Genomic DNA, 57,671 nt, shown 5'->3' with positions numbered 1-57,671 from the left:
GGATGCGGCGGCTCAGCAGGTAGGTGAAGGGGATGGCGGCTGCCGCGGCGGCCAGCGGGGCGATCTTGTCGTTCATGCCCGCCCACTCCACGAGGGCGTAGACGCCGACGCTCGTGACCACGTAATTGGTCAGGTTGGTCAGCGGGAAGAGCAGGAACTTCCGCCAGGTGGGCCGCGTCCGGTACGTGAAGTACGTGTTCAGGAAGAACGACCCGATCATGCTGAGCACGAACGCCAGGGTGTACGCGGCGAAGTACGGCATCCACGGGTGCAGGGCCAGGTAGAAGCCGTAGAAGGTGGCGGTGTTGACCCCGCCCACGAGGGCGAACCGCACGATCTGGAGCAGTTGCGGTGAGCGGGTGCCGGCCAGGCTCAACGGATCTCCATCCGGGGCAGCGACGCGCTCGTCGGTGCGGCGCCGGCCTGCCGTGCCACCCCGAAGGCCCGCGGCGCGTTCGTCTCCTTGACCAGGAAGTGCGGCCGTCGCTTGGTCTCGTAGTAGATGCGCCCAATGTACTCGCCTATCAACCCCAGCATCAGCATCTGGAGCCCGCCCAGACCGACGACGGCGACGAGCAGCGTCACATAACCGGGCGCGTCGGGCCCCTTGATCATCGCCATGACGGTGACGACCACGGCATACGCCGCCGCGACGGCACTGAGCGCCATTCCCAGATAGATGGCCAGCCGCAGCGGCCGGTTGTTGAACGAGATCAGCCCGTCCATGCCGTAATTGATGAGCGCGCCGAAGTGCCACTTCGTCTCGCCCGCCTCCCGCGCGGCATTGCGGTAGTCGAAGGTGACGGTGTCGAAGCCGATCCAGGAGAAAAGGCCCTTGGAGAAGCGGTTGTACTCCGGCATCGCGAGCAGCGCGTCGACCGCGCGCCGCGACAGCAGCCGGAAGTCCCCGACGCCGTCGGTCAGTTCGACGTCCACCCACTTGTTGATCATCCGGTAGTAGAGCCGACTGGCGGCCGTGCGCAGCTTCTTGTCGCCCTCGCGGGTGCGCCGCGCGATCACCTGGTCGTGCCCGGCGCGGTGCAGCTCCAGCATGCGCGCGATCAGCTCCGGCGGGTGCTGGAGGTCGGCGTCCATCACAACCACCGCGTCCCCGGTCGTCTCCTTGAGCCCGGCCAGGATGCCCGCCTCCTTGCCGAAGTTCCGGCTGAAGGACACGTATCGCGTGCTCGCCTCGCGGTTCTCGGCCAGGGCCCGCAGCCGCTCCAGCGTGCGGTCGGAGCTGCCGTCGTCGACGTAGCACAGCTCGTAATCGACGGAGAGCGCCGTGAGGGTCTCCCGGATGCGTACGTCGAAGAGCTCGATCACGGCTTCTTCGTTGTAGCAGGGAACTACGATCGACAGTCGCATGAGATCACTTTCGGCGCCGTACGCGGATGCAGGGCGGATGCGGTGCGGATTCAGGGCGAGCGCTGGGTAAGTGCTGAGTGAGTGCTGAGTGAGTGCTGGGCGAGTGCGGTCCCGGCGGACGGATCCGCACGTGATCCCGCACGCTCTGCGTCAGCGTAGGACGGCCCGTGGCCCTGCTTTGGGCGCCGAACAAGGCGTCGGGGAAAGTTACGCGAAGCGCCCTTGCGGCTCAATGAAGAATTCACCCAACGATGGGCAACCGAATTCCTGATTCCGCATTACGTGTAACGTCGCGCGCGGCCGGAGTTCCGGACAGGTATACCGCACGCGGCCCCTTGGAGAACGCAAGGCATACTTGAGGTATCGGCCCGGACCACCGTACGGGCCGTCGTCGTACGTCAACGGCCCGCGTCGCGGCGGGCCCCGCAATCGATGAGGAGCCGCCCGCCGTGCGTAATCCCGAGGCACCCCGACTGCTGGGGGTCTACCGACGAGCAGTACCGGAGAGCGCCCGACGGAAGATCGCCTCCCGCGTCGACTCGGACTTGCGCAAGCAGGTGAAGCTGCGCATCGCGGGCGCGACCGCTGCCGCCGAGCGGGCCAGGGCGGCCAGGGTCGGCAAGCGCCACCAGGCGCTGGTGGACCGTCCGGACCGCACGGTGATCACGGTCAACCGCGAGGCGAAGGTCGCGCTGATCGTCCCCGGCGTGACCCCGCTGGCGGCCCGCAGGGCCAACCTCGACGCGGTCCTCGGCTGCCTGTCCGCCGCCGGTCTCGACCACTTCTGCGTACGGGGCCGCTCGCACACCGCCTCGGCCGTGGCCGTCCACGAGAGCGACCGGGAGGCGGTGCTCGCCGCGCTGACCGCGCTGTGCGCCGAGGAGCCCGGCTACGTGACCGCGGTCAAGGGGAACTCCCCGGTGCCCGAGGAGTCGCTGCCGGGCTACGAGCAGCCGTCCTGGCGCCGTCTGGCGGGCGCCGGGGTCTTCCGCCTCACCTGGTACCGCACCGACGAGAGCAAGGGCCTGGCGCTCGGCACCCGCTACGGCTGCGACATCGAGTTCTGGCGCGAGGAGGACGGCGCGCTCGTGGCGCCGCGCCCCGGCAAATTCGCCGAGGCCGTCCCCGCCGACGCCAAGACCGTGCAGGCGCCCGAGGCGTTCTTCACCGACCTCGCGCCGCGCGACACCGGCGCGGGCCCGCGCTTCGAGGTCCGTACCCGCGAGCACTTCGCGATCCACACCACCGACGAGATCCGCTTCCCGGTCGACGTCGTCTACACCTGGGTGGACGGCGCGGACCCGGCGTGGCTGCGCCGCCGCGCGGACTTCACCGGCGCGGCGTACCACGACGAGGCGGCCAACGCGGCGCGCTACCTCAGCCGTGACGAACTGCGGTACTCACTGCGCTCGTTGCACATGTACGCGCCGTGGGTCCGGAAGATCTTCCTGGTCACCGACGACCAGACGCCGTCCTGGCTGAAGACCGAGCACCCCGGCATCGAGGTGGTCAGCCACCGGCAGATCTTCCGCTCGCCCGGCTCGCTGCCGACCTTCAACTCGCACGCCATCGAGAGCCAACTGCACCACATCGAGGGCCTGTCGGAGCACTTCCTGTACTTCAACGACGACGTGCTGCTCGGCAACGAGGTGACGCCGCAGGACTTCTTCCTCGCCAACGGCCTGACGAAGTTCTTCCCCTCACCCGCGCTGGTGCCGCTGGGCGAGAAGACGGAGGCCGACCCGCCGGTCGCGGCGGCCGGGAAGAACAACCGGCGGCTGATCGAGGAGCGCTACGGCGCCGTCCTCGTGCAGAAGATGAAGCACATGCCGCACGCCCTGCGGCGCAGCGTCCTGGACGAGATCGAGGACGAGTTCGCCGCCGAGTACCGGCACACCGAGTCCAGCCACTTCCGCAGCATGGACGACATCTCCGTCGCCTCGTCGCTGCACCACTACTACGCCTTCCACACCAGGCGCGCGATCCCGTCCAACGACCTGCCGTACACCTACCTGGACCTGACCCACCCCTGGACCGAGACGCGGCTCGGCCGGTTGCTCGCCAACCGCGACAAGACCGTCTTCTGCATCAATGACACGGTCTCCACGGAGAACGACGCGACCGGCCAGAAGGACCTGATCACCCCGTTCCTCGACGCGTACTTCCCGGTGCCGAGCCCCTTCGAGAAGGAGTAGCCCGGCACCGGGCGGGCTGTCGCCGGCGCCTGCCCCGTTCAGTCCCGCTCGAAGCGGGACTTCACGGGGTAGTAGGCGTTGAGGAAGGCGTACATCACGCGCGCCTGCTCCTCGGCGGGCACCTCGGCGTCGGGCGACTCGCCGATGCAGAAGACATCGTAGTTGCGGGACGCGAGCAGTCGGCCGAGCACCGAGTGGTGGTCGTAGTTGCCGACGTTGACGTAGCTGCACGAGATCCTGCCGGGCGCGCAGCGGCCGGTCAGGTAGCCGTAGTGGTGGTGCAGCGACGACGTGATCGACAGGTCGCTGTTGCCGCGGAAGGGGTTGGCCGCGGTCCTGGCCACCTCCTCCGGGAACCTCTCGCCGATCTCCGCGAGCACGCTGCGGCGCAGCGCGTGCGGCGTGTGCAGGAAGCTCTGCGTGGCGGTCCGTCCGAAGGCGTCCTCCAGCAGCTTGCGGTTGTTCTTGGCCGCTGCGAAGTAGCCCTCGTCCTCGTCCGACGGCTCGGTCGGCGGTACGGCGGTCGGCGACCGGAAGAAATTCGCCATGCCGTTGCTGAGGAAGAACAGTTCGGGTGTGACCGGGCGGCCCATGAAGACGTCGTCGTTCAGATAAAGGAAGTGCTCGGACAGGCCCTCGATCCGGTGGATCTGGCTCTCGATGGCGTGCGAGTTGAAGGTGGGCAGGCAACTCGGGTCGGCGAAGATGTCCCGGTGGCTCACCACCTTCACATCGGGGCACGACGTGTCGAGCCAGGGCGGCACCTGGTCGTCGGTCACCAGATAGATGTTGCGCACCCAGGGCGCGTACATCTCCAGCGACCGCAGTGAGTAGCGCAGTTCGTCACGGTTGCGGAACCTCACGTCGCCGTTGTCGACGTCCGTGTTCTCCGAGACCGGCAGTCCGCGTCGGCGGCGCGCCTCGTTGCGGCGGTCCTGCCATGCGGTGTCGTCGCCGTCCACCCAGGTGTAGACGACGTCGATGGGCTGGTCGACATCCCACATCAACTGCTTGGTGAACTGCGAGAGCGTCGGGTAGTCCCGCTCGCCCACCCGCAGCTTCGCGGTGGGTTCGAGGGACGGCAACCGGCGCCCAAGGAGCGTCGTCGCCCGTGGGGTGGAACGCCAGCCGTCTTCCTCGTCGACGGACCAGAACTCCACGCTGCAGCCGTACGCGGGCCCGTAGCGCAGGGTACGGCTGCCGGTGACCACCGGCTTGAAGATCCGCAGCCCGGCCACCTCGCCGACGTCCCGCAGCCGTTCCGCCAGCACCGCTCCGGGCGCGGCGCCACGCGGGGAGATCAGCTCGGCGTAGACCGCCTTGCCGTGCAGGGCGGTGGCCAGCGCCTCAAGCACCCGGGGCCGTTCCTCGACCGGTACCGCGAGCCGGTGCTGGACGCCGTCGGCCCGCAGCAGGACGTACGGAATGCCGACGTCCTCAAGGACGGTGGCGCTGATCTCCAGGTTGGTCGCGAGCATTTGGGGCCCGTTGACGTCGTCGCGGACCTCGGCGAGCCGCCCCGCGGAGCGCACCAGCTTGCGGTCCTGCGCCTGGATCATCACCTCCCGGGCCTTCTGCTCGTCGGTGGAATTCGCCAGCGGCGAGACGGGCGCGGCCACGGTGAAGTTGCGCGTGCCGCCCGCCACCACCCGCAGCGCCGCCCGGTCGGCACGTCGTCCCAGGCGCTGCGGGTTGTCGCGCTCGGCCACCAGCCGGGTGAACAACTCCTCCCAGCGGGCGGTGATGTCCTCACCGCTGAAGCGCTCGTAGACGCCCTCGCGCGCCGCCTTGCCGAAGGCGTGCCGAGTCTGCTCGTCACCGATCAGCCGGGCCATCGCCTCGGCCAGCAGGTCGATCTCACCGGGCGGCACCAGCAGCCCGTCCACGTCGTGCCTGATGATCTCGGCCGGGCCGGTGACGATGTCGTAGGCCACTACCGGCACACCGGCGGCGAACATCTCCAGGAGCACCAGCGGGAAGGCTTCGTTGCGCGAGGGCAGGACACAGAGCCCGGCCTTGGCCCACTCCTCGTCCATCTGCTGCGAGCGGCCCACCAGTTCGACCCGCAGTTGCAGGCCGAATCCCTCTACGAGCTGGCGCAGCCGCACTTCCTGTGGGCCGTCGCCGAATATCCGGAGCTTCCAGTCGGGGAAGTCGCCGGAGATCTGGTGGAACGCCTGGATGGCGTGGTTGAGCTGTTTCTCCGGGGTCATGCGGGCGGCCAGCACGATGACCTTGTTCTGGAGGTCGGAGCGCGGGCGGTAGCCGTCGGACACCGCGTTGGGAATGGTGACGAGCTCGGGCGCCGCGTCGCCGAGCGAGTCGGCGAACCAGTCGTTCGTGCGCTCGGTCAGCGACACCAGGGCGTCGATCCGCGGGCCGTACACCAGCAGCGGTTCACCGCCTACGCCGCGCAGTTGGGAAGCGCGGTGCTCTTCGTGCACGGTCACCACACGGGCCGGAGCCAGTTCCGCGGCGGCGGCCATCAGGGCCGGGGAGGTGGTGATCAGCACATCGCAGTCGAGCGCGGGCAGCGCGGCGGTCATCTCGATGTCGGAGAGCTGGTCGAAGGTGTTCTCCCAGACCGGCTTGATCAGTTCGCTGGGCAGCGACTGCAGCGTCCTGCACGCTTCCTCGTCCAGCGTGCTGCGGCGTACCGGACGCCCGTAGGCGCCGGTCCTGTCCACCAGGTAGCGCCGCTTGATCTGCTTCGCCTCCGCGAAGAACGGCTCCAGGCGGGTCTTGAAGACGCTCAGCACTTCGACTTCGTGCCGGGCGGAGAGATGGATCGCCTGGGTGTAGGCGGCCATTTCCGTGCCGCCCATCTCGTCGCCCCAGGTGAGCAGAAATGTGATCTTCATGCGTCCTCGTTGGTTCCGATGGCCGCGCAGGCCACCGCAAGGGCACCGGCAGGCGTGAGATAGACGTGCGCACGGGTCAAGGAACCGTCGTCCAGGGCGATGATGCGAAAGGGAGTCCGGAAGACCTGCTTGGGATGACGCACCTGGGTGAGCCGCTTGGCGACCTTCAGCTTGGCGCGCCCCCCGCGCAGTTGGACGTCCCAGGTGCGCTGGACGCCCGGACCGTCGGTCATGGCTCGCAACGGCAGGTCGAAGGTGAAGTTGTCGCCGTCCCAATCGAGCGCCGCCGAGACGGATTTGTTGGCTCCCCGGCGTACGACCTCGGCGGTGTACTCGGTCACCGGGTGCCGTGCGGCCAGCAGCCGGCCGTGCACGGTCACCCGGTCCCAGAGCAGGTCGAATCTGACGAGTTCGGCCTGGTGGGCGGGGGCTGTGACCTTGAGCATGGCGCGGCCGTCCACCGAGCGCACCGGCCGGAAGACCGCGCCGCTGGACTCGGACGGCGAGGTCGGGAGCATCGGGCCGTGCACCGCGGCGAACGCCAGGGCGGCCAGGTCGGATCTGGTCTCACGACCGCCCTCGTCCGTGACGACGACACAGAACCGCCAGAGCCCCGCACTGAGCAGCAGCCCGCGCCCCGTGTCGTTCTCACCTTCGGTGTACCGCAGCGGTACCGTCGCGGTGAGCAGCAGGGACGTGTCGGACTCCGGCTCCAGGGCGAGGTCGACACTGACCCGATGGTTGCCGTGGATCAGTTCGAGGCGGGCCGCGGAGGGGTCGGCGGTGTGCCGGGAGACGGGCACCGCGAGGTTCAGCGTGCGGCCGCCGAGCACTGAGAGGTGGACCGGGGTGATCATCGGTCGCGGTCTGATGCCTGTACCGAGTGCGGGCACAGTGTTCATCCGCTCGACCTTGCGGCGGGCTCGTACCGCCAGGGTGCGGGCGCGCTTTACCGCGCCCACCGCGTAGGGCAGGAGCGAATCACTCACGGCGCACGTGTCTCCCATTCTCATTGGTCAGCCAACGCATCCTGTCAAGGATGCCAAACATCAGCAAGTTGGCCGAATGTTGCAATTCCTGACCATGGCTGTTCACCTGCGGGCCAATCGAATGTGTGAAGTGGATCACTGGTTCCGCCGGAGCCGTGTCACTGCCACCCGCTGTGAGTCGAGGCGGTGGAAATGATCGCACAGCGGGTGAACGCGGCGGGAACGCCGAGTCGATTCCCGGAGTCGTCCGTGCGGTCCCGCTTGCCGTGCGCGCCCTGGGCGGCGGCTCGGTCCGGCAGGTCTTCCCCGTGGCCGCCGTTGGTAGGGTTCGGCCATGACCTGGATGATTACCGGCGGCGCTGGTTATATCGGTTCGCACGTTGTCAGGGCGCTCGTTGCCGATGGACAGCAGGTGGTCGTCGTCGACGATCTGAGCACCGGAGATCCCGAACGCCTGCCGGCCGGTGTGCCGTTGGTGCGCGGCACCGTCCTGGACCGGGCGCTGCTCGACCGGACGCTGGGCGAACACGACGTCCGGGGCATCGTGCACATCGCGGCGAAGAAGCAGGTCGGAGAGTCCGTCGAGCGCCCGCTGTGGTACTACCGGGAGAACGTCGAGGGTCTGCGGACCGTACTCGAGGCCGCCGTCGAGGCGCGGGTGCAGCGCTTCGTCCTGTCGTCTTCCGCGGCCGTATACGGAATGCCCGACGTGGACCTGGTCACCGAGCAGACCCCGTGCGAGCCGATGAGCCCGTACGGCGAGACCAAGTTGGCCGGCGAGTGGCTGGTCACCGCGGTCGGGCGGGCGCACGGGGTGGCCACCGCGTCGTTGCGCTACTTCAACGTCGCGGGCGCGGCCGCCCCTGAGCTGGGCGACCCGGGGATCTTCAACCTGGTGCCGATGGTCTTCGACCGGCTCTCCCGCGGCCGGACTCCGCTGATCTTCGGCGACGACTACCCGACGCCGGACGGCACCTGCATCCGCGACTACATCCACGTCGAGGACATCGCGTCCGCGCACGTCGCCGCCGCCCGCCGGCTCACCGAGGACTCGAAGGCGGCCCTGGTGCTGAACATCGGCCGGGGCGAGGGCGTCTCCGTGGCAGAGATGGTCGGCATCATCCAGGAGATCTCGGGTCACACCGGGATCGCCCCGGAGGTCACCGCGCGTCGGCCCGGCGACCCGGCCAGGGTCGTGGCGTCCGCCGACGCGATCGGCAGGGAACTGGGCTGGAAGGCCGTCTACGACGTGCGCGAGATGGTGGCCTCGGCCTGGGCGGGCTGGCAGTTGCGACACCCGGAGTAACCGGGGCGCGCCATTCCGATTCGGGGAGTCGGACTCACTCACGGTGAGTCCGGCTCCCCTTTTTCATGCGGCTGACCAGCCGGTTCCGCAGGTCAATGCATTCCGGCCTTTTCGGCTTTTGCTTCCGGTACTTGCCTGACCCGGACATGTGATGACGGTCACATCAAAGCGAAGAAACCCCGGCTCGAAATTGTCCCTCTTGTGCAGCGGGTGGTCGAAATGATCACACGAGAGGTGAACGGAGCCGGAACGTTGGACCGAATGCTGGAACAAGCAAGCAGGGGTCCCGGACGCCGGGTCGTGGTGGGTTCGATGGCGGGCGCACTCGCGGCGGCCACGGTCGCGGGTTGTACGGGTCGGAGCACCGCGGCCAAGCCGAGGATGACGGGAGCGCCGGTCGTCTTCGGGCCGCCCCCGACCGGCGGTGTACTGCCCGCCTCCGCGCGGGTCACCTTCGGCGCCCCCGCCGCACCGCTCGTGATGCAAGTGGTCGCGCACCCCGACGACGACCTGTACTTCATGAATCCGGACACCGCCGCCACCCTCGACCGTCATGTGCCGGTCGTCACGGTCTACGTGACCAGCGGCGACTCCTTCGGCGTGAACCGCGCCCCCGGCCACCCGCGCCCGCTGCCGAACGTACCCGCGTACGTCTCCGCGCGGCAGCAGGGGCTGCGGCAGGCGTACGCGCGGATGCTCGGCGCGGAGATCTTCACACCGTGGACGCGTACCGCGCTCGCCCTGCCTCACGGCGGCGCCGCCGAGGTCAACACCCTCGAACACGACGGCAGGCGGGCCGAGTTGGTCTTCCTGCGGATCGACATGCACACTCCGGTGCGCGGCGGCGGCACCTTCGGCATCGACAAGCTCTGGGCCGTGGACGGGACGGTACGGACCGTACCGCTGCCCGACGGCCCGGTACGCGCCGCCCACACCTTCGACCGGCAGACGCTGATCGACGCGCTCGCCTTCCTGTTCACCACCTTCCGGCCGACGCTGATCCGCACCATGGACCCCGACCCGGACATCCAGGTCCACAACGCGCGGTACCCGCGCGACAGCGACCAGGTCGGCTACTCCGACCACCGTGACCACACCGCCACCGCGCTGTTCACCTGGCGGGCCATGGCGCAGTGGACCGAGAAGGCCGCGGCGAGCGGCGGCCCGGTCCCGACCTTCCTCACCGAGGCCTACCGCGGCTACTACAACCAGCGCTGGCCGCACAATCTCCCGCAGGCCACCGTCCGCTTCAAGGCGGACGTGCTCGATGTGTACGGCGGCGCTCCGGGCTGGAAGTGCGGCGACACCGGCGGCTGCGGTGACTACAGCGTCGGCCAGGGCGACGCGCTGAAGTCCCCGCGCGGCTGGGTCCGCAGCACCCACTACCGCTACCCGACCTCTGGTCCGCAGGCGGTGGCCGCCAAGGACGGCAGGCTCACCGTGTACGGCGTGCTCGGCACCCGGGCCGCCCGCTGGACCGAGACCGCGCCGGCAAGCGGACACTGGAATGCGCCTGAGGACCTCGGCGGGGGCCCGCTGACCCCCGCGCTCAGCGTCGTCACCGACAAGCACGGCCACCATCTGCTGTTCGGCCTGCGCTTCTCCGGTCTGTCGGCCGCGCCGGGCGACAACACCCGGGAAGTCGTGGTGCTCGACCAGCAGGTGGGTGCCTCGGGCAAGTCCGCCGGCGAAGACGGCGACCGGGCGATCCGGGGCTGGCGCAGCCTCGGCAGCCCCGAGGCGAATCCGGTCCGCGGCCGCAGGGTCGGGCCGCCGACCGCTGTGATCGGCAAGGACGGCCGGATCCACGTCTTCGTCCGCAACGCCTCCAAGGGTCTGAGCACGCGGGTCCGCGACGCCTCCGGTCAGTGGTCGCCGTGGCAGCAACTCGCCGGCGGCCAGGTCCAGGAGGGACTGACCGCGACCGTCGACCACGACGGCCGGATCCACGTCTTCGCCGCGGGCCACCAAGGGGTCCACCAGTGGACTCAGTCCACCCCGAGCGCCGAACTGGTCGGCCGTCCCCTGCGGCACACCGGCGTGCCCGGCGAGGTGCCCGAAGCGGTGACCGCGGCGGACGGTTCGCTGCTGCTGGCCTTCCGCAGGCCGGAGACCGCCGAGATCGCGGTCGAACGCCTCACCGCGGGACGGCATGGTCGCTGGATTCCGGCCTCCGCCGTGCGCGACGCGGGCTTCGGCCCGGTCGCCCTGCTCAGCGGTCGGGGCGCGGAGACCAACCCGCTGCTGGCCGTACGCGCCGACTTCGGCAACGCGCTGCTGGTGCACGGTGAATACGGCAAGGGACCGGCCGCCGCCACAGCCAGTACCCCGACGGAGCCCTTCGCGGTCGGCCGCCCCGACGTGCTCGTCGCGGGCACCGACCGTACGGCCCTGGTCTCCTTCACCGTGAACGCCACCCCGGGCGTCACCCGCGTCCACGGCACCGGCACGTTCACCCAACTGGCCACGAGATAGCACGGGTTGTCGGCCGTGACGCGCGAGGGCGCCCGCACCGGATAGGTGCGGGCGCCCTCGTCCGTCCACTCAACAGGCGGCGGACACCACAGGACGTCTCAGAACAGGCGGCTGTAGCCGTTCCAGCCGCCGCCCTGCTTCACCGGAGCCTTGAACTGGCCCGTGCCGGTGGAGCTGTAGCTGAACAGATTGCCGCTGGCGTCCACACCGAGCAGGTCGGCGCGGCCGTCACCGTCCATGTCGCCCGGCGACGCCAGCTTGTTGTAGCGGTTCCAGCCCGTGCCGATCTTCACGCGGGTCTCGAACGGGCGGGAGCTGACGCCCGTCCCCTTGTACAGGTAGAGCGTGCCGTCGCTGGTGCGCGCGACGATGTCCGCCAGGCCGTCACCGGTGAAGTCACCGGCGCCCACGATGGCGTTGTACGCACCCCAGCCGGGACCGACCAGCAGGCGGCCGGTCAGCGCCGCGCCGTTGCCCTGGCCCCGGTAGAGGTACAGGTTGCCCGAGGTGTCACGGGCCAGCAGGTCGCCCTTGCCGTCACCGCTGAGGTCACCGGGGCCGACGAAGAGGTTGTAGCCGCCCCAGCCGGTGGCCAGCGGGCTGCTCACGTCGGAATCCAGGTTCCATAGGTTGGTGCCGTCCCGGAACAGCAGGTCGGCGTACCCGTAGTCGCCCAGCGACGAGGCCAGTGCGAAGGTGCTGTACCCCCCCGAGCCGCCCGACACCTGCTGGCGCGCGGCGAGCGTCCCGTTGTTGTTGGTGTAGTACCAGTAGAAGGTGCCGCCGGTCGACAGGCCGTAGAGCTCCTTCTTGCCGTAGGCCGGGTTGGAACCCGCGCCCGCGAACAGCTCCACGTTCCAGTCTTTGTAGCCGCCCTGCTTGGGCGCGAAACCGCCCGCGCCGTTCTGCCGGTAGATGTAGAGAGTGCCATTCGTGGCCCTCGCCAGGACCGAGCCGTCACCGGTGCCGACGAGCTGGTTGTACGCGTTCCAGCCCGTGCCGATGGCGACGCGGGCCGCGTACGGACCGGCGGCGTTGCCCGTACCGGCGTAGAAGTACAGCGTGCCGTCCGTCTTACGGGCGATCAGGTCGCTGATGCCGTCGCCGTTCATGTCACCGGGGCTGGTGAGCTGGTCGTACTGGTTCCAGCCGGAACCGACGAGCACCTTGCCCTTGAACGGAGCGGAAGCGTTGCCGGTGCCCTCGTACAGATAGAGCTGACCGGCCGGCGTGCGCGCGACGATGTCGGGCTTGCCGTCCCCCGTGATGTCGTCGGTCGCGACCAGCTTGTTGTAGACGTACCAGCCGGTGCCGGTCCACCGCGCGGCGCCGTTGGGGAAGCTCCCCGCCCCGAAGTACGACAGGCGGCCCGAGTTGGTCAGCGCGAGGATGCCGGTGCCCTGCCCGTCCAGGCTGCCCGGGGTGAGGACGTCCTTGTACAGGGTGCCGTCGCTGCTGGCGCCGAGGTCGCCGTCGTCGTCGTTGTCCTTGGTGAGCAAGTTGTAGTAGTGCCGGTTGTTGCCCCGGTAGAGCTGGTCGGCGTAGCCGTCCCCGTCCGGGTCGTACCGCAGCGGCCCCGCCGCCGCCTTCGTGGAGTACTGCTTGGCCTGCTTGGGCAGCGTGAGCGTCGGCGCGGGCCCGCTGGGCGCCGTCGGCCGGGTGATCCTGTGCTGCGGGCCGCTGTCGGCCTGCGCGTTCGTGCTCAGCGCCAGAGCGCCGAGAGCGAGGACGCCGGTGGTGCACACCGCGACGAGGCGGCGGCGCTTGGAAAAGCGCACCGGCTGTGCTTCGGACACAATCCCCCCTGGGATGTGAGTGTGATGAATGCCGAACCCGATGCGAAGACCCGTCCGGTTCGGACGCGGCGAGTCTAGGTGAGGGGTCCGACAGACCTTAGACCGCGTGCCGATCAAGCGCCCCTGAATTCACCGCGGCAACGCCGACTAGACTGGGGCGATGACCTGGCTGATCACCGGCGGAGCCGGATACATCGGATCGCATGTCGTCAAATCGATGGTGGACGGCGGAGAAAAGGTGGTCGTCCTCGACGACCTCACCGCCGGTGACACCGAACGGCTGCCGTCCGGAGTTCCGGTGGAGCGCGCCAGCGTCCTGGACCGGGCCGCGCTCGACCGGGTGCTGGCCGCGCACGCGGTCGAGGGCATCGTGCACATCGCCGCCCGCAAGCAGGTCGCCGAGTCCGTCGAGCGACCGCTCTTCTACTACCGGGAGAATCTGACCGGCCTTCAGACCCTGCTGGAGGCGGCGGTCGACGCGCGCGTGCGGCGCTTCGTCTTCTCCTCCTCCGCCGCGGTGTACGGCATGCCGGACGTCGAACTGGTCACCGAGGACACGCCCTGCGCGCCGATGAGCCCGTACGGCGAGAGCAAGCTCGCGGGGGAGTGGCTGATCGCCGCGGCCGGCCGGGCGCACGGCATGGCCACCGCGTCGCTGCGCTACTTCAACGTGGCGGGCACCGCCGCGCCCGAGCTGGGCGACCGCGGCGCCGCCAACATCGTCCCGCTGGTCTTCCAGCGGATCTCGCAGGGCCGCCGCCCGCTGATCTTCGGCACCGACTACCCGACGCCCGACGGCACCTGCGTGCGCGACTACGTCCACGTCCAGGACGTGGCCGGCGCGCACCTGGCCGCCGCCCGCCGCCTGACCCGCGACCCCGAGGCGTCGCTGGTGCTGAACATCGGCAGCGGCCAGGGCGTCTCGGTGGCCGAGATGGTCGACCTGATCCGCGAGGTCTCCGGTCACACTGAGCTGGAACCCGAACTGGCCCCGCGCCGCGCGGGCGACCCGGCCCGTGTCGTGGCCTCCGCCGAGGCGATCGGCAGGGAGCTGGGCTGGACCGCCCAGTACGACGTGCGCGCGATGGTCACCTCGGCCTGGGCGGCCTGGCAGCTCCAGCACCCGCCGCGGTAGCCGGTCCTCCGGACGCGATCCGGAAACGGGCCGGAGACGGGCCGGAGAGGGACCGGAGACGGCCGGGTGCCGGGGCGCGCGACGGCACCGGCCGGAGCGCCGGTTCGGGACAGGCGTGACAGCGGCGATACGAGGGACGTACGTGACAACGGCACGGCAGGACGTGGTGGAGGCCCGCAGGGTCGTGGTCAAGGTCGGCTCGTCGTCGCTGACCACGGCCGCCGGGGGACTGGACGCCGACCGGGTGGACGCGCTCGTCGACGTCCTGGCCTCGGTCCGCGGCTCGGGCACCGGCGCGAGCGCGGGACCGGGCGGCCGACCGGACAAGGAGATCGTCCTGGTCTCCTCCGGCGCCATCGCCGCGGGACTCGCACCGCTCGGCCTGGCCAGCCGGCCCCGTGACCTGGCCAGGCAGCAGGCCGCCGCCAGCGTCGGCCAGGGCCTGCTCGTCGCCCGCTACACCGCCTCCTTCGCCCGGTACGGCGTCCGCGTCGGCCAGGTGCTCCTCACCTCGGACGACGTCAGCCGCCGCGCCCACTACCGCAACGCCTACCGCACCCTCGACCAGCTGCTGGCCATGGGCGCCCTCCCGGTGGTCAACGAGAACGACACCGTCGCCACCGACGAGATCCGCTTCGGCGACAACGACCGGCTCGCCGCCCTCGTCGCCCACCTCGTCCGCGCCGACCTGCTGGTCCTGCTCTCCGACGTCGACGGGCTCTACGACGGCGACCCGCGTACGCCGGGCGCGACCCTGCTCACCGAGGTCGCCGGACCCGAGGACCTGGCGGGCGTCACCATCGGCAGCGCGGGCAAGGCCGGGGTCGGCACCGGCGGCATGGTCACCAAGGTCGAGGCCGCCAGGATCGCCGCCGAGGCGGGCATCCCCGTCGTCCTCACCTCCGCCGTGCACGCCGCAGACGCGCTGGCCGGGCGCCCCACCGGCACCCACTTCCACCGCACCGGCAAACGCTCCGCCGACCGGCTGCTGTGGCTCGCGCACGCCTCCACCCCGCGCGGCGCGCTGCGGCTGGACGCCGGGGCGGTCCGCGCGGTCACCGAGCGGCACAGCTCGCTGCTGCCCGCCGGGGTCACCGCCGTGGACGGCGACTTCGTCGCGGGCGACCCCGTCGACCTGCTCGACGAGGCCGGGCACGCGGTCGCCCGCGGACTGGTCAACTTCGACGCCCGCGAACTGCCCCGGCTGCTCGGCCGCTCCACCCGCGACCTCGCCGTCGAACTCGGCCCCGCCTACGAACGCGAGGTCGTCCACCGTGACGACCTGGTACTTCTGCGCCCCTGAGCCCCCGGAACCCTCGACTCCCCGGTCAATGTCCGGGGATCTCCTCAGGACCTTGGTTCGGGCCTTCTTGCCGAAAACGCCCCCGCGGCCCGCCGGAGCCTGGTCAACTTTGATGCGGAGGAGTCGTCAGCGCCTACCGGTGCGGACGGCGCTCGCGGAACGCAACCCACAGGGAGGCCGCCGGTGAGACGAGGGCGCCCAGGGCCATTGACCAGGGGTACGGGGGAACGCACGCTGGTCAGCGTCGGCAACGACATCAGTGACGACATCGACGGGGACCCCGAGCGGGAAGCGCTTCCCGCCGAACGAGCGATATCCCGGCTGTGGCACGTCACGCTCAGCGTCTCGGGCCCCGAGACCCCGCTGACCGAGGTCAGACGCGGTCTGGAGCAGCTCGCCCACGACCACCCCTTCCTGCTCACCAGCCGGTACGCCACCGACCACGCGGAGATCCGCTACTGGGAGGAGGCCCGCGACCTGCACGACGCCGCCGCCATCGCGCTGCGGCTGTGGGGCGAGCACCGCTCGACGGCGGGCCTGCCGCCCTGGGAGACCGTCGGCCTGGAAGTCATCGACCGCGCGACCTACCACCAGCGCGTCGCGGAGGGCTACGGACCGCCGCCGGCCGTCCCGGTGGGCGTACACCCGTTCTAGGGCCCGTCCCCGCGGAGCACTGTCGCGGGACCTGCCAACCGGCCGGTGGCGGGCCGGTACCCTGCTTCCATGACCCACCCGCCGCTGCCCTCGCCGCTGCCCAAGTCCCCCGTGCTGCTCGCCGCGTACCGCGCGCGGGCCGCCGCCGCGGACCTGGCCCCGCTGCCGCGGTCCGTCAAGGACGACGCCCTGCTGGCCATCGCGGACGCGCTGATCGTCCGCACCCAGGAGATCGTCGCGGCCAACGCCGAGGACGTGGCGCGGGCCCGCGCCGCCGGGACCGGCGACACCGTCGTGGACCGGCTCACCCTCACCCGTGAGCGGGTCGCGGCCATCGCCGCCGACGTCCGGCACGTGGCGGGGCTGCCCGACCCGGTCGGCGAGGTGCTGCGCGGCTCCACCCTGCCCAACGGCCTGGAGCTGCGGCAGGTCCGCGTCCCGCTCGGCGTCGTCGGCATCATCTACGAGGCCAGGCCCAACGTGACGGTCGACGCCGCCGCGCTCTGCCTGAAGTCGGGGAACGCGGTGCTGCTGCGCGGCTCCTCCTCCGCGTACGCCTCCAACACCGCTCTCATCACCGTGCTGCGCGACGCGGTCGGCGGCGCGGGACTGCCCGCCGACGCCGTCCAGCTCGTGCCCGGCGAGAGCCGCGATTCCGTCACCGAGCTGATGCGCGCCCGCGGCATGGTCGACGTGCTGATCCCGCGCGGCGGCGCCGCCCTGATCCGTACCGTCGTCGAGGGTTCGACCGTTCCGGTGATCGAGACCGGCACCGGCAACTGCCATGTGTACGTGGACGCCGAGGCGGACATCGACATGGCCGTGGAGGTGCTGATCAACTCCAAGGCACAGCGCCCCAGCGTCTGCAACTCGGCGGAGACCCTGCTGGTGCACCGCGACATCGCCGACCGCTTCCTGCCGCGCGCGCTGGACGCGCTCGCCGAGGCCGGGGTCACCGTGCACGGCGACCCGCGGGTGCAGGCGCTGGCCGAGAGCAGCGGCAGCAAGGCCACCGTCGTGCCCGCCACCGCGGAGGACTGGGAGACGGAGTATCTGTCCTACGACATCGCCGCCGGGGTCGTGGAGAGCCTGGACGCGGCCGTCGAGCACATCCGGCTGTGGTCCTCCGGCCACACCGAGGCGATCGTGACGTCCTCGCAGGCCGCCGCGCGCCGCTTCACCCAGCGGGTGGACGCCGCCGCGGTGCTGGTCAACGCCTCGACCCGGTTCACGGACGGCGGCCAGTTCGGCTTCGGCGCCGAAATCGGCATCTCGACCCAGAAACTGCACGCCCGCGGCCCCATGGGACTGCCGGAACTGACCTCCACCAAGTACGTCGTCACGGGTGACGGACACATCCGCTGACACCCGCCGACACGCGGAAGTGTCCTCCGGACGGCCCACAGACAGTCCGGATTCCCCTGCCCAAAGGACCAACTTCCGCATTACTCTGGACAGATGCCGGACGATGACGAGTTCGCCTCCGTAGTCCTCGACGAAGAATTCGTACGGTCCGCTCTGTTCCATGAGCCCTCGGCCAAGGAACGGATGCTTGCCGTCGCCGAAGGTCCCGCGCTACCGCCCGGCTGGCCGGGTCGGAATCGAGCCGGTGCTCACGCCGCTGTCCCCGAACTGGACGAAGCGGGAGTACCGGATTCCGACGACCTCTACCCGGCCGGACGGCCGTACCGCGGGAGCAGTACCCGCTGGCACCGTCCGGTGGCCTGGGCCCTGGCCGTGGTCATGGGCATAGGGGTGGTCGCCCTGACCTTCGCCGCGGTCTACCGCGGCGCGGGCGGCGCGACCCGACCACCGGTGGTCCCCCCGCCGTCCAGCGGCCCGGTCGGCACACAGAGCAGCCTGCCTCCGGTCGCCGCGAACCGGCTTCCCTGATCTCCTGTCATAAGTTGACCGGTACCAGGGCGTTTATTCGCACGCCCAGAGACTTAACCTTGTGATATGAGCGGGCCTGGAAATCCTCCTGAGGGCACGCCCGAGGGCGTCCCCGGAGGCGGTGAGGACGAGTACCGATCCGTCGTGTTCGACGAGTCGTTCGTCCGGGCTGCCCGGATCCAGGAGTTCTCCGCCCAGGAGCGGCTGGACGACGCCGACCGGGCGGTCCGCGTCCGGCACGCGCTGCCGCGCGGCCTCGCCCGGCAGGCGGTCGCCCTCATCACGCTCATCGTCGTCGCCTTCGGCTTCGCCATCTACATGGGCGTCAGGCACCCCTACAAGGGCCGCGGCCAGGACGCCACGGAACAGCTCAGGGCCACCGTCATCCCGCTGGTCCCGTCCGGCAAGGTCGCCTCGGTCTCCGCGACCGAGCCCTTCCGCGGACAGCGCGCGGAGGCGTACCGGGTCGGCGCCGAGGGCATCACGATGCCCGCGATCCACCGGATCGGCGACTACGGCGTGGGCGAGGTGACGCAGGCCTTCAGCACCGCGAAGCTCTATCTGACCGACTCGTCGATCAATCAGGAGACGGTCACCGGCGGCGATGTGAGCAGTGTCCGCGCCCTGCTCGACCCCGGACAGCTCGACCAGTTCGACAGCAGCCTGACCCGGCCGTACACCGACGGCACCCACGAGGCGACCGGCTGGCTGGTCCGCTTCGACCCGGCGGCGCGGGTGCGGCTGGTCCGGGACGGCATCCGCGTGCAGGGCACCCTGGACGCCACCGAGACCGGCGACGACGAGCTGGAGATCGCCGCGGACCACACCTTCGTCTACGCGCTGTACCGGCCGGGATTCGCCGACAACGCCGTGTCGCTGTTCACCGTGCGCCGCCAGATGCGATTCCGCTTCAGTCACGCCGACCTGCGCCAGCGCCAGATCCAGGTCGTCCAGGCCGATGTGGCGGCGGGACCGCTGGCCTGCGGCGCGGCCGTACAGAACTACTTCCGGCCGATACTGGCCGGCCAGTCGGCGCCCGGCGCGGTCGCCGGAGCCGATCCGTACCGCCACGACCGGCCGGTCGGCGCGGTCTGCGCCCCGCTGACCGACGCCACCACCGGGCAGCCGCCGGCCACCGCGAGCACGACGGCGCAGGGCGTGCGGCCGAGCGGCACGACGGCGCCGGGCGTGCTGCCGAACGCCACATGGCTGCCGCGGGGCGCCGCGGGCGCGCCCGGCGGGCCGGGAAGCCCCTCGGTCAGCCCATCCCCGGCTGCGGCTCGGACGGCGGCCCCGAGTCCTCGGGCGAGTCGCCCGAGCCTTCTGACGCCCCCGCCGCCCCGTTCGTCGAGCCCGAGCCTGTGAAGCGGTCGCGCAGCTTGCCGCCGATGTCGCCCGCCCCGGACGAGATGTCCCGGATCAGCCCCATCAGCGGGTCCTTGCTGCTCTTCACCGTATCGGCGTAATGCGTCGCGGACTCCTTGAAGGAGTCGTACACCGAGGTGTCCTTGTCCTCCTCGCGCCGCGGGTAGTGGCCGTCCATCAGCCGCTGGTAGTCCCGGCTGCCCGCCCACTTGCGCAGCTCGGCGGCGCGCACCGTGGTGAACGGGTGACTGCGCGGCAGCACGTTGAGGATCTTCAGCACCGAGTCGCGCAGATCGCCCGCCGCCTCGAACTCGTCGGCCTGCTTCAAGAACGCGTCCACGTTCATCTCGTGCAGATGGTTGCCGCCCGCGATCTTCATCAGACCGCGCATCGACGCCTGCACGTCCTGACCGACCAGCAGACCGGCGCGGTCCGCGGACAGTTCCGACTTGCGGAACCACTCGCGCAGCGCGGTGACGATCGCCAGGATCGCCAGATTGCCGAGCGGGATCCACGCCACGCGCAGCGCCAGGCTGGTGAGGAAGAGCAGTATCGTCCGGTACACCGAGTGGCCGGACAGCGCGTGGCCCACCTCGTGGCCGACGACCGCCCGCATCTCCTCCTCGTCGAGCAGCTCGACCAGGCCGGTGGTGACCACGATGATCGGCTCGTCCATGCCGATGCACATCGCGTTGGGCTGCGGGTCCTGCGTCACGTACATCGCCGGGACCTTTTCCATGTCCAGGATGTAACAGGCGTCCCGCAGCATCGCGTTGAGATGCGCGAACTGCTCGTCGCTGACCCGCACCGAGTCCGACAGGAACAGCAGCCGCAGCGACCGCTCGGGCAGCAGACCGCTGAGCGCCTTGAAGACCGTGTCGAAGCCGCTGAGCTTGCGGAGCGCCACCAGCGCGGACTTGTCGGCCGGGTGCTCGTACGCCCGCGACGAGATGCCGGGGAAGCGCTTGCGGTTGCGCCCCGGCAGGTTCTTCTGACCGTCCTGCGTGTCGTTCGGTCCATTCGGCACGGACATACTGGCCCAACCCCCTGATAGCCAACCGGTACATACTCTGGACGCGCGGAGCCTGCGCGAAGTTCCCTTCCGCCCGCCCGTACGATGTGCCGAGAGTCTTCTCCCCCGTCCCCGATATCGCAAAGGGTCCCGCTGATCATGTCGTCCAACGCAGCCTCCGCCCTGACCACACTCGCCGAGGGGGGCGGCAACCACAACAGCCTCAGCCCGTACGTGACCGGCTTCGGCGCACTGGCCGCCCTGCTGCTCCTGCTGTGGATCGTGACCCGCTTCAACCGGGACTGACCATGCCGGACGCGAAGCACCGCATCGGGGTGATGGGCGGCACCTTCGACCCCATCCACCACGGTCACCTGGTCGCCGCCAGCGAGGTCGTCAGCCTCTTCCACCTCGACGAGGTGGTCTTCGTGCCGACCGGCCAGCCGTGGCAGAAGAGCGACCAGAAGGTGTCGGCCGCCGAGGACCGCTACCTGATGACGGTGATCGCCACCGCGTCCAACCCGCAGTTCTCGGTGAGCCGCAGCGACATCGACCGCGCGGGCAAGACGTACACCATCGACACCCTGCGCGATCTGCGCGCCGAGCACCCGGGCGCCGAGCTGTTCTTCATCACCGGTGCCGACGCGCTCTCCCAGATCTTCTCCTGGCGGGACGCGGAGGAACTGTTCTCTCTCGCGCACTTCATCGGGGTCACACGCCCCGGGCATACGCTGTCGGACCCGGGCTTCCCCGAGGGCGGTGTCTCGCTCGTGGAGGTCCCGGCGCTGGCGATCTCCTCCACGGACTGCCGCCAGCGGGTGGCCAAGGGGGATCCTGTCTGGTACTTGGTTCCGGACGGTGTAGTGCGCTACATCGACAAACGCGCGCTGTACCGGGACGCGACCGGGTAGCTCCGCAACGAACCACGTGAAGGGGTTCCTCGTGAACGACGCAAACCCCCGTTGGCAGCAAGCCGAGGGCGGTCCTGAGAACGAGAGAGACCCTTACGCGCAAGACCCCTACTACCAGCAGCAGCCCTACGGTTACGACCCGTACGCACAGCCCCATCCCGCGCAGCAGCAACAGGGGCAGCAGCCGCAGCAGCAGGCCGCTCAGCAGGCGCCGCCGCACGTCCCCCAGCAGCAGCCGCACCCCGGTTACCAGGACCCGTACTACGGCGACCCCTCGCAGACCTACGCCGGCCAGCAGCAGGGCTGGATCCCGCAGCAGCCCCAACAGCCGTACTACGAACAGGGACCGGGCCCCGGCGGCTACGGCCAGGGCCAGGGTCAGGGCCACGCGCCGGGCCAGAGCCAGGGACAGGGCCAGGGTTACGGCGCGGGGCAGCCGCAGGCGTACGACACCGGGCAGCACACCGTCTACGAGACCGGCCAGCAGCCCCCCGTGTACGACACCGGCCAGCACGCGGTCTACGACACGGGGCGGCAGCAGCCGGTCTACGACACCGGTCCACAGCAGCCCGTCTACGACACGGGCCAGCAACCGGTCTACGACACCGGCCGGCACGCCGTGTACGAGACCGGGCAGCAGCCGCCGGTGTACGAGACAGGGCAGCAGCCGCCCGTGTACGACACCGGGCAGCAGCCGGTCTTCCACGAGGAGCCCGGGACGCGGCAGGCGCCGACCGGCGCGGGCGGGGCGAAGGGACCCGACGGGCAGTATCTGACCGAGCAGTTCGCCTTCATCGACGAGGACTCGGAGGAGTCGGAAGAGGTCATCGACTGGCTGAAGTTCTCCGAGTCGCGCACCGAGCGCCGCGAGGAGGCCAAGCGGCGCGGCAAGAACCGCAAGGTCGGCCTGATCCTGCTGGTCGTGCTCGCGATGCTCGGCGGCGTCGGCTACCTGTGGCAGGCGGGCAAGCTGCCCGGCCTCGGCGACTCGAAGGGCCCGGCCGCGGCGGCGGGCGGCGCGCAGAAGCGCGACGTCATAGTCGTGCACCTGATGCCGGTCGACAAGGGCGCGCCCGCCACCGCGCTGCTGGTGGACAACGAGACCAAGGGCCGCGGTACGACGGTCCTGCTGCCCAACTCCCTCAACGTCACCACCGAGGACGGCACGTCGACCACCCTGGACAAGGCGGTCGGCGACGGCGTCGGCCCGACCAGGGACGCCCTCAACTCGCTGCTCGGCTCCGACATCAAGGGCACCTGGCGGCTGGACACCCCGTATCTGGAACTGCTGGTCGACTCGCTCGGCGACGTCTACGTCGACACCGACGCCGAGGTGAAGGGCACCGGCAAGGACAAGGACAAGACGCTGGTCCGGCAGGGCAAGCAGACCGAGCTGACCGGCCAGGCGGCCGTCGCGTACGCCACCTACCTCGCGCCGGGCGAGCCGCAGACCAAGCAGCTCAGCCGCTTCGGGCAGGTCATGCAGGCGCTGCTGAAGAAGATGCCCAGCGACGCGGCGTCCGCGACCAAGACCGTCCAGTCGCTGGCCCAGATCCTCGACCCGTCACTGACCGACCAGCAGCTCGGCGCGTCGCTCGCGCAGCTCGCGGAGCTGGCCAAGACCGGCGCGTACGACACGGCGATGCTGCCGGTGCAGAAGGACGGCACGCTCACCGCGAAGACCAGCGACAGCGTCGTCAAGGACATCCTCGGCGGCACGGTCAAGACCTCCGACGCGACCGCGCAGGCCCGCGTGCAGATCAAGGACGCCACCGGCGACAAGAAGTCGGGCCCGATGGCGCAGGCCGCGATCGTCAACGGCGGCACGTACACCTATGTGCCGGGCGGCACGGCGGACAAGTCCCAGGCCCTCTCGCAGATCGTCTACGGCGACGACGCGCGGCTGGCCGCGGCCAAGGACGTCGCGTCCACCCTGGGGCTGCCCGCGAGCGCGGTGAAGAAGGGCACGGTGCCGGCGACCGCGGACATCTCGGTGGTGCTCGGCAAGGACTACAAGCAGACGGGCCAGTGAGCGCCCGCCGCGGGCTCCGGTCGCCGGTGACCGAGCGTGGTGACCGGTCCGTGGTGACCGAGCGTGGTGACCGGTCCGCGGCGATCGGCGCATGGTGACCGGCGCGCGGGCTCCGGCCCATGGTGACCGGCGCGCGGTGATCGAAAAGGGGTCGGGGGCTGTCCGAGGGTCGTGAGACCCTTGGGTGACCAGCCCCCGACCCGAAAGTCTCCTCAGTGACCGCCACGGACCGTTCCATCGAGCTGACCCGTACCGCCGCCCAGGCCGCGGCCGACAAGCTCGCGCACGACATCATCGCCTACGACGTCAGCGACGTCCTCTCCATCACCGACACCTTCCTGGTGGCCTCCGCGCCCAACGACCGACAGGTCAAGGCCATCGTCGACGGCATCGAGGAGACCCTGGCCAAGGAGCTGGACGCCAAGCCGGTACGGCGCGAGGGCGAGCGGGACGGCCGCTGGGTGCTGCTCGACTACATCGACATCGTGGTGCACGTGCAGCACTCCGAGGAGCGGGTCTTCTACGCCCTGGAGCGGCTGTGGAAGGACTGCCCGGAGATCGAGCTGCCGCAGGACGCGGTCGCGACCCGCGGCAAGGGCGCCGAGCACGCGCAGGCGCAGGAGGCGCAGGACGAGGGAGACCTGAACTGAACGGGAACAAGGGCGGCCGTGGCCGCCGGATCGTGCTCTGGCGGCACGGCCAGACGGCCTGGAATCTCGAACAGCGCTTCCAGGGCAACACCGACATCGAGCTGACCGCCGAGGGCACGGCGCAGGCGCGCCGCGCCGCCCGGCTGCTCGCGGCGCTGCGGCCGGACGCGATCATCGCCTCCGACCTGCGCCGGGCCGCGGGCACCGCCGCGGAGCTTGCCGCGGTGACCCACCTGCCGGTCACGCACTACGAGGGCCTGCGCGAGACCTTCGCCGGAGCCTGGCAGGGCCTGACCCACACCGAGATCGTCGAGCGCTACGGCGAGCAGTACGCGGCCTGGAAGCGCGGCGAGCCGGTGCGGCGCGGCGGCGGCGAGCTGGAGACCGAGGTCGCCGACCGGGCCGCCCCCGTGGTGCTGACCGCCGCCGACAAGCTCGCCGACGACGGCGTCCTCGTCGTCGTCAGCCACGGCGGCACCATCCGCACCACCATCGGACGGCTGCTCGGCCTGGAGTCCACGAGCTGGGAGTCGCTCGGCGGCCTGACGAACTGCTGCTGGTCCGTCCTCGGCGAGGGCGCCCGCGGCTGGCGTCTCCTTGAGCACAACGCGGGCACCCTGCCGGAGCCGGTCCTCGGCGACGACACCTGAGCGCGCGCCGGACCGTGCTCGCGGCGGCCTCCGGACGGCCCTCGACCGGGTCCGGGACGCGTCCGCGCGCGGCGGTGCAGCGGATTTCGTTTCCGGCGCGCTCACCGGCTATGCTTCTTCTCGTCGCCGGGGAAACCCGCGCTGACGCGGGGCTGTAGCTCAGTTGGTAGAGCGCTTGCATGGCATGCAAGAGGTCCGGGGTTCAATTCCCCGTAGCTCCACAAGGTCGAGGGCGGAGTGTGCTCGCGGAAAACGCGAGTCACTCCGCCCTCTGTCGTTTCTGCCCGGCCGCGCCTCGCGCCGCGGGGGCTTCGCCACCGTGGGGTCGGCCGGGCCGGGCGCCGAGGCGGGAGTACCCGGGGACACGGTCCACCCGCCACGTACGAAGGTCCCGTTCCCTCACCGGGGGAGCGGGATCTCTGCGTTCCGGCCCTCCCGCGTGGCCTGCTCGGCCTTCTCGCGCAGGATCTCGGAGAGCGGGCGGCCGTGCTCGGGGCAGCCGACGACCGGGTCGGGGATGGCGCGCAGGCGCTCGATCCGGCGGGTGTCCTGCGCGCCGAGCGGGGTGTAGACGACGACGCGGTGCTCGGCCATGCCGTCGATGCTCAGCGAGCTGGACGACAGATTGACGGTGCCGACCGCGTGGTGCCGGAAGACCTTGACCCGCCTGCCCGGCGCGGCAACGGGCGCAGGGACCCCGGGGGCGGCGGGGGCGGTGCGGCGCGGTCTCGACCTGCCGGGCCTGGTCGTGCTCGGCGCCGCGGTGACGCTGCTCACCGTGCCGCTCGTCCTCGGGCAGGAGGAGGGCTGGCCGCTGTGGGGCTGGTTCTCGCTGGGCCTGAGCGTGCTGCTCTTCGCGCTTCACGGTGCTCGAAGCGCGGCTCGCCCGGCGCGGCGGCGCCCCGCTGGTGTCCGCGCGTGTGCTGCGGGCGCCGGACATGCCACGCGCGGTGACGGTGATCTCGCTGACGATGGCGGCCAACGCGGGTTTCCTCTTCGCCATCGCCCTGCACCTTCAGTCGGGCCTCGGCGACAGCGCGCTGCGCACCGGTCTGACCTTCGCGACCTGCGCGGTCGCCTTCGGCGCCGTCGGCCTCAACTGGCGTCGGCTGCCGGTGTCCTGGCGGCCGTGGCTCGCCCCGGCGGGCCTGCTGGTCGCGGCCGGGTCCTTCGCGGGCCTCGGGCTCGCGCTGCACGGCGGCGGCCACGGCGGGGCGCTGCTCTACGGCACGCTGCTGCCCCTGTGCACCGGACTCGGTCTCGCCTTCAGCCCGACGCTCACCCTGGCGCTCGGCAAGGTCGCGCCGCGCGACGCGGCGGAGGCCAGCGGCCTGCTCGCCACCGTCACCCAGCTCGGCCAGCTCCTCGGCGTCGCCACCCTCGGCACGCTCTACCTCAACCGGCTCGACCTGCCCGGCGCCCACCCCTCGGCCCACGCCTACGCCGTGACGTCGGCGGCCATGGCGGCGGTGTCGTCGGTCGGCGCCGTGGCCGCGGTCGAGTGGCGGCGGAGCGGGCGGCGCCGGGCCTGAGGCACGGGGCCTGTGCCGGTGCGTCCTACGCGTCCTGCGCGGCCTCCGCGTCCAGGAACGGGTAGTCGGTGTAGCCGCGCTCGTCGCCGCCGTAATACGTGGCCCGGTCCGGGGTGTTGAACGGTCCGCCCGCGCGGAGCCTGCGCGGCAGGTCGGGGTTGGCGAGGAAGAGTGCGCCGTACGAGAGCATGTCGGCGGTGCCGTCCTCGATCAGCGCCAGCTCCTCCGGGCCCGAAGGGCGGCCGACCGTACGGGCGTTGAGGATGAGGGCGCCGGAGAAGCGTTTGCGCAGCTCCAGGGTGAGCGCCCGGTCGTCGTTCTCGATGAGGTGCAGATACGCGGGGCCGACCGCTTCGATCGCCTGGACCAGCGCGACATACGTCGGTCCCGGCTCCGGCTCGTGGAGGTCGCCGAGCGGATTGCCGGGCGAGACGCGCAGGCCCGTACGGTCGGCGCCGATCGCCCCGGCCACCGCCGTGACCAGCTCGACCGCGAACCGTATCCGGCGCTCGGGGGAGCCGCCCCAGTCGTCGGTGCGGACATTGGAGTTGGGCGCTAGGAACTGGTGCGCGAGATAGCCGTTGGCCGCGTGCACCTCGACGCCGTCGAAGCCCGCCGTGATCGCGTTGCGGGCCGCGGCGGCGTGGTCGGCCACGGTCTGCCGGATGCCGTCCTCGGTCAGCTCCTCGGGGACGACGAACTCCTTCGGCCCGTCCCGCGTGTAGACCGTGCCCTGGGCGGCGACGGCCGAGGCGCCGACCGGTACGAGGCCGTCGGGCAGCAGGGAGGGGTGGCCGATCCGGCCGGTGTGCATGAGCTGCGCGAAGATCCGGCCGCCCGCCGCGTGCACGGCGTCGGTGACCCGGCGCCAGGCGGCGATCTGCTCGTCGCTGTGCAGACCGGGAGTGTCGGGATAGCCCTGGCCGACGGGGGAGGGCTGGGCGCCCTCGGTGACGATCAGCCCGGCGGAGGCGCGCTGCGCGTAGTAGCGCACGGCGGCGTCGGTCGGGGCGAGTCCGGGACCGTACGCCCTGCTGCGGGTCATCGGTGCCATGACGATACGGTTCGGCAGCCGCACACCGCCGAGGTCGAGGGGGTCGAACGCGGTGGTCAAAGCGGTCTCCAGGCTCGTCCGGCGGCGGGGCTCGTAGTCGGCCGAAAGCCACCGTAACCGCGGATCCGCCCCGGAAATGTTGAGGATTCATGAACTTCCGGCCGGAGCGGCCGGGGCGGGGGCGGGCGCCGTGACCAGGGGCGGCGCGGGGTCGGGAGCCGCCTCCGGAATCGGCGCCGGACGACGGCTTTCGGCGGTTGACACGCGCCTGGAGGGCATGGTGTACAGCGCGCGGACGGCCAGCGTGCCCGCCAGCGCCAGGAACGCCACGGCCGCCAGCGGATAACCGGCCGACAGCAGTATCTGCGGCCCGCTCTGCCGCAGCTCCAGCCGTCCGGGGCCGTGCGGCACCGCCCACAGCGCGAAGGAGCAGAAGAGACCGCAGGCCGCGGCCGTCCCGGCCGCCCACCGCCAGTCCCCGCGGCGCAACGCCTCGGAGCCGAGCAGCACCAGTATCGGCACCGCCCACACCCAGTGGTGCGACCACGACACCGGACTGACCAGCAGCGCCGTCATGGCGCAGGCCACCGCCGCCCACGCGGGCCCGTACGGCAGCCGGTCCCCGGCCAGCAGCGCCGCGACGGCCACCGCGAGCCCGGCCAGACCCGCCACGGCGGCGCCCGCCAGCCAGACCGTCCCCGGGTCCCCGGTGTGCTGGAACCGGGCGACCACCCCGCGCAACGACTGATTGGCGGTGTCCTCGCCGAAGCCGACCCGGTCCGGCGCGAGCACCACCCCGGTCCAGAACCGCCGCGAGTCGTACGGCAGCGCGAGCGCCGCGACCGCGACCGTACCGGCGAAGGTGCCGCCCGCCACCAGCGCGCGCCGCACATAGGGCGCGCCGCTTCCCTCCCGGCGCAGCGCCGCCGCCCCCGCCACGGCCAGGAAGACGGCGAAGAGCGCGGGCGTCAGCTTGATCCCGGCGGCGATCCCGATCCCGGCCCCCGCCCAGCGGTGCGCGGCAGGGCGGGTCAGGTCCCACAGCACCAGCACCGCGAGCAGCAGATTGACCTGCCCGTAGCGCAGGGTCGTCCACACCGGCTCGCACCACACCGCCGCCGCGGCCACGGCGAGCACCGCCGCGGCCCGCGGCGCGCGTACCGGACGGCCGGCCAGCCGCAGCGACAGCGCGACCAGCGCCACCAGCAGCAGCAGATTCCCGGCCGTCGCCGCCGTCCGCATCGCCCCGGGCCGCAGCCACGTCAGCGGCACGAACAGCAGCGCGGCGAACGGCGGATACGTCGTCGGCAGCCGCGCGTACGTCGCGCGCATCGCGTACAGGTCACCGCCGCCGCGTACCGTCAGGCCCTCGGCCCGGTACACCATGAGGTCGATCATCGACACGTGCGCGCCGCGCTGCGCCGCCCAGAATCCGGCGAAGGACGCGAGGCAGCCGACCCCGGCCGCGGTCACCGCCGCCCGCCGCCGCCGTACCGCGCCCACGCCACCACGCTCCTCCCGCCGTCACAGAACCCCGAGGTCGGAGGCCCGCCACCGGCCGGAAACGAGTTGGCGGTCCCGGCCCGCGGCCGTGTAATGTATCCCGAGTCGCCGGGCCCACCGCCCGACACCACGCGGGGCTGTAGCTCAGTTGGTAGAGCGCTTGCATGGCATGCAAGAGGTCCGGGGTTCAATTCCCCGTAGCTCCACGAGTGAGAGAGCGAGACCTGTCCGCAGAAGGCGGACGGATCTCGCTCTTTTCCGTTGCGCGGCGGCCGGCTCCTGCGGCGCCCGCGGGGCGCGGCTTCGGACCGGCCGCGGGCCCGGTCTGTTCTGACCGGCCGCGGGATCCGTCACCCGACCGGCCTGACGGCTGGTCAACTACCCTGGGCGCACAGGGCGGAAGCGACGGGGGAGAGACCTCTTGGACCAGCTGGACTGGCAGTTGATCGACCGTGAGTTCCTCGCCGGTCGGCGCGAGGCCTCGCGGGAGAGTCTGGTCCGCTACTTCGACGGTGCCCTGCCGACCTGGGAGACGGTGCTGGCGGACGTGCCGCGCCGCGAGGCGGTCTCGCGTATCACCGGGAATCTGCTGTACGAGCGCGGCTCGGCGAGCACCGTGCACCTGGTGGTGGGCCCCAGCGGCGAGGGCAAGTCGACGCTGATCCGGCAGGTCGCCGTCGATCTCGCGAGCAGCCACGAGGACTGGCGGGTGTACTGGCGGGACTCCGGCGACACCCTGGACCTGAAGTGGATCGCGGAGCTGGACCCGGACCGCAACACGCTCTTCGTCTCGGACGACGCGGAGAAGATCGCGACCGGCTGCTTCGACGTCCTGCGGCGGCTTGAGGGCCGCTCGGACCTGCACTTCCTGCTGGCCGCGCGGGACACCGACTGGCGGGCCGTCAGGGCCGACTCGCTGCCGTGGAACACGCTGAACGTCACGCCGAAGCGGATCGCCCTGCGCGGCCTCGGCAAGGACGGCGTGGACGCGCGGGAGATCGTTGAGGCGTGGACGCGGTCGCAGGCGCTCGGCCAGCTCGCCTCGTACAACCAGGTCGAGGACCGCGTGGCGGCGCTGCTCGCGGCGGTCCGCGGCGAGGAGGCCAGCCTGGAGGACGGCGCGCTGCTCGGCGGCATGCTCCGGGTCCGCGTCGGCGACCGGCTGGACGGCCATGTGCAGCAGATGCTCGGACGCCTGGTCCACTACCCGTTGAGCAACGGCCGCACGCTCGCGTACGCCTTCTTCATGATCGCCGCCCTGCACGGCATCAATGTGCGGGAGATGTCGCCGCGGCTGCTCGCCGAGGCGCTCAACATCGACGTGAGCCGGGTCGAGGAGGAGATCGTCATCCCGCTCGGCGAGGAGGCGGCGGCGGCCCGCGCGGGCGACCGGCTGCTCGTCAGGCACCGCGCGGTCGCCGAGTCGGCGCTGCGCGTCGCCCGCAGCCTCGGCGTCGACATGAAGGACATCTACGCGCGCCTGACCCGCGTCGGCATCCGCGTGGCGACCCGGCCCGGAAGCGGCCTGGACGCCAAGGAGTTCCGGTACATGTCGCAGAAGCTGAGCAGCTCGCCCGAGTACGCGATCGGCTCCGCCCGCGCGGCCGTGGAGGAGGAGCCCGACGACCTGCGCCGGGTGGTCAACCTCGTCGTGGTGCTGCGGCACAACGCCATGAACGACGAGCTGACGGCGGTCGCGCAGGAGCATGTCGGCCGGATCCGTACGATGGTCAACTCCCGTGAGGCGGCCCGGCGGTTCTTCTACGAGTGGTCGATCGCGGAGGGCAAGTCCGGCCGCCCCGAGATCGCCTGCTGGCTCACCGCGGTGTCGCTGGCCGATCTGGCGTGGGCCGATCCGCTGCGCGACGAGCGGGACGTCGAGTGGCGGATGGCCGGTTTCGTACCGGGGTTCAAGGCGCTCGCCGCGCGCACCGGGGACGAGCGGTTCGCGCGCGGGGTGCGCGCGGTCGAGACGCTGCTGCGCGGCTGGCCGGTCAGCCCGCGTACCGAGCGGGACATGGTCATGTACCGCTCCTACGCCAAGAGTCAGGGCGTGCCGGAGATGGACCGCGACACCTGCCGTACGGAGTTGACGGCCGCGGTCGTGGCCGCCTGGCGATTGCGGTCGCGTGAACTTCCCGACGTTCCCGCGGGATCGACCTTGCGCTTCCACCGGCTGTTCCAGAAGCTGGACGAGCACCCCGCCTGACCGGGCGGGCGGCCCCGACGGGCCCCGTGCCCGATCGGGCACGCGACCTGAACGGCCATACGCACGACGGGCGGTGGCTACCGTTCCTTGACCCGCTCTTGGGAAAACCATGCCCCTGACATGAACCGATCAGCGAAAGAGTGTCGCTCTGCGGTACGAGCCGTACGGATAGCGGCGACACCGCACTTCGCGACAACTCGCTTCGCATGGGGGTTTCATGAGATTTGAGCGCAAGAGAACGCGTGTGGGACTGGTGGCGGCCGCCGCGCTGCCCCTGGTCGCCGGCGCGCTCGCGCTTGGCACCCAGTCCGCCACGGCCGACCAGCCCAGCGGACGCCAACTCCTCTCCGGCACCAAGCCGCAGTGGGCCACCACCCAGGCAGACAAGGGCGCGACCGCGAACACCGGCAAGGTGTCCGTCCGCGTCTATCTGGCCGGACGGGACGCGAAGGGCCTCGCGGCCTACGCCAAGTCCGTCTCGGATCCGAACTCGGCTGACTACGGTCACTATCTGACCACCGCGCAGACCCAGTCGCGCTACGGTGCGACGAAGGCCCAGATAGCCGAGGTCACCGACTGGCTGAAGTCCTCCGGCCTGAAGGTGACCGCGACCTCCCAGCACTACATCGCCGTGACCGGTGACGTGGCCGCCGCGGAGAAGGCTTTCGGCACCCAGCTCCACAACTACTCCAAGGCGGGCCACACTTACCACGCCCCGGCGACCACGGCGTCCGCGCCCGCCTCGCTCAAGGGCGCGGTGCTGACCGTCACCGGCCTGGACAACGCACCCAAGAAGTCCAGCCACGACGACACGCTGCCGCCTCCGGACGCGGTCTTCAAGAACGCCGGACCCTTCTCCACGTACTTCGGCTCGAACACCAACAACAAGCTCCCCAACGCGTACGGCACCAAGGCGCCTTACGCGATCAAGGGCTACACCGGTGAGCAGCTCCGTGCCGCGTACGGCGCCGGCAAGTACACCGGCAAGGGCGTGACGGTGGCCATCACCGACGCGTACGCCTCGCCGACCATCGCCGCCGACGCCTCGCAGTACGCCAAGCGCAACGGCGACCAGAAGTACAAGAAGGGCCAGCTCTCGCAGGTCCTGCCGAGCGAGTTCACCAACACCGACGAGTGCGGCGCGTCCGGCTGGTACGGCGAGGAGACGCTCGACGTCGAGGCCGTGCACGCGGTCGCCCCCGACGCGAACATCGTCTACCTCGGCGCGGCCTCCTGCTACGACGACGACTTCCTCGACACGCTCAACAAGGTCGTGGACGGCCACCTGGCCGACATCGTCTCCAACTCGTGGGGCGACGTCGAGGCCAACGAGACCCCGGACGTGGCCGCGGCCTACGACCAGGTCTTCCAGCAGGGCGCTGTCGAGGGCATCGGCTTCTACTTCTCCTCCGGTGACAACGGCGACAACGTCGCCTCCACCGGTGTGAAGCAGGCCGACACCCCCGGAAACTCCGACTGGGCCACCTCCGTCGGCGGCACCTCGCTGGCGGTCGGCAAGAACGACAAGTACAAGTGGGAGACCGGCTGGGGCACCGAGCGCGCCCCGCTGTCGGCCGACGGCAAGTCCTGGGTGGGCTTCCCCGGCCCGTACACCTCGGGCGCGGGCGGCGGCACCAGCAAGCTGTACGCGCAGCCGTACTACCAGCGCGGCGTCGTCCCCGACTCGCTGGCGCTCGCCAACGGCGGCACCGTCAAGCAGCGTGTCGAGCCCGACATCGCCGCGGTCGCCGACCCGAACACCGGCTTCCTCGTCGGTCAGACCCAGACCTTCCCCGACGGGTCGCTCCAGTACAGCGAGTACCGGATCGGCGGCACCTCGCTCGCCGCGCCGGTGATCGCGGGCGTCCAGGCGCTGTCGCAGCAGGCCCGTAACGGCATCGCGATCGGCTTCGCCAACCCGCTCATCTACAACAAGTACGGCACGTCCGCGTACCACGACGTGACCGACCACCCGCTGGGCCAGGGCCAGGGTCTCGCCGTCGTGCGTGTCGACTTCGCGAACGCCTTCGACGCCTCGGACGGCACGATCACCTCGCTCCGTACCCTCGGTGCGGACGCGTCGCTGCACGCCACGGTCGGCTACGACGACGTCACCGGCGTCGGCACCCCGGGTGCCGACTACGTGAAGTCGTACCTGCCGCCGAAGAAGAACGGCAAGCACTGAACGGTGTGACGCGGTTCTGAGAACGGTGTGACGCGGTTCTGGTCCGACGCGCCTCCGCGTTTCGGACATGGTTCTACGCCGATCCGGCGCGGATCCGAGGCGTGCGGACGCGCTTCGGAAGCGTTTCGGACGCGGTGAAGCGGGGCCCGTACCGGGGAGCGATCCTCGGTGCGGGCCCCGCCCCCGCTGCGGTAACCTGATGCCATGCGAGCTGTGAGCCTCCTGCTTAGCGAGCCGCGCTGACCGAGAACCCCGTCAGTGCGGCACCCCTCCTGCGCGAGGGGCTTTTTTGTTTCCGCAGGCAGCGACGGGCAGCAGGCTTCCGGGCCGCAGCCGTCAAGACATCGATGGAGTACCGAGGACGATGAGCGAGATCACCCCGGCCGCCGAGACGGCTGCGCCCCACCGCTACACGGCCGAACTGGCCGCGGACATCGAGGGCCGCTGGCAGGACTTCTGGCAGGCCCACGGCACCTACGAGGCGCCGAACCCCAGCGGCGACCTGGACGGCGACCCCGAGACGGCCGCGCGCCCCAAGAAATTCATCATGGACATGTTCCCGTACCCCTCGGGTGCGGGACTGCACGTCGGCCACCCGCTGGGCTACATCGCGACCGACGTCTACGCCCGCCACCAGCGGATGACCGGCCACAATGTGCTGCACACCCTGGGCTTCGACGCCTTCGGCCTGCCCGCCGAGCAGTACGCCGTACAGACCGGCACCCACCCGCGGGTCACCACCGAGGCCAACATCGTCACGATGACGGCGCAACTGCGGCGGCTGGGCCTGGGCCACGACAAGCGCCGCTCCTTCGCCACGATCGACCCGGAGTACTACCGCTGGACCCAGTGGATCTTCCTGCGGATCTTCAACTCCTGGTACGACGAGGAGGCCGCCCGCGCCCGCCCGATCAGCGAGCTGGTCGAGCAGTACGAGGGCGGCGTCCGCGCGACCCCCGACGGCCGCGCGTGGGCGGAGCTGACCGTCGCCGAGCGCGCCGGTGTCCTGGACAGCCACCGGCTGGCGTACGTCGCCCAGTCGCCGGTCAACTGGTGCCCCGGACTGGGCACCGTGCTGGCCAACGAGGAGGTCACCGCCGACGGCCGTTCCGAGCGCGGCAACTTCCCCGTCTTCAAGGCCAACCTGCGCCAGTGGATGATGCGCATCACCGCGTACGCCGACCGGCTGCTGGACGACCTGGACCTGCTGGACTGGCCCGAGGCCATCAAGCAGCAGCAGCGCAACTGGATCGGGCGCAGCGAAGGCGCGCGCGTCGACTTCCCCGTGGCCGGCGCCGACCGCCCGATCACGGTCTTCACCACCCGTCAGGACACGCTGTTCGGCGCCACCTATATGGTGCTGGCCCCCGAGCACGACCTGGTGGACGCGATCGTCCCCGACGCCTGGCCCGAGGGCACCCACCAGGTGTGGACCGGCGGCCACGCCACGCCCGCGGAGGCCGTCGCCGCCTACCGCAAATTCGCCTCCTCGAAGTCCGACGTGGAGCGGCAGGCCGACGCCAAGGAGAAGACCGGCGTCTTTACCGGCGCCTTCGCCGTAAACCCCGTCAGCGGTGAAAATGTCCCCGTCTTCATCGCGGACTACGTGCTGATGGGCTACGGCACCGGCGCCATCATGGCCGTGCCCGCCCACGACACCCGCGACTTCGCCTTCGCCCGCGCCTTCGAACTGCCGATGCGCTGTGTCGTGGCCCCCACCGACGGCCGCGGCACCGACCCTGCCCAGTGGGACGACGCCTTCGGGTCGTACGACGCGACGATCGTCAACTCGGCCGGGTCCGGGGTGTCCCTGGACGGCCTGGGCGTGGTCGAGGCGAAGGCCGTGATCACCGCCTGGCTGGCCGAGCGCGGCATCGGCGAGGGCACCGTCAACTACCGGCTGCGCGACTGGCTGTTCAGCCGTCAGCGCTACTGGGGCGAGCCCTTCCCCGTCGTCTACGACGAGGACGGCGTCGTGCACGCGCTGCCCGACTCGATGCTGCCCGTCGCCCTGCCCGAGGTCGACGACTACAGCCCCCGCACCTTCGACCCCGACGACGCGGACACCTCCCCGGAGCCGCCGCTGTCGCGCAACGAGGACTGGGTGACGGTCGAGCTGGACCTGGGCGACGGCGTCCGCACGTACCGCCGCGAGACCAACACCATGCCCAACTGGGCCGGTTCCTGCTGGTACGAGCTGCGCTATCTGGACCCGCACAACAGCGAGCGGCTGGTCGACCCGGCCATCGAGCAGTACTGGATGGGCCCGCGCGAGGGGCAGCCCGCGGGCGGCGTCGACCTGTACGTCGGCGGCGCCGAGCACGCGGTGCTGCACCTGCTGTACGCCCGTTTCTGGCACAAGGTGCTGCACGACCTGGGCCACGTCTCGTCCGTGGAGCCGTTCCACCGGCTGTTCAACCAGGGCATGATCCAGGCGTTCGTCTACCGTGACGCGCGCGGCATCGCGGTGCCCGCCGTCGAGGTCGAGGAGCGGGACGGCGGCTGGTTCTACCAGGGCGAGCCCGTCAGCCGTGTGCTGGGCAAGATGGGCAAGTCCCTGAAGAACGCCGTGACGCCCGACGAGATCTGCGCCGAATACGGCGCCGACACCCTGCGCCTGTACGAGATGGCGATGGGCCCGCTGGACGTCTCCCGCCCCTGGGACACCCGCGCGGTCGTCGGCCAGTACCGGCTGTTGCAGCGCCTGTGGCGCAATGTCGTGGACGAGGCCACCGGCGCGGTGACCGTCTCCGAGGCCGAGCCCGACGAGGCCACGCTGCGCGCGCTGCACAAGGCGATCGACGGTGTCACCGGCGACATGGCGGGCCTGCGCTTCAACACCGCCATCGCCAAGATCACCGAACTGAACAACCACCTGACGAAGACGGGCGGCCCCGTGCCGCGCGCCATCGCCGAGCCCCTGGTGCTGCTGATCGCGCCCCTGGCGCCGCACATCGCCGAGGAGCTGTGGAGCAGGCTGGGCCACACCTCCTCCCTGGTGCACGAGCCCTTCCCGGTCGCCGACCCCGCCCTGGCGCAGGACGAGGCCGTCGTGTGCGTCGTCCAGATCAAGGGCAAGGTCAGGGCACGGTTGGAGGTTCCTCCGACCATTTCCGACACCGAGCTGGAGGCCCGGGCGCTGGCCGACCCGGCCGTCGTCGCGGCGCTGGGCGGTGCGGCGGTGCGCAAGGTGATCGTGCGGGCGCCGAAGCTGGTCAACATCGTGGTGTGAGGCCGCGGCTTCTTCGCAGGGGCGCCGCCTCGCGGAGCGCGACCCTTAAGGGGCAGGTTGGGGGATCGGCCGGATCCCGCGGCCTGCCCCTCCCGTTTACGGTGGAGACGTCTACGGTGGATGGTGGAGTGTCCGCCGTTCGAGGTTGGAGGAGAGCGCCCGTGGAAATCGCAGGCTTCGTCGTCCTGGTGCTCTTCCTCGCCTTCGTCACGCTCGGGGTCGTGGCCACCGTCAAGACCGTGCGCGCCGCGCGCCGCGGTGTCGCCCGCGCCTCGGCCCAGGCGCGCCGCGCCATCGAGGACACCCAGCTCAAGGCCCGCCGCTACACCACGACTGGCCCCGCGGGCCAGGTCGCGCAGCTCCGTATCGACCTGCGCACCGCCATCGACAGCACCTTCCGCGCCCTCGAACACGACCCGTCGCTGACGGAGGCCGCCGGTCTCATGGCCCGCCTCAACGACCACGCCCGCACCCTCGACCGCGAGCTGGCCCTCCTGGAGCGCGAGCCCGACCGCGCCCGCCTCGCCGCGCTTCTCCCCGACCTCTCCACCCGCGCCCACCGCATCACCCACTCCGCGGACTCCCTGCGCTGGGCCGCCCAGGACCGCGCCCACCAGTTCGCCTCCGACGACCTCACCGCCCTCCGCCACCAGATCGACATCGAATCGGCCGCCCTCCGCCACTGGGAGCCTGCGGCTCCGCCGAAGCTGAGCCCGACTGCGGAGTAGGCCCTTTGGCGGGGTGCGAGGGGTGAGCCTGGCGGGGTGTCAGGGGTGAGCCGTTGGCGGTTGTGGCAGGCGTGAGCCCTCGGAGGGCCGCCAGGGGTGAGCCTTTTTGGCGGGCCGCCAGAAGCCGAATGCGGCCCGTTCGGCGTGTGCGGCCGAAGCCCGAGCCTGGCGGGGGTGCCGGAGGCGACGTGTCAGCCCGTCCGGCGTGTGCGGGCGGGCCCCGGGGCTGGGGCGGGGCGCCAGAAGCGAACCATCAGCCCGTCAGGCGTTTGTGGGGGCACTGCCCGCGGCAGCCGGGGGAGACCGGCCCGCCCGGCAGTGAGGGCCCGAGTACCGCCCCGACCTGCGCACCGGTAACCTCCCCGTCATGTCCCCGCATGTCGCCATCGTCACGGATTCCACGGCCTACCTCCACCCCGAGGCCGTGCGCCGGCACAACATCTCCGTCGTGCCGCTCACCGTGGTCATCGGCGACGAAGCCCTCGAAGAGGGCACCGAAATCTCCGCCCCCGCCGTGGCACGAGCCCTCCAGCGGCGACATCCGGTCACCACCTCCCGCCCGTCCCCGGCCGAATTCGCCGCCGTCTACGAGGCCGTCGCCGACGCGGGCGCGGAGGCGATCGTCTCGCTCCACCTGTCCGGCGAGTTCTCCGGCACCTACGACGCGGCGCTGCTCGCGGCGAAGGAGGCGGCGGTACCGGTGCGGGTGGTCGACACCGGAATGGTCGCGATGGCGCTCGGCTTCACCGTCCTCGCGGCGGCCGAGACGGCGGAAGCGGGCGGCACCCCGGACGATATCGTCGCCGCCGCCGAGAAGCGGGCCGACGCCACCTCCGCGTACTTCTACGTCGACACGCTCGACTATCTGCGCCGGGGCGGCCGGATCGGCGCCGCCCAGGCGCTGTTCGGTTCCGCTCTCGCCGTGAAGCCGCTGCTGCGCCTCGTCGACGGCCGGATCGAGCTGATGGAGAAGGTCAGGACGGCCTCCAAGGCGATCACCCGGCTGGAGGAGATCGTCGTCGAGCAGGCGGGCACCCGCCGGGTGACCCTCGCCGTCCACCACCTCGCCTCCGCCGACCGCGCGGCGGCCCTCGCGGACCGGCTGCGGGAGCGGGTGCCGGGCCTCGACGACCTGGTGGTCAGCGAGGTGGGCGCGGTGATCGGCGCGCACACCGGGCCGGGGCTGCTCGGGGTCGTCATCTCGCCGCACTGAGCGGGGTGGGTGCCCGTTGGGGGCATGGGGCTTCGGCGGCGTGGGCGACCTGCGCGGTGTGAGCGGTGTGCGCGGCCTGCGAGGTGCGCGGCCTGCGCGGTGCGCGCGGTGTGAGCGGTCGGCGGGGCCGTCGGCCGGGGGCCTGAATCACCCTCACGGGTGACGGAGTTATCCACAATCGCCGAGTTGTCCACAGATTCAGACCAAGATCATCTATCGGCGGTGATCGGGTCCAGCATCGGACCCATGAACTCTCTGGAACCGATCCGCACCGCCATCCGTCCGCGACGAAAGTCCGGCCCCGACCCGGCCGAGGTGCGCGAACGCGCCGCCGCGCTGTTCGGTACGGCGGTGGAGCGCGGCGCGCGGGAAGGGCCGCCGGGGGCGCGGTCGGAACCACCGGAACGGTCGGGGCCGTCGCCTGAGTCCACGCCTGAGTCCACGCCTGAGCCCTCGCCTGAGTCCACGCCTGCGCTCTCGGCCAAGCCCTCGCCTGAGCCGCTGCCGCTGCCGCTGCCTCTGTCCGAGCGGCCCGCGGTGGCCGAGGAACCGACCGGTCCGGTACGACGCCTGCGCACCTGGCTCTTCGTCCGCTGCGGGCTGGAGTTCAAGACGGTGCTGGCGTTGGTGGCCGTACTGGTCATCGCGGGTGGCCTCGCGGTGCAGCACTTCGTGGCGGGCCGTCCCCGGACGATCGCGGTGCCGCCGCCGCTGTCGTCGTCGGGGAGGCCGCTGACGGCCGTGGGCGCCTCGGCCATGGCGTCGGCGGCCACGACCACCCCCGCGCCGAAACTCACCGTGGACATCGCGGGCAAGGTCGCCAAGCCGGGGCTACGGCGGCTTCCTTCCGGCTCGCGCGTCGCCGACGCCCTCTCCGCCGCCGGCGGCGCCCTCCCCGGCACGGACACCAGCACCCTCAACCTCGCCCGCCCCCTCACGGACGGCGAACAGATCCTGGTCGGCATCGCCCCGGCCCCCGGTGCCCCGGCCGATCCCGGCGACCCCGCAGCCGCCGCCCCCGCCTCCCCGGTCAGCCTCAACTCCGCCACCGCCGCCCAACTCGACGCCCTGCCCGGCGTCGGCCCCGTCCTCGCCCAGCACATCCTCGACTTCCGCACCCAGCACGGCTCCTTCACCTCCGTCGACCAACTGCGCCAAGTCCCCGGCATCGGTGACCGCAAATTCACCACCCTCAAGCCCCTGGTCCACCCATGACCCGCCCCGTGCCCGGCAGCGACGACCCGGAGGGCGCTGGGCCCGCGGCGAGCGAGCGGGCCGCTGTGCACGCGGCGGCGGCTTCGCGGCTCGGGGCCGCGAACCCACGGCAGGAGGGACCGCCGGATTGGCGGTTGGTGTGCCCCGCGGTCGCGGCGTGGGGCGGGGCGGCGGTCGGGCCGGGACTGGGGACGCGCGTCGGGATCGGGGTGGTGCTGGCGGCGCTCCTCGCGGGCGCGGCGCTGTTGATGGCGGCAGGCGTGAGGGGCGGCGGGCGGCGGGAGTTGGGGGCGGCGCTGGCGGCGGTGGTGCTGTGCGGGGCGGTGGGGGCGGGCGCGGCCGTGCTCGGGGAGGCGGACCGGTATCGGGGGCCGGTGGCGGGGATGGCCGAGCGCGGGGCGGTGGCGGAGGTCGAGCTGCGGGTGACAGGCGACCCGACGGAGGCCCGCCCACGGGTCCGGGGAGCCGCACAGGCGCCACGGACGGCCGTCGTCGGGGGAGAGGCGTTACGGGTCGGCGGCACGCGCGTCCGGACGCCGGTGGTGGTGCTGGCCGAGGGCGACGTCGGGCGGTGGCTGAAGCTGCTGCCCTCCACGACGATCGCGGTCACGGCCCGGCTGGCCCCGGCGGACCGGCCGGGGGACAGGGCCGCCGCCCTGCTCAAGGCGCAGGGACCGCCCCGCGTCCTGACACCGCCGAGCCTGCCCCAGCGCGTCGCGGGCCGACTCCGCGCGGGCCTGCGGGAGGCGAGCCGCCCACTGCCCGCGGACGCCAGAGCGCTGCTGCCGGGGCTGGTCGTGGGCGACACCATGGGCCTCACACCCGACCTGAAGGCTGCCTTCCGGGCCACCGACCTCACCCACCTCACGGCCGTCTCCGGAGGCAACCTCACGATCGTCCTGATCCTGCTGATCGGACCGCCGGGTGTGGCGATCAGGGCCGAACGACGGGGCCTGGCCGCCTCCTTGGGGCTGCCGCTCCGGCTGACGGCGCTGCTCGGCACGGGCCTGACGCTCGGATTCGTACTGGTCTGCCGACCGGACCCGAGCGTGTTGCGGGCCGCAGCCTGCGGGCTGATCACGCTGCTGGCCATCGGCACCGGCCGCCGCCGGTCCCTGCTCCCGGCGCTGGCCGCGGCGGTGCTGCTGCTGGTGCTGTACGAGCCGGAGCTGGCCCGCTCCTACGGCTTCGCGCTGTCGGTGCTCGCCACGGGCGCGCTGTTGACGCTGGCGCCCCGCTGGAGCGAGGCGTTACGGGCCAGGGGGGTGCCGCCGAGGCTGGCGGAGGCGCTGGCGGCGGCGGGGGCCGCGCAGGCGGTGTGCGGCCCGGTGATCGTGCTGCTGTCGGCCCGCCTCAGCCTGGTCGCGGTGCCGTGCAATCTGCTGGCGGAACCGGCGGTGGGTCCGGCCACGGTCCTCGGGTTCGGGGCACTGGCGCTCGCCCCAGTCGCGTTGCCCGCCGCCCGCGCGCTGGCGTGGCTCGCGGGCTGGCCGACCGGCTGGATCGCGGCGGTGGCCCGGCACGGCGCCGCGCTGCCGGGCGCCGAGGTCGCCTGGCCGGGCGGCTGGGCGGGCGCGGCGCTGCTGGCGGTGCTGACGGCGGCCGTCGTGGTCGGCGGCGGGGTGCTGCGGCGCAGGCCGTGGCTGTGCGTGGTGTGCGCGTTCCTGCTGCTGCTCGCGCTGGTGCGGCCGGTGGAGCTGCCGAGGTTCGTGGCGGGCTGGCCGCCGGGCGGCTGGCGGTTCGCGATGTGCGACGTCGGGCAGGGCGACGCCCTGGCGCTGTCGGCGGGTCCGGGCGCGGCGGTTGTGGTGGACGCGGGGCCGGAGCCGGACAAGGTCGACCGCTGCCTGCGCGATCTGCGCGTCACCTCCGTGCCGCTGCTGATCCTGACGCACTTCCACGCCGACCACGTGGACGGTCTGCCGGGGGTGCTGCGGGGCCGCAGGGTGGGCGCGATCGAGACGACGGTGCTGGGCGAGCCGCCGCGGCAGGCCGGGGCCGTACGGCGGGAAGCGGCGGCGGCCGGGGTGCCGATGGTGCTCGCGGCGGCGGGGGAGCGGCGCGGTCTCGGCCCGCTGGAGTGGCGGGTGCTGTGGCCGCCGCCCAGTGCGGCGGCGCTGCCCGACAACGGGCCGAACGACGCCAGTGTGGCGCTGCTGGTCCGCACCGGAGGTCTGACGCTGCTGCTGATGGGCGACCTGGAACCGGCCGCGCAGGAGCGGCTGTTGGCGCAGGCGCCGGATCTGCCGCGGGTCGATGTCCTGAAGGTGGCGCACCACGGTTCGGCGTATCAGGACGAGGAGCTGTTCGACCGGGTGCGGCCGCGGCTCGCGGTGATCTCGGTCGGCGCGGACAACCCCTACGGTCACCCGGCGGCCCGGACGGTCGCGGCGCTGCGGGCGCTGGGGGCGGTGGTGCTGCGGACGGACACCGACGGGTCGATCGCGGTGGCCGAGGACGGGCGGGGGGAGCTGCGGACGAGCGTGGCCGGGAAGGGGGCAGGGATTCTTTGTAAAGGAGTGCTTGTAAGGGAAGCTTTCTAAAGATAGCTTTAGATACATGGAGGACAAGCCGATGGAGTCCAAGGTCCAGCTCACCGACCCGCGCGCCCTGCGCGCCTACGCGCACCCCACGCGGATGTCACTCGTCGGGCTGCTCCGCCGCGAGGGGCCGTTCACGGCGACGCGGGCGGCGGAGCTGACCGGCGAATCCGTCGCCAGTTGCTCGTACCACCTGCGGATACTCGCCAAATACGGCCTGGTGGAAGAGGCACCGCCAGGACCCGGGCGGGAGAAGCCGTGGCGGGCGACGGCCGAGTTCACGAGTTGGCCCGGCTACTCCGAGGACACGGCGGTCGCGTCGGCGGCCGAGGCGCTGACGGTGGCCGTCGCCGAGAACTACTTCCACCGGATGACGCGGGCCATCGAGACGCGCGGCGCACTGCCCCGGAAATGGCAGGAGGCCGAGCGCTTCACGGACACGTCCCTGTATGTGACGCCCGACGAACTGACCGCGCTCGGCGAGGAGATCGACGCGCTCCTGGCCCGGTACGCCGACCGGATCAACGACCCGGCCCGCCGCCCCGAGGGCGCCCGGCGGGTGCCCTACCTCCAGATCGGCTACGTCGACCCCGAGCACCCCGAGCACCCCGAGGACGGCCGCCCTCCGGAACCCGACCCCGAGGAGAGGTGAGCGCCGTGGTGCCGGAACTGCTCAGGCAGCGCCCCTTCCGGCGGTACTGGACGGGCCAGACCGTCTCGCTGCTCGGCGACCAGATCACCTTCCTGGCCATTCCGCTCGCCGCCGTCCTCGTGCTGCACGCCGACGCGGCCCAGATGGGCTGGCTGTCGATGGCGGGCCTGCTGCCCGCGCTGCTGTTCTCGCTCCCGGCCGGGGCCTGGGCCGACCGACGCGGTCGCCGCAGGCAGACCATGATCGCCGTCGACCTGCTGAGGGCGGCCCTGATGGTCTCGCTCCCGGTGGGTTACGCCCTCGGGGTACTCACCCTGGCGCAGCTCTACGCGGTCGCCTTCGCCGTCGGCACGCTCGCCGTCGTCTTCGACGTCTGCAACGCCACGCTGTTCGTGTCGCTGGTGCGCCCCGAGGAGTATGTGCGGGGCAATTCGCTGACCAGCGGCAGCCGGGCCTTCTCGTTCGTGGCGGGCCCCAGCGTCGGCGGCCTGCTCGTGCAGGTGCTCGCCGCACCGCTCGCGCTGCTCGCCGACGCCTGCTCGTATCTGGTCTCGGCCGTGCTGCTCGCGCGGATAGACCCGGTGGAACCACCGGCCGCGCCGCCGCGCAAAGGGCACTTCACGGCGGGGCTGCGCTTCATCGTCCGCTCCCGCGTGCTGCGCCCGCTCGCGGCGGCGGCTGCGACGGTGAACTTCTTCAACTTCGTCTTCCACACCCTGGTGATCCTCTACGCCGTCGAACAGCTCGGCCTGAACGCGGGGCTGTTGGGCATGGCCATCGGGGCCGGCGCGGTCGGCAGCGTGATCGGCGCGGTGCTCACCGGACGGATCGCCCGGTCGATCGGGGTCGGGCCGACCCTGGTCCTGGGATTCATAGGGTTCCCCGCGCCGCTGATCCTGATCCCGTTGGCGACCGGGCCGACACCGATGCTGCTCGCCGCCTTCTTCGCCGCCGAATTCGCTTCCGGCTTCGGCCTGATGCTGCTCGACATCGCCAGCGGCTCCTTGCAGAGCGCCGTCATACCCGACGCCCTGCGCTCACGGGTCAGCGGCGCCTTCCGCACCGTCAACTACGGTGTCCGCCCGCTCGGCGCGCTCGTCGGCGGCACCCTCGGCAGCGCGATCGGACTGCGCCCGACGCTGTGGATCGCCACCGTCGGCGGCCTGCTCAGCGTGCTGTGGCTGCTGCCCTCGCCGATACCGCGCATACGCGAACTCCCCGACGAGGAGCCCGACCCGGCGGCGGAAGCGCAAGCGGAGACGGAAGCGGCGGCGGATCGGAAGACGGCGGCAGCGACGTAGGCCCGCGCACGCCGCCCCGCGCAGGCCGCCCCGCGTACCCCGCCCCGCGTACCCCGCCCCACTACTCCAGCCAGCCCTCGAACTGCGCGGCCAGCGCGTCCAGCGCCGACGTGTCGAGACCGCCGTTGCTGTCCTCGACGACCACCAGCCACTGGGCGTCCTCGGCGTCGTCCTCGCCCGCGAGGGCGTCCCGGACCAGGTACGGCTCCTCGCGCAGGGCGAAGCGCGCGGTCAGCAGCTCGGCGACCTCCTCCGCGGCGTCGCGGTCGGGCAGCACCAGCACATGTCGTACGTCGCTCACCGCACCAGTGTCCCCGACGCGGTGCGGCGATGTCCGACCCCCGTGGGATGCTGGGCGGCGATGGCCAGGAAGACTGCTTCAGACGACCCGCTCGCTCCGCTCACGCTCGCCGTGGGCCAGGAGGACCTGCTGCTCGACCGCGCCGTGCGCGAGGTGGTCATGGCGGCCCGCGCGGCCGACGCGGACACCGATGTGCGGGATCTGGCCCCCGAGGCGCTCCAGCCGGGCACGCTGGCGGAGCTGACCAGCCCGTCGCTGTTCGCCGAGCGCAAGGTCGTGGTGGTGCGCAACGCGCAGGACCTGTCGGCGGACACGGTCAAGGACGTCAAGGCGTATCTGGCCGCGCCCGTCGAGGAGATCACGCTGGTCCTGCTGCACGCGGGCGGCGCCAAGGGCAAGGCGCTGCTGGACGCGGCGCGCAAGGCCGGGGCGCGCGAGGTGGCCTGCCCGAAGATGACGAAGCCCGCGGACCGGCTGGCGTTCGTGCGCGGCGAGTTCCGTACGCTGGGCCGCTCCGCGACGCCCGAGGCCACCCAGGCCCTGGTCGACTCGATCGGCAGCGACCTGCGGGAGCTGGCGAGCGCCTGCGCGCAGCTCGTCGCCGACATCGAAGGCACCATCGACGCGGCCGTGGTCGCCCGCTACTACACCGGCCGCGCCGAGGCCACCGGCTTCGAGGTCGCCGACCTCGCCGTCACCGGCCGTACCGCGGAGGCGCTGGAGCGGCTGCGCTGGGCGCTGTCCGTCGGCCAGCCGCTGCCCGGCATCACCTTCGCGCTGGCCTCCGGCGTCCGCGCCATCGGCAAGCTCGCCTCCGCGCCGCGCGGCGCCAACCCCGGCCAGCTCGCCAGGGACCTCGGCATGCCGCCGTGGAAGATCGACCGGGTCAGGCAGCAGATCCGCGGCTGGTCCGCGGACGGCGTCTCGACCGCCCTGCGGGCCGTCGCCGAGGCCGACGCCGCCGTCAAGGGCGGCAGCGCCGACCCCGCCTACGCCCTGGAGAAGGCCGTCGTCACCATCGCCCAGGCGTCCCGCGCCCGCTCCTGACCGGAGACCGGACCGCGCGCCCCTCGGACAGCGGCCCTCGGACAGCGACCCTCGTGGAGCGGCAGCACCCCTCCGACAGCGGCCCTCGTACAACAGAACCGCCCGTCCGGGACTCCCGGACGGGCGGTTCACGTCAGTGCTCTCACTGGGTGCGGTCGCGCCCGCGTGGCGAACGCAGATCGTGCGCGACCGCGGTGGTGCGAAGTGCGGGTCCGGGCGGTAGAGGGGCCGCTGGGTCCGGTTGCCCGCGATGAATCGAAAGAGCGGAGATCAGAGAGCGGAGACCGACTGAGCCAGCGCCGACTTCTTGTTGGCGGCCTGGTTCTTGTGAATGACGCCCTTGCTGACGGCCTTGTCGAGCTTCTTGGCGGCGAGACGAGCGGCCTCGGTGGCCTTCTCGGCGTCACCGGCGGCCACGGCCTCGCGGGTGCGACGGATCGCGGTCTTCAGCTCGGACTTGACGGCCTTGTTGCGCAGGCGCGCCTTCTCGTTGGTCTTGTTCCGCTTGATCTGGGACTTGATGTTCGCCACGAAAGAGCCTTCTCAGGTTCGATTGATACTTGGGTTGCTGCTTGGGGTGTGCTGCTCGGGGTTTGCCGCTTGGTACTGAAACGAGCAGATGCCTCGGGTTAGAGGGCACGAGGCACAGTGCTCCAGGCTACCAGCCGTTCACAGGACGGCCCAAACCGGTGCCGGTGCCGCAACCATGGGACGATAGCCCTTACGCCAGCCCCGCTCGCCCCGAGCAACCAGCCCGCCCGACCCGAGAAAATGGACCCTGCGTGCCCGCGACCCCTTCCCATGTGCCGGAGCCGAGCCGTACCGACCCGGCGTTGATCCGCAACTTCTGCATCATCGCGCACATCGACCACGGCAAGTCCACCCTCGCCGACCGGATGCTCCAGCTCACCGGCGTCGTCGACGCACGCCAGATGCGCGCCCAGTACCTCGACCGGATGGACATCGAGCGCGAGCGGGGCATCACGATCAAGTCGCAGGCCGTCCGGCTGCCCTGGGCGCCGACCACGGGCGACGGCACCGGCAGCACGCACATCCTGAACATGATCGACACCCCGGGCCACGTCGACTTCACCTACGAGGTCTCGCGGTCGCTCGCCGCCTGCGAGGGCACGGTCCTGCTGGTCGACGCGGCGCAGGGTATCGAGGCGCAGACCCTCGCCAACCTCTACCTGGCGATGGAGAACGACCTGACGATCGTTCCCGTGCTGAACAAGATCGACCTGCCGGCCGCCCAGCCGGAGAAGTTCTCCGAGGAGCTGGCCAACCTCATCGGCTGCGACCCCTCCGATGTGCTCAAGGTCTCGGCGAAGACCGGCGTCGGCGTGGACGCGCTGCTCGACCGGGTGGTCCAGGACGTGCCGCCGCCGGTCGGCGTCGCCGACGCGCCCGCCCGCGCGATGATCTTCGACTCGGTCTACGACTCCTACCGGGGCGTGGTCACCTACGTCCGTGTCATCGACGGCCAGCTCACCAAGCGTGAGCGGATCAAGATGATGTCCACCGGCGCCACCCACGAACTGCTGGAGATCGGCGTCTCGTCGCCCGAGATGAAGCCGCACGACGGCCTCGGCGTCGGCGAGGTCGGCTATCTGATCACGGGTGTGAAGGACGTACGGCAGTCCAAGGTCGGTGACACCATCACCACCTTGAACCGCGGCGCGACCGAGGCGCTGGGCGGCTACAAGGACCCCAAGCCCATGGTGTTCTCCGGCCTCTACCCGCTGGACGGCTCCGACTACCCCGAGCTGCGCGAGGCGCTGGACAAGCTCCAGCTCAACGACGCGGCGCTGGTCTACGAGCCGGAGACGTCCGCCGCCCTCGGCTTCGGCTTCCGCGTCGGCTTCCTCGGCCTGCTGCACCTCGACGTGATCCGCGAGCGCCTGGAGCGCGAATTCGGCCTCGACCTGATCGCGACCGCGCCCAACGTGGTCTACCGCGTCGTCATGGAGGACCGCACCGAGCACACAGTCACCAACCCCAGCGAGTTCCCCGAGGGCAAGATCGCCGAGGTCTACGAGCCGGTGGTCAGGGCGACGGTGCTGGCGCCCACCGAGTTCATCGGCGCGATCATGGAGCTGTGCCAGAACCGGCGCGGCTCGCTGCTCGGCATGGACTACCTCTCCGAGGACCGGGTCGAGATCCGCTACACCCTGCCGCTGGCCGAGATCGTCTTCGACTTCTTCGACAACCTGAAGTCCAAGACCCGCGGCTACGCCTCGCTCGACTACGAGCCCACCGGCGAGCAGAGCGCCGACCTGGTCAAGGTCGACATCCTGCTGCACGGCGACAAGGTGGACGCCTTCTCCGCGATCACCCACAAGGACAAGGCGTACGCGTACGGCGTCCGGCTGGTGGCCAAGCTGCGCGAGCTGATCCCGCGGCAGAACTTCGAGGTGCCGATCCAGGCCGCCATCGGCGCCCGCGTGATCGCCCGCGAGACCGTCCGCGCCATCCGCAAGGACGTGCTGGCCAAGTGCTACGGCGGTGACATCTCGCGTAAGCGCAAGCTGCTGGAGAAGCAGAAGGAAGGCAAGAAGCGGATGAAGATGGTCGGCAACGTGGAGGTGCCGCAGGAGGCGTTCATCGCCGTCCTGTCGACCGACTCCGAGGGCGAGTCGAAGGCGAAGAAGTAGAAGAAGCAGGTGAGGGGCGGGGTCCGGGGCCGAAGCGGCAGGGGATGAGGCGAACGGGGCATCCGGGGCAACCGGCGGGCCTTCCCCTCTTACGCGCCGGGCGTCGGCCCTCTACCCTGATCCGACGTAGGTTACTGGTGAGTTAAGAACACAGGCGCGGGCCCGGAGGTTGTCGTGACCGACACACAGACGTTGATCGAGAATCGGCCGCCCTCCGTGGCGACGCTCTTTCTGGAGCGCGTGACGGCGACCCCTGACGCGGAGGCGTACCGCTTCCCCGTCCCGTCCGAGAGCGGCCAGGGCCCCGACACCTGGCAGGCGCTCACCTGGGGCGCCGCCGCCGAGCGGGTCTACGCCATCGCCGCCGGCCTGATGGACCTCGGCATCCGGCCCGAGGAGCGGGTGGCGATCTCGTCCAACACCTCGGTCGACTGGATCCTCGCCGACCTGGGCATCCTGTGCGCGGGCGCGGCCACCACCACCGTCTACCCGAGCACCAACGCCGACGAGACCGCGTTCATCCTCGCCGACTCCGGCAGCCGCGTCCTGATCGCGGAGAACGCGGCGCAGCTCGCCAAGGCCCGCGAGCGCCGCGCGGAGCTGCCCGAGCTGACGCATGTCGTGGTCATGGACGCGGCCGGGGCGGCCGACACGGACGGCGACGGCTGGGTGCTGTCGCTCGACGAGCTGATCAAGCGCGGCGCCGCCTACCTGGAGCGGCACCCGGCCGCCGTCACCGACGCCGTCGCCGCCATCACCAAGGACCAGCTCGCCACCCTCATCTACACCTCCGGCACCACGGGCCGCCCCAAGGGCGTCCGGCTGCCGCAGGACTGCTGGGCGTACATGGCGCGCGCCATCGAGGCGATCGGGCTGCTCGACGAGAACGACGTTCAGTACCTGTGGCTGCCCCTCGCGCACGTCTTCGGCAAGGTGCTGACCGCCGGGCACATCACCGTCGGCCACGTCACCGCCGTCGACGGCCGCGTCGACAAGATCATCGAGAATCTGCCGGTCGTCCAGCCGACCTACATGGCCGCCGTGCCGAGGATCTTCGAGAAGGTCTACAACGGGGTCGCCGCCAAGGCCAGGGCGGGCGGGGGCGCCAAGTACAAGATCTTCCTGTGGGCGGCCGAGGTCGCCCGCGAGTACGCCAAGGCCGCGCAGAACAGCATGCGGCTGACCGGCGTCCCGACCGTGCCGGTCGGCCTGCGCACCAAGCACGCGATCGCCGACAAGCTCGTCTACGCCAAGATCCGCGAGGCGTTCGGCGGGAAGCTGCGCGCCTGCGTGTCCGGCTCGGCCGCGCTCGCCCCCGAGATCGGCTACTTCTTCTCCGGCGCCGGAATCCACATCCTTGAGGGCTACGGCCTCACCGAGTCCAGCGCCGCCAGCTTCGTCAACCCCGGCGAGTCCTACCGCACCGGCACCGTCGGCAAGGCGCTGCCCGGCCTGGAGGTCCGGATCGCCGAGGACGGCGAGATCCTGCTGCGCGGCCCCGGCATCATGCAGGGCTACCACGGGCTGCCCGAGAAGACCGCCGAGGTGCTGGAGTCCGACGGCTGGTTCCACACCGGCGACATCGGCGAACTGTCGCCCGACGGCTTCCTGAAGATCACCGACCGCAAGAAGGACCTGATCAAGACCTCGGGCGGCAAGTACATCGCGCCCGCCGAGGTCGAGGGACAGTTCAAGGCGGTGTGCCCCTTCGTCAGCAACGTCCTGGTCGTCGGCGGCGGCCGGAATTTCTGTACGGCGCTGCTCGCCCTCGACGAGCCCACCATCCTCGTCTGGGCCGCGGAGCACGGCCTCGAAGGCCGCTCGTACGCCGATGTCGTCGGCACCGACGAGGTCCGCGAACTCATCGCCGGCTACGTCCAGCGCGTCAACGACAACCTCCAGCGCTGGCAGCAGATCCGCGAATTCCGCGTCCTGCCCCGCGACCTCGACATCGAGCACGGCGACCTCACCCCGAGCCTGAAGCTCAAGCGCCCGGTCGTCGAGCGCGAATTCGCCCCGCTGATCGAGGAGATGTACGCCGGAGCGCGCGAGGCGTAAGCCCCCGCGAGCGGCGCGCAGGGTACCCCTCGCGGGCGCGCCGCGCCCGGAGTTGGCCGGGCGGGGACCGATTCGGGGGACCCGGGGGTCACGCGGCGCGTTCGGACGGGTTCGGTGTGTCACGGTGTGTGCGTTGTCGCCGCATCCTCGGGAGCCGCCTGTGAGGCTCGACCCGCCACGCCCCCGCGAGGGCACCGGCACCCGTACCGCCAGCACCCGTACCGGCGCCGGTATCAGCACCGGCACCGCTGCCGGGACCACGCTGCCCGGCAATCAGCTCGCGGCGGGCGCCGCCCGGCGCTTCCTGCGGGCCGCGCTCGCCGACTGGACGAGCCAGGGCCTGCCGGAGGCCGCCGCGTTCACCGAACAGGTCGTGGACGACGCGATCCTGCTGGTCAGCGAGCTGGTGACCAACGCGGTGATCCACGCGGGCACCACCGTGGGCGTCCTGTGCCGACTGGAGACGAGAGCGCAGGCGGCGGCGGAGGCGTTCGGGGACAGCGGGTCGCGGGAGCCCGGTCTGGTGATCGAGGTGTCCGACCAGTACCCGGCACGGGTGCTGCGCGGCGACGACCGCCCGGACCCCGGCGACCACAGGGAAGGCGGTCGCGGCCTGCAACTCGTCGCCGCCCTGTCCGACGCCTGGGGCATCAGCTACCGCCGCGACCGTAAAACCGTCTGGTGCCGCCTCGACCTCACCGGCCCGCCCCCGCCTGACGGGAGCGAAGACGAGAGCGAGGAGCCGCTCCGGCGCGGCCTGCGGGCCGCCGAGATCCTGGCGCCCGCGCCCTCCGGCTCCGCCCGGAAAGCGGACTCCGACTGGATCAACCGCGGCTCCCTGTCCTTCCTCGCCGAGGCGTCCGATCTGCTCGCGGGCCAGCTCGACGAGGACAACGTGGCCGTGCTGGCGACCCAGCTCCTCGTGCCGCGGCTCGCGGACTGGTGCGCGGTCTGGCTCTACGGGACCGGCGGCCGGCCACGGCTGTCCAGCGTCTGGCACGGCGCGGAGCACCGTATCGACGGCCTGCGCGCCGTACTGGAGAAAACCCCGCCCCCGCCGGGCCTGCGCTCCGGCACCCGCCTCGGCGGCGCCATGCCGTGGCCCTGGCCGGCCACCGACGACATGTGGGAGCACGGCGGCGCGCTGGCCGTACCGCTGGTCGCCGCCGGGCGCTGGCACGGCACGCTGCTGCTCGGCCGCACCGGCCTGCTCGGTCTGCCGGGCGAGGTCGTCGGCCTGGTCGAGGACTTCGGGCGCCGGGTCGCGCTCGCCGTGGACACCGCGCGGCAGTACGCCCGCCAGGCGATGATCAGCACCGTCCTGCAACGCGGCCTGCTGCCGCCCGCCGCGGGCCGCATCCCCGGCGTCGACCACGCCGTGGTGTACGAGCCCACGGCCGGCGACTGGGTCGGCGGCGACTTCTACGACCTGTTCCCCGCGGGCGACGGCCGCTGGTGCTTCGCCCTCGGCGACGTCTGCGGCAACGGCCCCGAGGCCGCCTCGCTGACCGGCATCGCCCGCCCGGTCCTGCGGCTGCTGGCCCGCGAGGGCTACGGCGTCCCCGACGTCCTCGACCGCCTCAACAAGGCGCTCGCCGACGAGGCCGCCACCGCCCTGATCGGCGAGACCGGCGACTGGGAGGGCGGCCAGGCCCGCTTCCTGTCGCTGCTCTACGGCGAGATCGTGCCGTACGCCACAGGCCGCGGCGCCCGCTGCACGCTCGCCTCGGCAGGCCACCCGCTGCCGCTGGTCCTCACCCCGGACGGGCGGGTACGCGAGGCCGCGAGCCCGCAGATGCTGCTCGGCATCGGCGACGACACACGGTACGACTGCGAGTCCTTCGACCTCACCCCCGGCGAGACACTGCTGTGCGTCACCGACGGCGTCACCGAACGCCGCCGCGGGCACCGGCAGTTCGACGACGACGACGGCCTGGCGGCGGCGCTCGGCGGCTGCGTGGGGCTCAACGCCGTCGCCGTCGCGGAACGCATCCGGCGCGCGGTCCACGAGTACGACGACGCGCCGCCCGCCGACGACCTGGCGCTGCTGGTCCTCCAGGCGAGGTGAGCGCGCCGGGACCGGCGTCCGAGCGGGGCCGGGACCGGCATCCGAGCGGGACGGGACCGGGACCCGAGCGAGGCCGGGACCGGGACCCGAGCGGGACCGGGGCCGCGACCCGAGCGAGGCCGGCGACCGTGCGGATTCGGGCACCTCGCGCGTACCGGATACTGGACAGATGCCTTCCGTACTGCCTGATGGTGAGCCCGTGCCCGCGGACGGGACGCTGCCCGCGCACGCGCTCGACGGGGCGGCGGACCGGCCGCTCGGCTTCTACCTGCACGTGCCGTACTGCGCGACGCGCTGCGGCTACTGCGACTTCAACACCTACACCGCCACCGAATTGCGCGGCTCGGGCGGCGCCCTCGCCTCCCGCGAGAACTACGCGGACGTGCTCACCGACGAGATCCGGCTGGCCAGGAAGGTCCTGGGCGACGACCCGCGCCCGGTCGAGACGGTCTTCGTCGGCGGCGGCACCCCGACGCTGCTGCCCGCCGCCGACCTCGTCCGCGCCCTGGCCGCGATCCGCGACGAATTCGGCCTCGCCGACGGCGCCGAGATCACCACGGAGGCCAACCCGGAGTCCGTCGACCCCGGCTACCTCGCGGAACTGCGCGCGGGCGGCTTCAACCGGGTGTCGTTCGGGATGCAGAGCGCGCGGCAGCACGTACTGAAGGTGCTGGACCGCACCCATACCCCGGGGCGGCCCGAGGCATGCGTCGCCGAGGCGCGCGCCGCCGGATTCGAGCACGTCAACCTCGACCTGATCTACGGCACGCCGGGGGAGTCCGACGACGACTGGCGCGCCTCCCTGGACGCGGCCGTCGCCGCGGGTCCCGACCACGTGTCCGCGTACGCGCTGATCGTCGAGGAGGGCACGCAGCTCGCCCGGCGGATCCGGCGCGGCGAGGTGCCCATGACCGACGACGACGTGCACGCCGACCGCTACCTCATCGCGGACGAGCGGCTGGCCGCCGCGGGCTTCACCTGGTACGAGGTCTCCAACTGGGCCACCACCCCCGCCGGGCGCTGCACCCACAACGAGCTGTACTGGACCGGCGCCGACTGGTGGGGCGCGGGGCCCGGCGCCCACAGCCACGTCGGCGGCGTGCGCTGGTGGAACGTCAAGCACCCCGGCGCCTACGCGCAGGCCCTCGGCGAAGGACGCTCACCCGGCGCCGGGCGGGAGATCCTCACCGCGGAGGACCGCCGCGTCGAGCGCGTCCTGCTGGAACTGCGCCTCGCCGACGGCTGCCCCCTCGACCTCCTCGCCGAGGAGGGCGCCCGCGCCGCCGCCCGCGCGGTAACGGACGGCCTCCTGGAGGCCGGTCCTTACGCGGACGGCCGCGCCGTCCTCACCCTGCGCGGCCGACTCCTGGCCGACGCCGTCGTCAGGGACCTGGTCGACTAGGAGCCGCCCCGGGGCGGCTTCCCTACGGCGCCGTCACGAAGTCGATCAAGTGCTCCACCGCGCCCAGCAGCTCCGGCTGGAGGTCCTTGTAGGTGTGGACCGAGGCCAGGATTCGCTGCCACGCCTCACCCGTCGTCATGTTCCAGCCGAGGCTGCGGCAGACCCCCGTCTTCCAGTCCTCGCCGCGCGGGACGCGCGGCCACTCACGGATGCCGACGGAGGACGGCTTCACGGCCTCCCACACGTCGATATAGGGGTGGCCGACGATCAGGACGTCCGCCCCGGTGACCGCCGCCGCGATACGGGACTCCTTGGAGCCCGGCACCAGGTGGTCGACCAGGACGCCCAGGCGGGCGTCGGGCCCCGGCGAGAAGGACTCGACGATGGCCGGGAGGTCGTCCACCCCCTCCAGGTACTCGACCACGACGCCCTCGACGCGCAGGTCGTGCCCCCAGACGCGTTCGACCAGCTCGGCGTCGTGCCGGCCCTCGACGTAGATCCGTCCGGCGCGCGCCACCCGCGCCTTCGCGCCGGTGACCGCGATCGAGCCGGAGGCGGACAGCAGGGGCCCGCGCGGGCCCGGCGCCTGCGGGCGGACGAGGGTGACCTGCTTGCCGTCGATGAGGAAGCCGCGCGGCTCCATCGGGAAGACGCGGTGCTTGCCGAAGCGGTCCTCCAGCGTGACCGTCAGCCCCTCGGCGGTCTTCTCCACCCGCACCACGGCCCCGCAGAAACCGGTGCCGACCTCCTCGACCACCAGATCCCGCTCCGCGGCCACCTCGGGCGCGGGCGTACTCCGCTTCCACGGGGGAGTGAGGTCGGGGTCGTCGTAACTCCTGCTGCGCATGAGGGAGATCGTAACCAGGGCGGCTACGCGACGGACCCGAAGCGGGCCGCCAGCGCGTCGCGCTGGGCCCGTACGAAGCGGGCGTCGACCACCGCGCCGTGGCCGGGCACGTAACGGGCCGTCTCGCCGCCGAGGGCGAGCAGCGCGTCCAGGGTGCCGGGCCAGCGGTCGGGCGCCGCGTCGTCGTCGGCCTGCGGCTCGCCCGACTCCTCGACCAGGTCGCCGCAGAAGACCACGGCGGGATCGCTCGGGGTGGCGCCCGGCACGACCACCACCAGGTCATTGCGGGTGTGGCCGGGGCCGGGGTGGACCAGCAGCACCGGACGGTCGCGGCCCAGGTCCAGGGCGTACTCACCGCTGACCGGGTGGCCGGGCAGCACCAGGGCCTCGGCGGCCCGCGCCGCCTCCGCCGGGTCGGTGCCGAAGGCGACCGCCGACTCGCGCAGCGCCTCCCGCTCGCGCCGCAGCAGCGCGGCCAGCGACGTCTGCCCGTACACCTCGGCGCCGGGGAAGGCCGCCGTGCCGAAGACGTGGTCGAAATGGCCGTGGGTGAGCGCGACATGGGTGACGGTCCGGCCGGTCAGCGCCTGGACCTGGGCCCGCAGCTCGGCGCCCTCCCGCAGCGTGGAGCCGGTGTCGACCAGCAGCACACCGTCGTCGCCGACCACCAGTCCGATGGTCACATCCAGATGCGGCAGCCGCCGCCGCGCGACACCGGGAGCCAGCTGCTCCCACCCTGTGCCCTCCACCGGCTCCGCCGGTTCCGCAGATCTCACGTGACCGACGCTATCGCCGCCGCGCCCGCGCCGCCCGTCGTCCGCCGCCGTCCCCTGCCGCCCGTCGCCGACCGTCGCTCCGTCGCCTCGTACCGCCGCCCATCCCGCCACACTTCGCCCACCCGTACGGTGCCCTTGCCTCGCCCTCGCTACCTCGCCGTACACTTGCTGCGGGGCGGCTGGCACTCGAAACGCAGGAGTGCCAGGCCAGGGCGGTTTTAAGGACCGGTAGACGGACGAGGCCATACGGCTGGAGGTGCGCGATGCTGAGCGAACGCAGGCTCGAAGTGCTGCGTGCCATCGTCCAGGACTATGTCGGGACCGAGGAGCCGGTCGGCTCCAAGGCGCTCACCGAACGGCACCGGCTGGGCGTCTCGCCCGCCACCGTGCGCAACGACATGGCGGTCCTGGAGGACGAGGGATACATCGCCCAGCCGCACACCAGCGCTGGCCGCATTCCCACCGACAAGGGCTACCGGCTCTTCGTCGACAAGCTCGCGGGCGTCAAACCGCTGTCGTCGGCCGAGCGCCGCGCGATCCAGAACTTCCTGGACGGCGCGGTCGACCTCGACGACGTGGTGGGCCGTACGGTACGGCTGCTCGCGCAGCTCACCCGGCAGGTCGCCGTCGTGCAGTACCCGTCGCTGACCCGCTCGTCGGTCCGGCACGTGGAACTGCTGCCGCTGGCGCCCGCCCGCGTGATGCTCGTGCTGATCACCGACACCGGCCGGGTCGAACAGCGGCTCATCGACTGCTCCGCGCCGATCGGCGAGACCGTGCTCGGCGACCTGCGCGCCCGGCTCAACAGCCGGGTCGTCGGCCGCCGCTTCGCGGACGTGCCCCCGCTGGTCCAGGACCTGCCGGACGGCTTCGACCCGGACGACCGCCCCGCGGTCACCGCCGTGCTCGCCACGCTCCTCGAAACGCTCGTCGAGGAGACCGAGGAGCGGATCATGCTCGGCGGCGCGGCGAATCTCACCCGGTTCAACCACGACTTCCCGCTGACGATCCGGCCGGTGCTCGAAGCACTCGAAGAGCAGATGGTGCTCCTCAAACTGCTCGGCGAGGCCAAGGATTCGGGCATGACCGTACGGATCGGTCATGAGAATTTTCACGAGGGGCTCAATTCCACTTCGGTGGTGGCGGTCGGCTACGGTTCGGGCGACGAGGCAGTCGCCAAACTCGGCGTGGTCGGACCGACCCGCATGGACTACCCCGGAACGATGGGAGCGGTACGCGCAGTGGCACGTTACGTCGGACAGATCCTGGCGGAGTCGTAAGTGGCCACGGACTACTACGCCGTTCTCGGCGTGCGCCGCGACGCAGGCCCGGACGAGATCAAGAAGGCGTTCCGCCGGCTCGCCCGTGAGCTGCACCCGGACGTCAATCCGGACCCCAAGACGCAGGAGCGGTTCAAGGAGATCAACGCCGCCTACGAGGTGCTCTCCGATCCGCAGAAGAAGCAGGTCTACGACCTCGGCGGCGATCCGCTGGCCGCCGGTGGCGGAGGCGGCGCGGGCGGCTTCGGCGCGGGCTTCGGCAACTTCAGCGACATCATGGACGCCTTCTTCGGGCAGTCGCAGCAGCGCGGGCCGCGCTCGCGCACCCGGCGCGGCCAGGACGCGATGATCCGGCTGGAGATCGAGCTGGACGAGGCCGCGTTCGGCACCACCAAGGACATCCAGGTCGACACCGCCGTGACCTGCGGCACCTGCAACGGCGAGGGGGCCGCGCCCGGCACCGCCGCGCAGACCTGCGACATGTGCCGCGGTCGCGGCGAGGTCTCCCAGGTCACCCGGTCCTTCCTCGGCCAGGTCATGACGTCCAGGCCCTGCCCGCAGTGCCAGGGCTTCGGCACCGTCGTGCCCACCCCCTGCCCCGAGTGCGCGGGCGACGGCCGGGTCCGCTCCCGCCGTACGCTCACCGTCAAGATCCCCGCGGGTGTCGACAACGGCACACGTATCCAGCTCGCGGGCGAGGGCGAGGTCGGCCCCGGCGGCGGCCCGGCCGGTGACCTCTACGTCGAGATCCGCGAGGTCCCGCACCCGGTCTTCCAGCGGCGCGGCGACGACCTGCACTGCACGGTCACCATCCCGATGACGGCCGCGTCCCTCGGCACCAAGTGCCCGCTGGAGACGCTGGACGGCCTGGAGGAGATCGACATCAGGCCCGGCACGCAGTCCGGCCAGTCCATCCCGCTCCACCAGCGCGGTGTCACGCACCTGCGCGGCGGCGGGCGCGGCGACCTCGTCGTGCACGTCGAAGTCCTCACCCCCAGCAAGCTCGACGCCGAGCAGGAGAATCTGCTGCGGCAGCTCGCCGTCCTGCGCGGCGAGGAGCGGCCCCTGGGGCAGTTCGCGCCGGGCCAGCAGGGCCTCTTCTCCCGTCTCAAGGACGCCTTCAACGGGCGGTAGCGCGCCCGCGCTCCGCACGAGGGTGCCCCCCGCGGGGGGGGGGGGGGGGGGTAGCCGTTGATTATAGGGGCGCGGGGAAACCGGGACCCGCCGAATGGGTACCGGGGGTAACCAACGGCCCCAATGTGGCGGGGTAGGTTTTTAC

Annotated in this window: 44 protein-coding genes and 2 tRNA genes (1 of these 46 running past the window's edge); 33 read left to right on the top strand and 13 right to left on the bottom strand. The window is 71.7% G+C overall.

Features of this window, described 5'->3' with window-relative positions; genetic code table 11:
- On the bottom strand, positions 1-376 hold the 5' portion of the coding sequence (locus ABZX65_RS33740; protein ID WP_355348968.1) for a GtrA family protein. 68 nt of this gene lie to the left of the window's left edge; the window shows 376 of its 444 coding nt (coding positions 1-376); its start codon is at positions 374-376; the stop codon falls past the left edge of the window.
- Complete coding sequence (locus ABZX65_RS33735) at positions 373-1,368, bottom strand: glycosyltransferase family 2 protein (RefSeq protein WP_355348965.1); 996 nt, start codon at positions 1,366-1,368, stop codon at positions 373-375. Before ABZX65_RS33735 ends, ABZX65_RS33740 begins: the two co-directional genes overlap by 4 nt.
- 449 nt (positions 1,369-1,817) lie before the next feature.
- On the opposite strand from ABZX65_RS33735, the gene ABZX65_RS33730 reads away from it, so the two are divergent.
- Positions 1,818-3,563, top strand: coding sequence for a stealth family protein (locus ABZX65_RS33730; RefSeq protein WP_355348962.1), 1,746 nt, complete (start codon positions 1,818-1,820; stop codon positions 3,561-3,563).
- 38 nt (positions 3,564-3,601) lie between these two features.
- On the opposite strand, the gene ABZX65_RS33725 is transcribed toward ABZX65_RS33730, so the two are convergent.
- Entirely contained in the window at positions 3,602-6,424 is a 2,823-nt protein-coding gene (locus tag ABZX65_RS33725; protein ID WP_355348959.1) for a stealth conserved region 3 domain-containing protein, read from the bottom strand.
- A complete protein-coding gene (locus ABZX65_RS33720; RefSeq protein WP_355348956.1) occupies positions 6,421-7,413 on the bottom strand; it encodes a hypothetical protein in 993 nt (330 codons plus the stop codon). Before ABZX65_RS33720 ends, ABZX65_RS33725 begins: the two co-directional genes overlap by 4 nt.
- Positions 7,414-7,747: 334 nt before the next feature.
- Here ABZX65_RS33720 and galE (ABZX65_RS33715) point away from each other — a divergent pair, with 334 nt between their 5' ends.
- Positions 7,748-8,719, top strand: a complete 972-nt coding sequence (galE, locus tag ABZX65_RS33715) for a UDP-glucose 4-epimerase GalE (protein WP_355348953.1) — start codon at positions 7,748-7,750, stop codon at positions 8,717-8,719.
- Between the two features lie 261 nt (positions 8,720-8,980).
- On the top strand, positions 8,981-11,194 hold the full coding sequence (locus tag ABZX65_RS33710) for a PIG-L family deacetylase (RefSeq protein WP_355348951.1): 2,214 nt from the start codon (positions 8,981-8,983) through the stop codon (positions 11,192-11,194).
- A 98-nt stretch (positions 11,195-11,292) separates the two neighbouring features.
- Here the strand turns inward: ABZX65_RS33710 and ABZX65_RS33705 are convergent, their stop codons facing one another.
- Entirely contained in the window at positions 11,293-12,990 is a 1,698-nt protein-coding gene (locus tag ABZX65_RS33705; RefSeq protein ID WP_355348948.1) for an FG-GAP-like repeat-containing protein, read from the bottom strand.
- A 160-nt stretch (positions 12,991-13,150) separates the two neighbouring features.
- On the opposite strand from ABZX65_RS33705, the gene galE (ABZX65_RS33700) reads away from it, so the two are divergent.
- The 6 genes from galE (ABZX65_RS33700) to ABZX65_RS33675 all read left to right on the top strand — a co-directional run bounded on the left by galE (ABZX65_RS33700) (position 13,151) and on the right by ABZX65_RS33675 (position 19,340).
- Positions 13,151-14,125 carry a UDP-glucose 4-epimerase GalE gene (galE, locus tag ABZX65_RS33700; protein WP_355348945.1) on the top strand — a complete coding sequence of 325 codons (975 nt, stop codon included), beginning with the start codon at positions 13,151-13,153 and terminating at the stop codon, positions 14,123-14,125.
- A gap of 142 nt (positions 14,126-14,267) precedes the next feature.
- The gene (gene proB, locus ABZX65_RS33695; protein WP_355348942.1) at positions 14,268-15,428 is read left to right on the top strand and encodes a glutamate 5-kinase; all 1,161 of its coding nucleotides are present in this window, start codon (positions 14,268-14,270) and stop codon (positions 15,426-15,428) included.
- Positions 15,429-15,611: 183 nt separating this feature from the next.
- Positions 15,612-16,082 (top strand): hypothetical protein, encoded by a 471-nt coding sequence (locus tag ABZX65_RS33690; protein WP_355348939.1) that lies wholly within the window; start codon positions 15,612-15,614, stop codon positions 16,080-16,082.
- Positions 16,083-16,151: 69 nt separating this feature from the next.
- Complete coding sequence (locus tag ABZX65_RS33685) at positions 16,152-17,447, top strand: glutamate-5-semialdehyde dehydrogenase (RefSeq protein WP_355348936.1); 1,296 nt, start codon at positions 16,152-16,154, stop codon at positions 17,445-17,447.
- 93 nt (positions 17,448-17,540) lie between these two features.
- Entirely contained in the window at positions 17,541-17,975 is a 435-nt protein-coding gene (locus ABZX65_RS33680) for a hypothetical protein (protein WP_188283116.1), read from the top strand.
- A 66-nt stretch (positions 17,976-18,041) separates the two neighbouring features.
- Entirely contained in the window at positions 18,042-19,340 is a 1,299-nt protein-coding gene (locus ABZX65_RS33675; RefSeq protein WP_355348933.1) for a hypothetical protein, read from the top strand.
- Here the strand turns inward: ABZX65_RS33675 and ABZX65_RS33670 are convergent.
- Positions 19,234-20,367, bottom strand: coding sequence for a M48 family metallopeptidase (locus ABZX65_RS33670; RefSeq protein WP_355348930.1), 1,134 nt, complete (start codon positions 20,365-20,367; stop codon positions 19,234-19,236). The genes ABZX65_RS33675 and ABZX65_RS33670 overlap by 107 nt on opposite strands.
- A gap of 144 nt (positions 20,368-20,511) precedes the next feature.
- On the opposite strand from ABZX65_RS33670, the gene ABZX65_RS33665 reads away from it, so the two are divergent.
- The 6 genes from ABZX65_RS33665 (at position 20,512) to ABZX65_RS33640 (ending at position 24,816) form a co-directional block, all read left to right on the top strand.
- Complete coding sequence (locus ABZX65_RS33665; RefSeq protein ID WP_355348984.1) at positions 20,512-20,658, top strand: hypothetical protein; 147 nt, start codon at positions 20,512-20,514, stop codon at positions 20,656-20,658.
- A gap of 2 nt (positions 20,659-20,660) precedes the next feature.
- Complete coding sequence (nadD, locus tag ABZX65_RS33660; protein ID WP_355348927.1) at positions 20,661-21,263, top strand: nicotinate-nucleotide adenylyltransferase; 603 nt, start codon at positions 20,661-20,663, stop codon at positions 21,261-21,263.
- A 31-nt stretch (positions 21,264-21,294) separates the two neighbouring features.
- Positions 21,295-23,295, top strand: a complete 2,001-nt coding sequence (locus tag ABZX65_RS33655) for a LytR C-terminal domain-containing protein (RefSeq protein ID WP_355348924.1) — start codon at positions 21,295-21,297, stop codon at positions 23,293-23,295.
- 215 nt (positions 23,296-23,510) lie between these two features.
- Positions 23,511-23,945, top strand: a complete 435-nt coding sequence (gene rsfS / locus ABZX65_RS33650; RefSeq protein ID WP_355348921.1) for a ribosome silencing factor — start codon at positions 23,511-23,513, stop codon at positions 23,943-23,945.
- Positions 23,942-24,595 carry a histidine phosphatase family protein gene (locus ABZX65_RS33645; protein WP_355348981.1) on the top strand — a complete coding sequence of 218 codons (654 nt, stop codon included), beginning with the start codon at positions 23,942-23,944 and terminating at the stop codon, positions 24,593-24,595. The genes rsfS and ABZX65_RS33645 overlap by 4 nt, the downstream gene beginning before the upstream one ends.
- 148 nt (positions 24,596-24,743) lie before the next feature.
- Positions 24,744-24,816 (top strand) — tRNA-Ala (locus ABZX65_RS33640).
- Positions 24,817-24,994: 178 nt separating this feature from the next.
- Here the strand turns inward: ABZX65_RS33640 and ABZX65_RS33635 are convergent.
- Positions 24,995-25,372: a hypothetical protein gene (locus ABZX65_RS33635; protein ID WP_355348918.1), complete on the bottom strand. Its 378-nt coding sequence runs from the start codon at positions 25,370-25,372 to the stop codon at positions 24,995-24,997.
- A gap of 89 nt (positions 25,373-25,461) precedes the next feature.
- Here ABZX65_RS33635 and ABZX65_RS33630 point away from each other — a divergent pair, with 89 nt between their 5' ends.
- Positions 25,462-26,127 (top strand): hypothetical protein, encoded by a 666-nt coding sequence (locus ABZX65_RS33630; protein ID WP_355348915.1) that lies wholly within the window; start codon positions 25,462-25,464, stop codon positions 26,125-26,127.
- 25 nt (positions 26,128-26,152) lie between these two features.
- On the opposite strand, the gene ABZX65_RS33625 is transcribed toward ABZX65_RS33630, so the two are convergent.
- Both ABZX65_RS33625 and ABZX65_RS33620 read right to left on the bottom strand, forming a co-directional pair.
- Complete coding sequence (locus ABZX65_RS33625) at positions 26,153-27,241, bottom strand: alkene reductase (RefSeq protein ID WP_355348912.1); 1,089 nt, start codon at positions 27,239-27,241, stop codon at positions 26,153-26,155.
- An 87-nt stretch (positions 27,242-27,328) separates the two neighbouring features.
- Entirely contained in the window at positions 27,329-28,684 is a 1,356-nt protein-coding gene (locus tag ABZX65_RS33620; protein ID WP_355348909.1) for a glycosyltransferase 87 family protein, read from the bottom strand.
- A 133-nt stretch (positions 28,685-28,817) separates the two neighbouring features.
- Between ABZX65_RS33620 and ABZX65_RS33615 the strand changes: the two genes are divergently transcribed.
- From ABZX65_RS33615 to ABZX65_RS33570, 10 genes are all read left to right on the top strand, one after another.
- A tRNA-Ala gene (locus tag ABZX65_RS33615) sits at positions 28,818-28,890 on the top strand.
- A gap of 215 nt (positions 28,891-29,105) precedes the next feature.
- Positions 29,106-30,893, top strand: a complete 1,788-nt coding sequence (locus tag ABZX65_RS33610; protein WP_355348906.1) for a hypothetical protein — start codon at positions 29,106-29,108, stop codon at positions 30,891-30,893.
- Positions 30,894-31,110: 217 nt separating this feature from the next.
- Positions 31,111-33,078, top strand: a complete 1,968-nt coding sequence (locus ABZX65_RS33605) for a S53 family peptidase (RefSeq protein WP_355348903.1) — start codon at positions 31,111-31,113, stop codon at positions 33,076-33,078.
- Between the two features lie 364 nt (positions 33,079-33,442).
- Entirely contained in the window at positions 33,443-36,310 is a 2,868-nt protein-coding gene (leuS, locus tag ABZX65_RS33600; RefSeq protein WP_355348900.1) for a leucine--tRNA ligase, read from the top strand.
- A 161-nt stretch (positions 36,311-36,471) separates the two neighbouring features.
- Entirely contained in the window at positions 36,472-37,038 is a 567-nt protein-coding gene (locus ABZX65_RS33595; protein ID WP_355348897.1) for a hypothetical protein, read from the top strand.
- Between the two features lie 367 nt (positions 37,039-37,405).
- Complete coding sequence (locus tag ABZX65_RS33590; RefSeq protein ID WP_355348894.1) at positions 37,406-38,251, top strand: DegV family protein; 846 nt, start codon at positions 37,406-37,408, stop codon at positions 38,249-38,251.
- 246 nt (positions 38,252-38,497) lie between these two features.
- Positions 38,498-39,466, top strand: coding sequence for a helix-hairpin-helix domain-containing protein (locus tag ABZX65_RS33585; RefSeq protein WP_355348891.1), 969 nt, complete (start codon positions 38,498-38,500; stop codon positions 39,464-39,466).
- Positions 39,463-42,009, top strand: a complete 2,547-nt coding sequence (locus ABZX65_RS33580) for a ComEC/Rec2 family competence protein (protein WP_355348888.1) — start codon at positions 39,463-39,465, stop codon at positions 42,007-42,009. The genes ABZX65_RS33585 and ABZX65_RS33580 overlap by 4 nt, the downstream gene beginning before the upstream one ends.
- A 16-nt stretch (positions 42,010-42,025) precedes the next feature.
- Positions 42,026-42,658, top strand: coding sequence for a helix-turn-helix domain-containing protein (locus ABZX65_RS33575; RefSeq protein ID WP_355348885.1), 633 nt, complete (start codon positions 42,026-42,028; stop codon positions 42,656-42,658).
- Positions 42,655-43,959, top strand: coding sequence for an MFS transporter (locus ABZX65_RS33570; protein ID WP_355348882.1), 1,305 nt, complete (start codon positions 42,655-42,657; stop codon positions 43,957-43,959). Before ABZX65_RS33575 ends, ABZX65_RS33570 begins: the two co-directional genes overlap by 4 nt.
- A 61-nt stretch (positions 43,960-44,020) precedes the next feature.
- Here the strand turns inward: ABZX65_RS33570 and ABZX65_RS33565 are convergent, their stop codons facing one another.
- On the bottom strand, positions 44,021-44,260 hold the full coding sequence (locus ABZX65_RS33565) for a hypothetical protein (RefSeq protein WP_355348879.1): 240 nt from the start codon (positions 44,258-44,260) through the stop codon (positions 44,021-44,023).
- Positions 44,261-44,320: 60 nt separating this feature from the next.
- Here ABZX65_RS33565 and holA point away from each other — a divergent pair, with 60 nt between their 5' ends.
- Complete coding sequence (holA, locus tag ABZX65_RS33560; RefSeq protein ID WP_355348876.1) at positions 44,321-45,307, top strand: DNA polymerase III subunit delta; 987 nt, start codon at positions 44,321-44,323, stop codon at positions 45,305-45,307.
- 270 nt (positions 45,308-45,577) lie between these two features.
- Here the strand turns inward: holA and rpsT are convergent, their stop codons facing one another.
- The gene (rpsT, locus tag ABZX65_RS33555; protein WP_188280821.1) at positions 45,578-45,838 is read right to left on the bottom strand and encodes a 30S ribosomal protein S20; all 261 of its coding nucleotides are present in this window, start codon (positions 45,836-45,838) and stop codon (positions 45,578-45,580) included.
- 251 nt (positions 45,839-46,089) lie between these two features.
- Between rpsT and lepA the strand changes: the two genes are divergently transcribed.
- The 4 genes from lepA (at position 46,090) to hemW (ending at position 53,489) form a co-directional block, all read left to right on the top strand.
- Positions 46,090-47,961 carry a translation elongation factor 4 gene (lepA, locus tag ABZX65_RS33550; RefSeq protein ID WP_355348872.1) on the top strand — a complete coding sequence of 624 codons (1,872 nt, stop codon included), beginning with the start codon at positions 46,090-46,092 and terminating at the stop codon, positions 47,959-47,961.
- A 174-nt stretch (positions 47,962-48,135) separates the two neighbouring features.
- Entirely contained in the window at positions 48,136-50,019 is a 1,884-nt protein-coding gene (locus ABZX65_RS33545; protein ID WP_355348869.1) for an AMP-dependent synthetase/ligase, read from the top strand.
- Positions 50,020-50,251: 232 nt separating this feature from the next.
- Positions 50,252-52,087: an ATP-binding SpoIIE family protein phosphatase gene (locus tag ABZX65_RS33540; RefSeq protein ID WP_355348978.1), complete on the top strand. Its 1,836-nt coding sequence runs from the start codon at positions 50,252-50,254 to the stop codon at positions 52,085-52,087.
- 169 nt (positions 52,088-52,256) lie between these two features.
- Entirely contained in the window at positions 52,257-53,489 is a 1,233-nt protein-coding gene (gene hemW / locus ABZX65_RS33535; RefSeq protein WP_355348866.1) for a radical SAM family heme chaperone HemW, read from the top strand.
- Between the two features lie 22 nt (positions 53,490-53,511).
- On the opposite strand, the gene ABZX65_RS33530 is transcribed toward hemW, so the two are convergent.
- Both ABZX65_RS33530 and ABZX65_RS33525 read right to left on the bottom strand, forming a co-directional pair.
- Positions 53,512-54,336, bottom strand: coding sequence for a DUF3097 domain-containing protein (locus tag ABZX65_RS33530; RefSeq protein ID WP_355348863.1), 825 nt, complete (start codon positions 54,334-54,336; stop codon positions 53,512-53,514).
- 23 nt (positions 54,337-54,359) lie between these two features.
- Entirely contained in the window at positions 54,360-55,112 is a 753-nt protein-coding gene (locus ABZX65_RS33525) for an MBL fold metallo-hydrolase (protein WP_355348860.1), read from the bottom strand.
- Positions 55,113-55,375: 263 nt separating this feature from the next.
- On the opposite strand from ABZX65_RS33525, the gene hrcA reads away from it, so the two are divergent.
- Together hrcA and dnaJ are read left to right on the top strand one after the other, a co-directional pair.
- Positions 55,376-56,392 (top strand): heat-inducible transcriptional repressor HrcA, encoded by a 1,017-nt coding sequence (gene hrcA, locus ABZX65_RS33520; RefSeq protein ID WP_355348857.1) that lies wholly within the window; start codon positions 55,376-55,378, stop codon positions 56,390-56,392.
- Entirely contained in the window at positions 56,393-57,526 is a 1,134-nt protein-coding gene (dnaJ, locus tag ABZX65_RS33515) for a molecular chaperone DnaJ (RefSeq protein WP_355348854.1), read from the top strand.
- The last annotated feature ends 145 nt before the right edge of the window (positions 57,527-57,671 follow it).

This window comes from Streptomyces sp. NPDC003300, assembly GCF_040610915.1.
In the GTDB taxonomy this organism is placed as follows: Bacteria; Actinomycetota; Actinomycetes; order Streptomycetales; family Streptomycetaceae; genus Actinacidiphila.
The sequence above is the reverse complement of the archived record's forward strand: the minus strand, read 5'-3'. Positions and strand labels throughout refer to the sequence as shown.

Excerpts from the sequence above, each read along its gene's own strand:
- ABZX65_RS33590 (WP_355348894.1), top strand. The coding sequence starts at position 37,406 with ATGTCCCCGCATGTCGCCATCGTCACGGATTCCACGGCCTACCTCCAC.
- galE (WP_355348953.1), top strand. The coding sequence starts at position 7,748 with ATGACCTGGATGATTACCGGCGGCGCTGGTTATATCGGTTCGCACGTT.
- ABZX65_RS33580 (WP_355348888.1), top strand. The coding sequence starts at position 39,463 with ATGACCCGCCCCGTGCCCGGCAGCGACGACCCGGAGGGCGCTGGGCCC.
- ABZX65_RS33725 (WP_355348959.1), bottom strand. The coding sequence starts at position 6,424 with ATGAAGATCACATTTCTGCTCACCTGGGGCGACGAGATGGGCGGCACG.
- leuS (WP_355348900.1), top strand. The coding sequence starts at position 33,443 with ATGAGCGAGATCACCCCGGCCGCCGAGACGGCTGCGCCCCACCGCTAC.
- ABZX65_RS33680 (WP_188283116.1), top strand. The coding sequence starts at position 17,541 with ATGCCGGACGATGACGAGTTCGCCTCCGTAGTCCTCGACGAAGAATTC.
- ABZX65_RS33575 (WP_355348885.1), top strand. The coding sequence starts at position 42,026 with ATGGAGGACAAGCCGATGGAGTCCAAGGTCCAGCTCACCGACCCGCGC.
- ABZX65_RS33530 (WP_355348863.1), bottom strand. The coding sequence starts at position 54,336 with ATGCGCAGCAGGAGTTACGACGACCCCGACCTCACTCCCCCGTGGAAG.
- nadD (WP_355348927.1), top strand. The coding sequence starts at position 20,661 with ATGCCGGACGCGAAGCACCGCATCGGGGTGATGGGCGGCACCTTCGAC.
- hemW (WP_355348866.1), top strand. The coding sequence starts at position 52,257 with ATGCCTTCCGTACTGCCTGATGGTGAGCCCGTGCCCGCGGACGGGACG.
- ABZX65_RS33585 (WP_355348891.1), top strand. The coding sequence starts at position 38,498 with ATGAACTCTCTGGAACCGATCCGCACCGCCATCCGTCCGCGACGAAAG.
- ABZX65_RS33665 (WP_355348984.1), top strand. The coding sequence starts at position 20,512 with ATGTCGTCCAACGCAGCCTCCGCCCTGACCACACTCGCCGAGGGGGGC.
- ABZX65_RS33735 (WP_355348965.1), bottom strand. The coding sequence starts at position 1,368 with ATGCGACTGTCGATCGTAGTTCCCTGCTACAACGAAGAAGCCGTGATC.
- ABZX65_RS33675 (WP_355348933.1), top strand. The coding sequence starts at position 18,042 with ATGAGCGGGCCTGGAAATCCTCCTGAGGGCACGCCCGAGGGCGTCCCC.
- hrcA (WP_355348857.1), top strand. The coding sequence starts at position 55,376 with ATGCTGAGCGAACGCAGGCTCGAAGTGCTGCGTGCCATCGTCCAGGAC.
- ABZX65_RS33710 (WP_355348951.1), top strand. The coding sequence starts at position 8,981 with ATGCTGGAACAAGCAAGCAGGGGTCCCGGACGCCGGGTCGTGGTGGGT.
- ABZX65_RS33605 (WP_355348903.1), top strand. The coding sequence starts at position 31,111 with ATGAGATTTGAGCGCAAGAGAACGCGTGTGGGACTGGTGGCGGCCGCC.
- ABZX65_RS33685 (WP_355348936.1), top strand. The coding sequence starts at position 16,152 with ATGACCCACCCGCCGCTGCCCTCGCCGCTGCCCAAGTCCCCCGTGCTG.
- galE (WP_355348945.1), top strand. The coding sequence starts at position 13,151 with ATGACCTGGCTGATCACCGGCGGAGCCGGATACATCGGATCGCATGTC.
- holA (WP_355348876.1), top strand. The coding sequence starts at position 44,321 with ATGGCCAGGAAGACTGCTTCAGACGACCCGCTCGCTCCGCTCACGCTC.